This window comes from Bradyrhizobium sp. Ken64 (assembly GCF_055807555.1).
In genome coordinates this window covers 280,910-334,838 of the sequence record NZ_JBVVPA010000005.1, presented here as the reverse complement: position 1 = coordinate 334,838, position 53,929 = coordinate 280,910, and the positions used below count along the sequence as shown (strand labels likewise).

The 53,929-nt window shown below is 64.2% G+C and carries 60 protein-coding genes and 2 pseudogenes (2 of these 62 cut by a window edge); 24 read left to right on the top strand and 38 right to left on the bottom strand.

The genetic code is table 11. The features are described 5' to 3' along the window. The 8 genes from AC0L2F_RS11955 to AC0L2F_RS11920 form a co-directional block, all read right to left on the bottom strand. A protein-coding gene (locus tag AC0L2F_RS11955; protein WP_473248489.1) for a DUF429 domain-containing protein crosses the window boundary here: on the bottom strand, positions 1 to 62 show its 5' portion. It extends 604 nt beyond the left edge of the window; only the first 62 of its 666 coding nucleotides appear in the window; the start codon lies at positions 60 to 62; its stop codon lies beyond the left edge, outside the window. A 34-nt stretch (positions 63 to 96) separates the two neighbouring features. Then, positions 97 to 396, bottom strand: a complete 300-nt coding sequence (locus tag AC0L2F_RS11950) for a carboxymuconolactone decarboxylase family protein (protein WP_473248488.1) — start codon at positions 394 to 396, stop codon at positions 97 to 99. A 51-nt stretch (positions 397 to 447) separates the two neighbouring features. Further along, entirely contained in the window at positions 448 to 969 is a 522-nt protein-coding gene (locus AC0L2F_RS11945) for an RNA polymerase sigma factor (RefSeq protein WP_473248487.1), read from the bottom strand. Then, positions 966 to 1,175: a YgaP family membrane protein gene (locus AC0L2F_RS11940; protein WP_473248486.1), complete on the bottom strand. Its 210-nt coding sequence runs from the start codon at positions 1,173 to 1,175 to the stop codon at positions 966 to 968. Before AC0L2F_RS11940 ends, AC0L2F_RS11945 begins: the two co-directional genes overlap by 4 nt. A 98-nt stretch (positions 1,176 to 1,273) precedes the next feature. Then, positions 1,274 to 2,458: a serine hydrolase domain-containing protein gene (locus AC0L2F_RS11935; RefSeq protein ID WP_473248485.1), complete on the bottom strand. Its 1,185-nt coding sequence runs from the start codon at positions 2,456 to 2,458 to the stop codon at positions 1,274 to 1,276. A 74-nt stretch (positions 2,459 to 2,532) separates the two neighbouring features. Further along, entirely contained in the window at positions 2,533 to 3,264 is a 732-nt protein-coding gene (locus AC0L2F_RS11930) for a GNAT family N-acetyltransferase (protein WP_156526705.1), read from the bottom strand. Then, positions 3,230 to 3,577 carry a Lin0512 family protein gene (locus tag AC0L2F_RS11925; RefSeq protein ID WP_007609201.1) on the bottom strand — a complete coding sequence of 116 codons (348 nt, stop codon included), beginning with the start codon at positions 3,575 to 3,577 and terminating at the stop codon, positions 3,230 to 3,232. The genes AC0L2F_RS11930 and AC0L2F_RS11925 overlap by 35 nt, the downstream gene beginning before the upstream one ends. Positions 3,578 to 3,803: 226 nt before the next feature. Next, positions 3,804 to 5,468 (bottom strand): acetolactate synthase large subunit, encoded by a 1,665-nt coding sequence (locus AC0L2F_RS11920; RefSeq protein WP_473248484.1) that lies wholly within the window; start codon positions 5,466 to 5,468, stop codon positions 3,804 to 3,806. Between the two features lie 171 nt (positions 5,469 to 5,639). Here AC0L2F_RS11920 and AC0L2F_RS11915 point away from each other — a divergent pair, with 171 nt between their 5' ends. The 3 genes from AC0L2F_RS11915 to AC0L2F_RS11905 all read left to right on the top strand — a co-directional run bounded on the left by AC0L2F_RS11915 (position 5,640) and on the right by AC0L2F_RS11905 (position 7,384). Next, the gene (locus AC0L2F_RS11915) at positions 5,640 to 5,993 is read left to right on the top strand and encodes an MmcQ/YjbR family DNA-binding protein (RefSeq protein ID WP_063992742.1); all 354 of its coding nucleotides are present in this window, start codon (positions 5,640 to 5,642) and stop codon (positions 5,991 to 5,993) included. Positions 5,994 to 6,067: 74 nt separating this feature from the next. After that, positions 6,068 to 6,940 carry a bifunctional helix-turn-helix transcriptional regulator/GNAT family N-acetyltransferase gene (locus tag AC0L2F_RS11910; protein ID WP_063992743.1) on the top strand — a complete coding sequence of 291 codons (873 nt, stop codon included), beginning with the start codon at positions 6,068 to 6,070 and terminating at the stop codon, positions 6,938 to 6,940. A gap of 57 nt (positions 6,941 to 6,997) precedes the next feature. Further along, a complete protein-coding gene (locus tag AC0L2F_RS11905; RefSeq protein ID WP_473248483.1) occupies positions 6,998 to 7,384 on the top strand; it encodes an ester cyclase in 387 nt (128 codons plus the stop codon). Positions 7,385 to 7,406: 22 nt separating this feature from the next. On the opposite strand, the gene AC0L2F_RS11900 is transcribed toward AC0L2F_RS11905, so the two are convergent. From AC0L2F_RS11900 to AC0L2F_RS11885, 4 genes are all read right to left on the bottom strand, one after another. Next, positions 7,407 to 8,627: an MFS transporter gene (locus tag AC0L2F_RS11900; RefSeq protein WP_473248482.1), complete on the bottom strand. Its 1,221-nt coding sequence runs from the start codon at positions 8,625 to 8,627 to the stop codon at positions 7,407 to 7,409. Between the two features lie 276 nt (positions 8,628 to 8,903). Beyond that, positions 8,904 to 12,227 carry a DEAD/DEAH box helicase gene (locus AC0L2F_RS11895; RefSeq protein ID WP_473248481.1) on the bottom strand — a complete coding sequence of 1,108 codons (3,324 nt, stop codon included), beginning with the start codon at positions 12,225 to 12,227 and terminating at the stop codon, positions 8,904 to 8,906. Between the two features lie 129 nt (positions 12,228 to 12,356). Further along, positions 12,357 to 12,938 carry a DUF308 domain-containing protein gene (locus AC0L2F_RS11890; protein WP_473248480.1) on the bottom strand — a complete coding sequence of 194 codons (582 nt, stop codon included), beginning with the start codon at positions 12,936 to 12,938 and terminating at the stop codon, positions 12,357 to 12,359. 104 nt (positions 12,939 to 13,042) lie between these two features. Beyond that, positions 13,043 to 13,627 carry a TetR/AcrR family transcriptional regulator gene (locus AC0L2F_RS11885; RefSeq protein ID WP_473248479.1) on the bottom strand — a complete coding sequence of 195 codons (585 nt, stop codon included), beginning with the start codon at positions 13,625 to 13,627 and terminating at the stop codon, positions 13,043 to 13,045. A gap of 76 nt (positions 13,628 to 13,703) precedes the next feature. Between AC0L2F_RS11885 and AC0L2F_RS11880 the strand changes: the two genes are divergently transcribed. The 3 genes from AC0L2F_RS11880 (at position 13,704) to AC0L2F_RS11870 (ending at position 15,155) form a co-directional block, all read left to right on the top strand. Further along, positions 13,704 to 14,201, top strand: a complete 498-nt coding sequence (locus AC0L2F_RS11880) for a peptide deformylase (protein WP_473248478.1) — start codon at positions 13,704 to 13,706, stop codon at positions 14,199 to 14,201. Positions 14,202 to 14,311: 110 nt separating this feature from the next. Then, positions 14,312 to 14,725: a GFA family protein gene (locus AC0L2F_RS11875; protein ID WP_473248477.1), complete on the top strand. Its 414-nt coding sequence runs from the start codon at positions 14,312 to 14,314 to the stop codon at positions 14,723 to 14,725. Between the two features lie 25 nt (positions 14,726 to 14,750). Next, on the top strand, positions 14,751 to 15,155 hold the full coding sequence (locus tag AC0L2F_RS11870; RefSeq protein ID WP_473248476.1) for an MAPEG family protein: 405 nt from the start codon (positions 14,751 to 14,753) through the stop codon (positions 15,153 to 15,155). A gap of 37 nt (positions 15,156 to 15,192) precedes the next feature. Here the strand turns inward: AC0L2F_RS11870 and AC0L2F_RS11865 are convergent, their stop codons facing one another. The 5 genes from AC0L2F_RS11865 to AC0L2F_RS11845 form a co-directional block, all read right to left on the bottom strand. After that, positions 15,193 to 15,555, bottom strand: a complete 363-nt coding sequence (locus AC0L2F_RS11865; protein WP_007609182.1) for an ArsR/SmtB family transcription factor — start codon at positions 15,553 to 15,555, stop codon at positions 15,193 to 15,195. Continuing rightward, positions 15,555 to 16,217, bottom strand: a complete 663-nt coding sequence (locus AC0L2F_RS11860) for an SRPBCC family protein (RefSeq protein WP_473248475.1) — start codon at positions 16,215 to 16,217, stop codon at positions 15,555 to 15,557. The genes AC0L2F_RS11865 and AC0L2F_RS11860 overlap by 1 nt, the downstream gene beginning before the upstream one ends. Before the next feature lie 99 nt (positions 16,218 to 16,316). Further along, positions 16,317 to 17,198: an AraC family transcriptional regulator gene (locus AC0L2F_RS11855; protein ID WP_473248474.1), complete on the bottom strand. Its 882-nt coding sequence runs from the start codon at positions 17,196 to 17,198 to the stop codon at positions 16,317 to 16,319. 131 nt (positions 17,199 to 17,329) lie between these two features. Then, positions 17,330 to 18,229: an HNH endonuclease gene (locus tag AC0L2F_RS11850; RefSeq protein ID WP_473248473.1), complete on the bottom strand. Its 900-nt coding sequence runs from the start codon at positions 18,227 to 18,229 to the stop codon at positions 17,330 to 17,332. 142 nt (positions 18,230 to 18,371) lie between these two features. Continuing rightward, positions 18,372 to 19,268: a LysR family transcriptional regulator gene (locus AC0L2F_RS11845; RefSeq protein WP_473248472.1), complete on the bottom strand. Its 897-nt coding sequence runs from the start codon at positions 19,266 to 19,268 to the stop codon at positions 18,372 to 18,374. Positions 19,269 to 19,531: 263 nt separating this feature from the next. On the opposite strand from AC0L2F_RS11845, the gene AC0L2F_RS11840 reads away from it, so the two are divergent. From AC0L2F_RS11840 to AC0L2F_RS11820, 5 genes are all read left to right on the top strand, one after another. Next, positions 19,532 to 20,266 carry an SDR family NAD(P)-dependent oxidoreductase gene (locus AC0L2F_RS11840; RefSeq protein ID WP_473248471.1) on the top strand — a complete coding sequence of 245 codons (735 nt, stop codon included), beginning with the start codon at positions 19,532 to 19,534 and terminating at the stop codon, positions 20,264 to 20,266. Between the two features lie 49 nt (positions 20,267 to 20,315). Further along, a complete protein-coding gene (locus tag AC0L2F_RS11835; protein WP_063992757.1) occupies positions 20,316 to 21,068 on the top strand; it encodes an SDR family NAD(P)-dependent oxidoreductase in 753 nt (250 codons plus the stop codon). 32 nt (positions 21,069 to 21,100) lie between these two features. Beyond that, positions 21,101 to 21,700, top strand: a complete 600-nt coding sequence (locus AC0L2F_RS11830) for an NADPH-dependent F420 reductase (RefSeq protein ID WP_473248470.1) — start codon at positions 21,101 to 21,103, stop codon at positions 21,698 to 21,700. A gap of 314 nt (positions 21,701 to 22,014) precedes the next feature. Then, entirely contained in the window at positions 22,015 to 22,425 is a 411-nt protein-coding gene (locus AC0L2F_RS11825; RefSeq protein ID WP_473248469.1) for a nuclear transport factor 2 family protein, read from the top strand. 11 nt (positions 22,426 to 22,436) lie between these two features. Next, positions 22,437 to 23,069, top strand: a complete 633-nt coding sequence (locus tag AC0L2F_RS11820) for a class I SAM-dependent methyltransferase (protein ID WP_473248468.1) — start codon at positions 22,437 to 22,439, stop codon at positions 23,067 to 23,069. A 91-nt stretch (positions 23,070 to 23,160) separates the two neighbouring features. On the opposite strand, the gene AC0L2F_RS11815 is transcribed toward AC0L2F_RS11820, so the two are convergent. The 4 genes from AC0L2F_RS11815 to AC0L2F_RS11800 form a co-directional block, all read right to left on the bottom strand. Then, on the bottom strand, positions 23,161 to 23,544 hold the full coding sequence (locus AC0L2F_RS11815; RefSeq protein ID WP_473248467.1) for a hypothetical protein: 384 nt from the start codon (positions 23,542 to 23,544) through the stop codon (positions 23,161 to 23,163). Next, complete coding sequence (locus tag AC0L2F_RS11810) at positions 23,544 to 23,696, bottom strand: hypothetical protein (RefSeq protein ID WP_007609160.1); 153 nt, start codon at positions 23,694 to 23,696, stop codon at positions 23,544 to 23,546. Before AC0L2F_RS11810 ends, AC0L2F_RS11815 begins: the two co-directional genes overlap by 1 nt. A gap of 147 nt (positions 23,697 to 23,843) precedes the next feature. Beyond that, positions 23,844 to 24,410 (bottom strand): type II toxin-antitoxin system VapC family toxin, encoded by a 567-nt coding sequence (locus AC0L2F_RS11805; protein WP_473248466.1) that lies wholly within the window; start codon positions 24,408 to 24,410, stop codon positions 23,844 to 23,846. Between the two features lies 1 nt (position 24,411). After that, positions 24,412 to 24,648, bottom strand: coding sequence for a hypothetical protein (locus AC0L2F_RS11800; RefSeq protein WP_473248465.1), 237 nt, complete (start codon positions 24,646 to 24,648; stop codon positions 24,412 to 24,414). 442 nt (positions 24,649 to 25,090) lie between these two features. On the opposite strand from AC0L2F_RS11800, the pseudogene AC0L2F_RS11795 reads away from it, so the two are divergent. Further along, positions 25,091 to 25,482, top strand: a pseudogene (locus AC0L2F_RS11795) (VOC family protein). Between the two features lie 81 nt (positions 25,483 to 25,563). Here AC0L2F_RS11795 and AC0L2F_RS11790 read toward each other — a convergent pair. The 3 genes and pseudogenes from AC0L2F_RS11790 to guaA form a co-directional block, all read right to left on the bottom strand. Next, positions 25,564 to 25,717: pseudogene (locus tag AC0L2F_RS11790) on the bottom strand (GMP synthase (glutamine-hydrolyzing)); the annotation flags it as partial. Between the two features lie 59 nt (positions 25,718 to 25,776). Then, positions 25,777 to 26,676 carry an HNH endonuclease gene (locus tag AC0L2F_RS11785; RefSeq protein ID WP_473248464.1) on the bottom strand — a complete coding sequence of 300 codons (900 nt, stop codon included), beginning with the start codon at positions 26,674 to 26,676 and terminating at the stop codon, positions 25,777 to 25,779. 67 nt (positions 26,677 to 26,743) lie between these two features. Then, positions 26,744 to 28,342, bottom strand: coding sequence for a glutamine-hydrolyzing GMP synthase (gene guaA, locus AC0L2F_RS11780; protein ID WP_473248463.1), 1,599 nt, complete (start codon positions 28,340 to 28,342; stop codon positions 26,744 to 26,746). 146 nt (positions 28,343 to 28,488) lie between these two features. Between guaA and AC0L2F_RS11775 the strand changes: the two genes are divergently transcribed. The 3 genes from AC0L2F_RS11775 to AC0L2F_RS11765 all read left to right on the top strand — a co-directional run bounded on the left by AC0L2F_RS11775 (position 28,489) and on the right by AC0L2F_RS11765 (position 29,916). Beyond that, the gene (locus AC0L2F_RS11775) at positions 28,489 to 28,860 is read left to right on the top strand and encodes a nuclear transport factor 2 family protein (RefSeq protein ID WP_473248462.1); all 372 of its coding nucleotides are present in this window, start codon (positions 28,489 to 28,491) and stop codon (positions 28,858 to 28,860) included. 255 nt (positions 28,861 to 29,115) lie between these two features. Beyond that, positions 29,116 to 29,448, top strand: a complete 333-nt coding sequence (locus tag AC0L2F_RS11770) for a DHCW motif cupin fold protein (RefSeq protein ID WP_473248461.1) — start codon at positions 29,116 to 29,118, stop codon at positions 29,446 to 29,448. Positions 29,449 to 29,706: 258 nt separating this feature from the next. Further along, positions 29,707 to 29,916, top strand: a complete 210-nt coding sequence (locus AC0L2F_RS11765; protein ID WP_007592195.1) for a cold-shock protein — start codon at positions 29,707 to 29,709, stop codon at positions 29,914 to 29,916. A gap of 125 nt (positions 29,917 to 30,041) precedes the next feature. Here AC0L2F_RS11765 and AC0L2F_RS11760 read toward each other — a convergent pair whose 3' ends face one another. Both AC0L2F_RS11760 and AC0L2F_RS11755 read right to left on the bottom strand, forming a co-directional pair. After that, complete coding sequence (locus AC0L2F_RS11760; protein ID WP_473248460.1) at positions 30,042 to 31,340, bottom strand: RsmB/NOP family class I SAM-dependent RNA methyltransferase; 1,299 nt, start codon at positions 31,338 to 31,340, stop codon at positions 30,042 to 30,044. Between the two features lie 34 nt (positions 31,341 to 31,374). After that, entirely contained in the window at positions 31,375 to 31,797 is a 423-nt protein-coding gene (locus tag AC0L2F_RS11755) for an MAPEG family protein (RefSeq protein ID WP_007609147.1), read from the bottom strand. A 168-nt stretch (positions 31,798 to 31,965) separates the two neighbouring features. On the opposite strand from AC0L2F_RS11755, the gene AC0L2F_RS11750 reads away from it, so the two are divergent. After that, on the top strand, positions 31,966 to 32,625 hold the full coding sequence (locus tag AC0L2F_RS11750; RefSeq protein WP_473248459.1) for an acriflavin resistance protein: 660 nt from the start codon (positions 31,966 to 31,968) through the stop codon (positions 32,623 to 32,625). Between the two features lie 70 nt (positions 32,626 to 32,695). Further along, positions 32,696 to 33,538 carry a metallophosphoesterase family protein gene (locus tag AC0L2F_RS11745; protein ID WP_473248458.1) on the top strand — a complete coding sequence of 281 codons (843 nt, stop codon included), beginning with the start codon at positions 32,696 to 32,698 and terminating at the stop codon, positions 33,536 to 33,538. 16 nt (positions 33,539 to 33,554) lie between these two features. Here AC0L2F_RS11745 and AC0L2F_RS11740 read toward each other — a convergent pair whose 3' ends face one another. The 3 genes from AC0L2F_RS11740 to guaB form a co-directional block, all read right to left on the bottom strand. Further along, complete coding sequence (locus tag AC0L2F_RS11740) at positions 33,555 to 33,851, bottom strand: hypothetical protein (RefSeq protein ID WP_473248523.1); 297 nt, start codon at positions 33,849 to 33,851, stop codon at positions 33,555 to 33,557. A 151-nt stretch (positions 33,852 to 34,002) separates the two neighbouring features. Beyond that, on the bottom strand, positions 34,003 to 35,025 hold the full coding sequence (locus AC0L2F_RS11735) for an NADP-dependent oxidoreductase (RefSeq protein ID WP_007609140.1): 1,023 nt from the start codon (positions 35,023 to 35,025) through the stop codon (positions 34,003 to 34,005). Between the two features lie 120 nt (positions 35,026 to 35,145). After that, positions 35,146 to 36,636 carry an IMP dehydrogenase gene (gene guaB, locus AC0L2F_RS11730; RefSeq protein ID WP_007609139.1) on the bottom strand — a complete coding sequence of 497 codons (1,491 nt, stop codon included), beginning with the start codon at positions 36,634 to 36,636 and terminating at the stop codon, positions 35,146 to 35,148. A 263-nt stretch (positions 36,637 to 36,899) separates the two neighbouring features. Here guaB and AC0L2F_RS11725 point away from each other — a divergent pair, with 263 nt between their 5' ends. The 3 genes from AC0L2F_RS11725 to AC0L2F_RS11715 all read left to right on the top strand — a co-directional run bounded on the left by AC0L2F_RS11725 (position 36,900) and on the right by AC0L2F_RS11715 (position 39,171). Beyond that, positions 36,900 to 37,130: a FitA-like ribbon-helix-helix domain-containing protein gene (locus AC0L2F_RS11725; RefSeq protein WP_035974028.1), complete on the top strand. Its 231-nt coding sequence runs from the start codon at positions 36,900 to 36,902 to the stop codon at positions 37,128 to 37,130. Then, a complete protein-coding gene (locus AC0L2F_RS11720) occupies positions 37,127 to 37,519 on the top strand; it encodes a type II toxin-antitoxin system VapC family toxin (protein WP_007609137.1) in 393 nt (130 codons plus the stop codon). The genes AC0L2F_RS11725 and AC0L2F_RS11720 overlap by 4 nt, the downstream gene beginning before the upstream one ends. A 161-nt stretch (positions 37,520 to 37,680) precedes the next feature. Further along, a complete protein-coding gene (locus AC0L2F_RS11715; RefSeq protein ID WP_473248457.1) occupies positions 37,681 to 39,171 on the top strand; it encodes an MFS transporter in 1,491 nt (496 codons plus the stop codon). A 104-nt stretch (positions 39,172 to 39,275) separates the two neighbouring features. On the opposite strand, the gene AC0L2F_RS11710 is transcribed toward AC0L2F_RS11715, so the two are convergent. Both AC0L2F_RS11710 and AC0L2F_RS11705 read right to left on the bottom strand, forming a co-directional pair. Further along, positions 39,276 to 39,965: an RlmE family RNA methyltransferase gene (locus AC0L2F_RS11710; RefSeq protein WP_007609132.1), complete on the bottom strand. Its 690-nt coding sequence runs from the start codon at positions 39,963 to 39,965 to the stop codon at positions 39,276 to 39,278. 1 nt (position 39,966) lies between these two features. Next, positions 39,967 to 41,034: a Ppx/GppA phosphatase family protein gene (locus tag AC0L2F_RS11705; protein WP_473248456.1), complete on the bottom strand. Its 1,068-nt coding sequence runs from the start codon at positions 41,032 to 41,034 to the stop codon at positions 39,967 to 39,969. A 211-nt stretch (positions 41,035 to 41,245) separates the two neighbouring features. Here AC0L2F_RS11705 and AC0L2F_RS11700 point away from each other — a divergent pair, with 211 nt between their 5' ends. After that, a complete protein-coding gene (locus tag AC0L2F_RS11700) occupies positions 41,246 to 43,618 on the top strand; it encodes a xanthine dehydrogenase family protein molybdopterin-binding subunit (protein WP_473248455.1) in 2,373 nt (790 codons plus the stop codon). Between the two features lie 171 nt (positions 43,619 to 43,789). Here the strand turns inward: AC0L2F_RS11700 and AC0L2F_RS11695 are convergent, their stop codons facing one another. Beyond that, entirely contained in the window at positions 43,790 to 44,590 is an 801-nt protein-coding gene (locus AC0L2F_RS11695) for a hypothetical protein (protein WP_473248454.1), read from the bottom strand. A 141-nt stretch (positions 44,591 to 44,731) separates the two neighbouring features. Between AC0L2F_RS11695 and AC0L2F_RS11690 the strand changes: the two genes are divergently transcribed. The 3 genes from AC0L2F_RS11690 (at position 44,732) to AC0L2F_RS11680 (ending at position 48,186) form a co-directional block, all read left to right on the top strand. Then, a complete protein-coding gene (locus tag AC0L2F_RS11690) occupies positions 44,732 to 45,229 on the top strand; it encodes a YaiI/YqxD family protein (protein ID WP_473248453.1) in 498 nt (165 codons plus the stop codon). An 8-nt stretch (positions 45,230 to 45,237) separates the two neighbouring features. Continuing rightward, positions 45,238 to 47,043 (top strand): ABC-F family ATP-binding cassette domain-containing protein, encoded by a 1,806-nt coding sequence (locus AC0L2F_RS11685; RefSeq protein WP_063992772.1) that lies wholly within the window; start codon positions 45,238 to 45,240, stop codon positions 47,041 to 47,043. A 63-nt stretch (positions 47,044 to 47,106) separates the two neighbouring features. Then, the gene (locus AC0L2F_RS11680) at positions 47,107 to 48,186 is read left to right on the top strand and encodes a D-TA family PLP-dependent enzyme (protein ID WP_063992773.1); all 1,080 of its coding nucleotides are present in this window, start codon (positions 47,107 to 47,109) and stop codon (positions 48,184 to 48,186) included. A 29-nt stretch (positions 48,187 to 48,215) separates the two neighbouring features. Here the strand turns inward: AC0L2F_RS11680 and AC0L2F_RS11675 are convergent, their stop codons facing one another. From AC0L2F_RS11675 to AC0L2F_RS11650, 6 genes are all read right to left on the bottom strand, one after another. Then, positions 48,216 to 49,442 carry a BaiN/RdsA family NAD(P)/FAD-dependent oxidoreductase gene (locus tag AC0L2F_RS11675; RefSeq protein ID WP_007609119.1) on the bottom strand — a complete coding sequence of 409 codons (1,227 nt, stop codon included), beginning with the start codon at positions 49,440 to 49,442 and terminating at the stop codon, positions 48,216 to 48,218. After that, the gene (locus AC0L2F_RS11670; protein WP_211396314.1) at positions 49,439 to 50,356 is read right to left on the bottom strand and encodes an SDR family NAD(P)-dependent oxidoreductase; all 918 of its coding nucleotides are present in this window, start codon (positions 50,354 to 50,356) and stop codon (positions 49,439 to 49,441) included. Before AC0L2F_RS11670 ends, AC0L2F_RS11675 begins: the two co-directional genes overlap by 4 nt. 282 nt (positions 50,357 to 50,638) lie before the next feature. Next, complete coding sequence (locus tag AC0L2F_RS11665) at positions 50,639 to 51,118, bottom strand: MaoC family dehydratase (protein ID WP_007609115.1); 480 nt, start codon at positions 51,116 to 51,118, stop codon at positions 50,639 to 50,641. Then, positions 51,119 to 52,837, bottom strand: coding sequence for an AMP-binding protein (locus AC0L2F_RS11660; protein WP_473248452.1), 1,719 nt, complete (start codon positions 52,835 to 52,837; stop codon positions 51,119 to 51,121). It abuts the gene before it with no gap. A gap of 132 nt (positions 52,838 to 52,969) precedes the next feature. After that, entirely contained in the window at positions 52,970 to 53,857 is an 888-nt protein-coding gene (gene mmsB / locus AC0L2F_RS11655) for a 3-hydroxyisobutyrate dehydrogenase (RefSeq protein WP_473248451.1), read from the bottom strand. A gap of 28 nt (positions 53,858 to 53,885) precedes the next feature. Further along, positions 53,886 to 53,929: the 3' portion of an enoyl-CoA hydratase/isomerase family protein gene (locus AC0L2F_RS11650; RefSeq protein ID WP_473248450.1), read on the bottom strand. Its footprint extends 1,024 nt past the window's final position; 44 of the gene's 1,068 nt are visible here — the last part of the coding sequence; its start codon lies off the right edge, out of view; the stop codon is at positions 53,886 to 53,888.

The window sequence follows — 53,929 nt, the reverse complement described above, 5'->3', positions numbered from 1 at the left end:
TCGTCGATCCAGGCGGCGACCCAGCCGAAGCGGAATCCATCGAGGCCGAGATAGCTTGGCAAGTTCCTGATCCCTGACGGGCATCCGCCCGCTCCTCTATCCCAGCTCCTCGCCCCGATGCCGCTCGAACAGGCGCTGCGCCAACAACGCGTGGCCGAGCGTGCCGCCGGCGCGAACCGCCGCCGCAATCAGCGCGGCTTCCGCGATTTCTTCGCGCGTTACACCGGCCTTCGCCGCCTGCGCCGTGTGCACATCGAGGCAATAGGCGCATTGCGTGGTGAGCGCGACCGCGAGCGAGATCAGCTCGCGATATTTTGGCGGGATCAATCCGTCCTTGCGCTCGACCGCGTGGTTGAACGCAAGGAACGCGTTGGCCTCGACCGGCGCGAGCGCCACGAAGGCCGGGATGGATTTCAGATCGTCAGGGCTTTGTTAACAGGTCATGGCTCATCTCGTCAGATATTCGCGCAGCAGGGCGCGGGCGCGATGCAGACGTGCCTTTACGGCCTGCCGGGTCGCGCCGAGTGCGTCGGCGATTTCGTCGATGGTCATTTCCTTGACGTCGCGCATCAGAGCGACATCGCGGTAGTGCGGCGGCAGTGCCTCGAAGGCCGCCGCGACGTCGAGCCGCAAATCGGCTTCAGCACGCGACAGCAGCAGCGCCTCCGCCTCTCCGCCGTCGATCGCCGGCACGAGGCCTGCCTTGCGGGCGAGCCGCAGGCATTCGCGGCGGACCACGCTGAACAGCCAGGCCGAAAACGCCAGCCACGAGCGGATCGTGCCGACATGGCGAAACAGGATCCACAGCGCCTCCTGCGCCGCATCCTCGGCATCCGTCGAGCTGCGACAGGTGGCGCCGGCATAGCGACGGATGTTCGGCTGCGCCGTCTCGAGCAGAGACGCGATCGCCTGGGGATCGCCGAGGCGCGCGGCCTCGAACAGGTCCGGCGAGATCACAGTAGCGCTCACGACGCGCCTCCCCTTCCGATGCCGGCCATCGCGCACATCGGACAATAACCGACGAGGCCGGTCAGCGCGAAACCGGCACCGCCGAGCGCAACCAGCCACGCCGCGGCGCCGGTGAGGTACACGAATGCCGCGACGGCTACTGCCACGCCCAAGGCGATCCGCACGACCTGATGCAGGCCGACGATGTTCTTCCTGTAAAATGCCATCACATCCTCCGAGACGAGCCGAAGCAAAATGCCTCGACCCTCAAGAGAGGGCGCGACAGCCGGAAAGGATTCGCGGCGACCTGCAATTTTTTTCGCGATCAGCCTCCGAGAGCCTGATAGGCCAGACGCTTGAATTCGAAGAAGAAAGGATTCCAGAAGCCCATGTAGCGCTGCGTCATCAGCACACCGGCGGTATTCGCCTGCGGGCAGATCCACCAATGGGTGCCGGCAAGGCCGCCCCACTGGAATTCGCCGGTCGAATTCGGGGGATCGAACGGCATCGGCGCGAAGGTGACGGCGCCGCCGAGGCCAAAGCCCTTGCCGGGGATCGGGCCGAGATTGGCGAATCGGATGTTCTCGCCGGCGGGCAACTGGTTCGTCATCATCTGCCGCAACGTCTCCGGCTTCAGCAGAGCATCCGAGCCCGGGAGCAGCGCCCGTATCAAAGCGAGCATGTCGGGCAAGCTCGAGACCAGTCCACCGCCGCCCGACAGCCGCGGGAACTGCCGCCGATAGGCCTGCGGATAAGGCAGGTCGTCGGCCCGGGTGAGGCCGGGCTTCATGGGGTCGAGCACATCCGCGCCGTTGTAGAGTGCCACCAGCCTGCCCTGCTGCGCGTCCGGCACGTGGAAGCCGGTGTCGGTCATGCCGAGCGGCTCGAAGATGCGCGCCTTGAGGACGGCGTCGAGCGACTTGCCGGAGACGACCTCCACGACACGCCCGAGCACGTCGGTCGCGACCGAATATTCCCAGGACGCGCCGGGATGAAAGGACAGCGGCAGATCGGCGAGCTGGTCGATCATGCCGGTCAGCGGCGTCAACGGATTGAGAACCCGTGCCTCGTTATAGGCTTTGAACAACACCGTACCGGGATCAAAGACGCCGTAGCAGAGGCCGGAGGTATGAGTCAGAAGCTGCCGGATCGTGATCGGGCTCTTCGCCGGTTCGACGTCGGCAAGGCTCAAAGCGCCCGGCTTCAGAACCTTGCGATTGCCGAGTTGCGGCAGGAATTTCTCGACGACGTCATCGAGCCCGATGCGGCCTTCCTCGACCAGCAGCATGATCGCGCAGGTGACGAAGATCTTGGTGTTGGAGAACGCGCGAAAAATGTGATCGGGCCTCAGCGCGGTGCTCGCCTCGCGATCGGCAAAACCAACGCATTGCTGATCGACGACCTCGCGGCCGCGCAGCACCGCCCAGGATGCCCCCGGAATGATCTCCTGATCGACGTAACGCTGCATTGCCGTCCGCGTGGCGGAAAAATCAGGTGTTCTGGCGTCCATGTGCTTCCCCCAATGATGGTGGGATCGATATAGCGTGAATTCGCCGGATGAGAAGCCTGACCGGACGGCGCGGCTCATTCCTGCTTCATGAACGCAGTGACGTGCAGGCTGCGCCGAATCCACATCCCCTGCCGCTGGTACAGCGCGATGGCCGATGAGTTGCTCGAGAACACGTGCAGGAACGGAATTTCGCCGCGCGCCTCGATCTGGCGCGCGACCGCCGCGAGCAGCGCCTGCGCGTAGCCCCGGCCGCGATGGTCGGGGTGGACGCAGACGGCCGTCATCTCGACGAAGTTGCCCGGCTTCATGCGCTCGCCGGCCATCGCGACCAATTCGCCGCCCGCGCGGATGCCGAGGAACGTCCCGAGTTCGTGCGTGCGCCGCGCGAATGGACCGGGCTTCGTCAACTCCGTCAGCGCCATCATGGCGGGAACGTCGGCTGCACCCAGCCGGACGATCTCGGCATCGCGAAGCGGACTGTCGGCCGGAGAGCCGATCATCTGCTCGCAGGGTCCGGCCAGCACAACCTTGAAACCTGCGGGAACGTCGACGGCCTCCGGAGTGAACAGCGCGGCGACCTGCGAGCCCGACAGGAGATCACGGAGCGCGGCAAAGCTCGTCTCGGACATGTCGACCATGTCGGCAAAGGGCGTCACGTCGACCGGATAACGCAGCGCTCGCGGGCCACCTTCGGCCAGATGTTTGTGGCTGGTCGTCAGCGCGCTCCAGATCGGGCGATCCAGCAGCGTTGCGTCACCGTTGGACACCGGCCTAGTCCTTGTCGAAGCTGACGATGACGGCGGCATTGGCGATGAGGATGGGGTCGTTGCCCTGTTCCGCGGCCGAGGGGATCTCCAGCCCGCCCTTCACCGCGTTGACGGTGACAGTACCGTAAGGCAGCTCCTTGGCGACGGCTTCCTTGTCGACGGCTTCGGGATTCGGCACCGCAATTGTGACGTCCACGAACATGTCGTTCGCGGTCTTGTCGATCATCCGGAAGAAGCCGAGGCTCGAATGCCTGATGGCATCAGACACGGCACGCTTCGCCGCCTTGGTGGCGTCCCTGCCATGAACGTCGACGCCCATGCCCATCTCGGTGATACAGCGAACGCGGGTCATGTTCTTATTCCTGTGATTGGTTGGATGCTTGGGGAGTGTGGGCGATCGGACGGCACGAGACAAGTGAAGTCGTTCCTCTCGTGTCCCGGACGCGCTGCAACGCTTTGGCGTTGCTGCGCAGAGCCGGGACCCAGGAGGCGCAGAGTCCGCTGATGCATGGGCCCCGGCTCTGCAGCGCACCGCCGAAGGGGCGCTGCGCTGCGTCCGGGGCACGAGATCGCAGTTCTCACGCTTTTGCTTTCTCCCTCGCCCGCAGCTCCTCCACGAGCACCCGCACATTCTCCGAATAATCGATCGGGATCACGACCAGATGCACCCCGCCCTCCTTGAAGGCGGCATCCAGGGTCGGGGCAAAACTGTCGATGCTCTCGATCCGATGTCCCCTCGCTCCATAAGCCTTCGCGTACAGGACGAAATCGGGATTGCCAAAGGTCATGCCGAAATCGGCGAAGTGATCGACGGCCTGCTTCCAGCGGATCATGCCGTAGGCGTTGTCCTCGAGCACCAGAACGACCAGATTGAGCTTGAGCCGGACGGCGGTCTCCATCTCCTGGCTGTTCATCATGAAGCCGCCGTCGCCGGCAACCGCGAGCACGCGGCGCTCCGGATAGAGCATCGCGGCCATCATCGCCGACGGCAGCCCGGCGCCCATCGTCGCCAGCGCATTGTCGAGCAGCAGCGTGTTGGCGACGCGGGTGCGGTAGTTGCGCGCGAACCAGATCTTGTACATGCCGTTGTCGAGCGCGACGATGCCGTTCTCAGGAATGACCTGCCGGATATCGTGCACGATGCGTTGCGGCGTCGGCGGCCAGCGCGCTTCGGTGGCGCGGTCGGCGATCTGCGAGAGAATCTTTTCGCGCAGTTGCAGCAGCGCGGCGGCTTGCGGCAGCTTGCCTTCGAGCCGGTCGGCGAGCAGTTCCAGGCTGGGGCCGACGTCGCCAACGACCTCCGCATCGGGAAAATAGACCAGCTCGACGCTGGCCGGCGTGTAGCTGACGTGAATCACCTTCGGGCCCGACGGTCCCATGATGAAGGGCGGCTTCTCGATCGGGTCGTGACCGATCGCAACGATCAGGTCGGCGGCGTCGATCGCGTCATGAACGTAGTCGCGCTCGGACAGCGCGGCGGTGCCCATGTAGAGATTGGTGCCGCCGGGAACCGTGCCCTTTCCCATCTGCGTGGTGAAGAAGGGAATGCCGGTCCGCCGCACGAAGCTGGCGATGCCGTGGGTCGCGCGCGGCCGGCTGGTCGCAGCGCCCATCATCACCAGCGGATGCTTCGCGGCCAAGATCATCTCGGCGGCGCGGTCGAGCGCGGCGCGATGGGCGACCGGGATCTCGATCGGATGAACCGGGATCACCGGGACATCAGGCACTTCATCGCCCGCGATGTCCTCGGGCAGTTCGAGATGCACCGGCCCCGGCCGCTCTTCCATCGCCACGCGAAACGCGTCGCGGACCACCGTCGGGATGCTGGAGGCGCTGATGATCTGCCGCGACAGTTTCGTCAGCGGCTTCATGGTGGCGACCACATCGACGATCTGGAAACGCGCCTGCCGGCTGCTCATGATCGGCTTCTGGCCGGTGATCAAGATCATCGGCATCGCGCCAAGATGCGCATACGCCGCGCCCGTCGACAGATTGAGCGCACCCGGGCCGAGCGTCGAAAGACATACTCCGGGCTTGCCGGTCAGCCGCCCGTGCGTCGCGGCCATGAAGGCGGCGGCCTGCTCGTGGCGGGTCAGGATCAGTTCGATTTTGGAGGTGCGCAGCGATTCCACCAGATCGAGGTTCTCCTCGCCGGGCACACCGAAGATGCGGTCTACACCTTCGTTCTCCAGCGCGGCGACGAACAGGTCGGATCCTTTTACTTTGCGTTCCTGCCCACTCATGTCGCCTCCCGGTCACAATGTCGGCTCCCGTGTTCCACGGCAGCCGGCGCATGGTAACGGTCCGCGGCGCGGGCACAACTCACAAAGAGGCGCGCAACTGCATCATCCCCGTGGCGACAACGCTTGTCCCCTCCGTGTCCTTGCCGCGTGCGCTGTGCTATTGCTCGGGCGATGACTCCCAAAACCTTCGAGACCCGCTGCCTGCGCCTGCCGGCCGTCACCAAGGTGGTGCAGTGGGAGGGCACCTCCGTGTTCAAGGTCGGCGGCAAGATGTTCGCGCTCGGCGGCGGCTTTGCCGCGCGCTCCGGCGGCTACATGTTCAAGGTCTCGAACATGGCCTACGCCATGCTGATCGAGCACGGCCTTGCGCGGCCGGCGCCCTATCTGGCGCGCGCCAAATGGGTGCAGCTCGTCGGCAACAACGCACTGTCAGACGCTGAGCTCACGAGCTATCTGGCGCAGGCGCACGCGCTGATCGTGGCGAAACTCACGCGGAAGTCCCGCAAGGCGCTGGGCCTGGACTGAAGCGCAGTCGCTGCTGAAGCGAAAGCCTGCGCTGATTGACTTCGATGATATGCCTGACTAAAGTCAGATACATCATGCTCGACCCGGTTTCCCGCGTCCGCCGCTTCAATCGTGCCGTCACGTCCGCGGTCGGCGCACTCGACACGTCATTCCTCGGACGCGGGCGGCCGCTGGGGGCGGCGCGCGTGCTCAACGCAATCGGGCACGGACGTTCGGACGTGGCCGAGATTCGCGACTATCTCGGCCTCGATTCCGGCCTGATGAGTCGCCTGCTCCGCAGCCTCGAGGACGAAGGGCTGGTCGAGACCAATGCGCATGAGGACGATGCGCGCCGCCGCGTGGCGACATTGACGCGTGCGGGCCGGCGCGAGTTCGCGGCCTACGAGGCGCTGTCGAACACGCAGGCCGGGGGCTTCCTCGCCCAGCACTCGCAACGCGAGGCGCTGCTGGCGGCGATGGATTTGATTGCCTCCGCATTGACGCGCGAACGCGTCACACTGGACGAGATGGATCCGCGGAGCGAACAGGCCCGTTATTGCCTCGGCGAATATTATGGCGAGCTCGGCCGCCGCTTCAAGCAGGGCTTTGACGTCTCGCTGTCGCGCGATCCCGACGCCAAGGATATGCGCCGCCCGCGCGGCACGTTCATCGTCGCGATCTCGGACACGCTGCCGGTCGGCTGCGTCGGGCTGAAGGGCACGGATCACGGCTATGCCGAGATCAAGCGGCTGTGGGTCGCACCGGCGGCGCGCGGATTGCGGCTCGGCCGGCGCCTGATGGACGCGACCGAGGATGCCGCGCGCGGGCTCGGCGTCAAGCTGCTGCGGCTCGACACCAACAGCGCCCTGGCGGAGGCCGGCCAGCTTTACCGACGAAGCGGCTGGACCGAGATCCCCCGCTTCAATGACGATCCCTACCCGGACCTGTTCTTCGAAAAACGTCTGTGAGCGCAGGCGCCGATTGCCCTGTTGCCGCGTTATGGCGGGAGCCGCAGGAGCAACGCCATGATCAGATCCGATCTCGCCGACGTCTACCGCAACTACATCGCCTGCCTGAACCGGCAGGATTGGCCCGCGCTCGGACAGTTCGTCCACGATGACGTCGTGCACAATGCGCGACCGTTCGGACTGTCCGGCTATCGTGCCATGCTGGAGCAGGATTTTCGGTCAATTCCGGATCTGCATTTCGAAATCGAACTGCTGGTCTGCGATCCGCCCCACATCGCCGCCCGGCTGAAGTTTGATTGCACGCCGGCTGGAAAGTTTCTGGGCCTGGATGTGAACGGCAGGCGCGTGTCCTTCTGCGAAAACGTGTTCTATCAATTTCGCGACGGAAAAATATGGCAAGTATGGTCCATCATCGACAAGCCCGCGATCGAGGCGCAGCTCTAGCGTTGCGCCTCGACGAACCTGCTTACGCCGCTGCCGGCGCCAACTCCGCTCGCGGCTTCGGGAACGGCTTGAAATTCATCGCCATCAGGAAGGCGCCGAGGCCCATCGCCCAGGAGGCGATATAGAGCCAGGCGTAGCTCGAGAACGCATCGTAGATCAGGCCGCCGGCGAGCGGGCCCGTGGCCATGCCGAGGCTGCCGGCCATGGCGGTGCCGCCGATCACCGTGCCCATCATCTTGAGCGGGAAATTTTCGCGGATCAGCACCGCGTAGAGCGGCATGGTGCCGGCATAGATGAAGCCGAAGACGGCCCCGACGGCGTAGAACGTCGCAAGCTGGTGCGCGAAGACATAGGCGAGCGCGCCGAACGCCTGCAACAGCAGGCCCGAGACGAGCACGCGCTTGGCGCCGAAGCGGTCACCCATCAGGCCGAAGGCGATGCGTCCGCCAAGGCCGGCAAAACCCTCGATGCTGTAGATCGTCACCGCCGCGACCAGCGGGATGCCGCAGCTCACGGCATAGGAGACGGTGTGAATGATCGGACCGGAATGGGTGGCGCAGCAGAAGAAATTGGTCGCGAGCAGGATCAGGAATTGCGGCGAGCGCAGCGCCTCTCCCATCGACATCTCACCTTGCACGGCGCCCTCGCCCGCAGGCGCGGCGACGGCGTGCGCGAGCGCCGGCGGGCGGCGCACCAGGAATGAGACCGGGATCATGATGGCGCCGACCACCAGCGCCACAATCTGCATCGAGGTGCGCCAGTCATGGCCGGAGACGAGCCAGGCCGCGAGCGGCGCCATCGTCATCGGCGCCATGCCCATGCCGGCCGACACCAGCGAGACCGCGAGGCTGCGATGGGTGTCGAACCAGCCGGTCACGGTCGCCATCATCGGCGCGAAGATCGCGGCACAGGACGCCCCGACCAGAAGGCCGAAGACGAACTGAAACGCCAGCAGCGAGGTGGCGTGGCTCGCCGCGAACAGGCTCACGGTCAGCACCGTCGATCCCGTCAGCACCACCAGCCGCGGCCCGAACCGGTCCGTCAGCGTGCCCCAGACCATGCTGGTGCAGGCCATCGCCAGAAAGCCGATCGTCATCGCGCTGGAGATGCCGGTCACGGACCAGCCGGTATCCTTTGCGATCGGCTGCAGGAACACCGGCAGCGAAAACATACCGCCGATGGCGACGCAGCCGAGCAAGCCGCCCGCGGCGACGATCACCCAGCGATAGGAGGAAGAGTTCATTTTTGGTCTCCCGTCAGGTCTGTCTGGGTGGAAGACGAATGGGAACTCCGGCGGCCGACATTGGCAATGGACGAGACCGCAAGATTTTTCCGCCCCCGAAACAAAAAACGCGAAAACAACCCCATGCACAGTAGCGGGGGTCAGCTTATTCAAGGACTTACCAACGGCCGACAATGTCAGAACGCGATTTGACTCGTCGGGCAAAACACCTGCACAATGTCATCATCCCGAAAACGCGATCGCATCCCGCTGAAGGCGCCTGCCAGCTACGCATGGCTATGCGTCGAACAGCGCGTTCACATCACCCTCAGTGAGGCCCGAGGCGATCCCGCCATCGCGATCGAACAAGCCGTCGGCGAGCGCGCGCTTTCTGGCTTTGAGCTCGTCCATCTTTTCCTCGATCGTCCCGGCGGCCACCAGCCTGTAAACGAAGACGGCCTTGTCTTGTCCGATCCGATAGGCCCGATCGATCGCCTGTTCCTCGACAGCGGGATTCCACCATGGATCGAAAATGACGACGGTGTCGGCGGCGGTCAGATTGAGGCCGACGCCGCCTGCCTTCAGGCTGACCAGGAATATCTCGGCAGCGCCGTCCTGAAAGGATTCGATCGCGGTCTTTCGGTCCCTGGTTTGACCGGTGAGAATGCTGTAGCGCAGGCCTGCCGTCTCGACGCGCTGCCGGATCAGATCGAGCATGGACGTGAATTGCGAGAAAATGATGATCTTGCGCCCCTCGCTGAGCAGCTCCCCCACCATGTCGATCAAGCGATCGAGCTTGGCCGACGGCCGTTCGACGCCGTCGTTCAGTTTCAGCAAGGCCGGATCGCAACAGGCCTGCCGCATGCGAAGCAGGGCTTCGAGCACCACGATGTGACTCTTGGCGAGGCCGCGTTTTGCGATGGCCTCGCGCACCTTGCGCGACATCGTGAGCCGTATCGAATCGTAGAGATCGCGCTGCGGCCCTTCCAGCGCGATGGTCTCAACGATTTCGCTCTTGGCGGGCAAGTCCGTAGCGACCTCCGTCTTGGTACGGCGCAGCAAAAACGGCTTGACCCGCTGCGCCAACGCCGCAGTCCGCGCCTTGTCGGCGCGCTTTTCGATCGGCGTGCGCCACTGGCGCGAAAAGGCCGCCTTGTCGCCGAGAAAGCCGGGGTTGACGAAGCTCATGATCGACCAGAGTTCGCCGAGATGATTTTCCATCGGCGTGCCCGTGAGACAGAAGCGATGCTGCGCCTTGGTCTCGCGCAGAAATCGCGTGGTCGCGGCATCCGGATTCTTGACCGTCTGCGCCTCGTCCAGCACCGCGATATGCCACTCCCGCGCCAGCAGAATTTCGCGATCCCGCGCAATCAGCGGATAAGTGGTCAGAACCAGATCGTGCTCTGCGATGGCAGGAAATCTGTGCTTGCGATCTGCCCCGTGCAGAACGAGAACCTTCAGCTCCGGCGCGAACTTCTGCGCTTCGGCGGACCAGTTCGTCATCAGGCTGGTCGGCGCGACGACCAGCACGGGATTGGCGAGGTGACCGCGCGCTTTCTCGAGCGCGATCAAGGCCAGGATCTGGACGGTCTTGCCGAGCCCCATGTCGTCGGCGAGGATTCCGCCCAACCCGCTCTCGCGGAGCAGATCGAGCCATGCCACACCCTGAGCCTGATAGGGCCGAAGCGTGGCGCGAAAGGTCGGCGGCAGTTCGGGCGGGGTCAACCCTCGCGCCTGGAGCAGGCCTCCGAGGTGGCGAAGACTGTCGGCTCCCCGAAAGGCGAAGCGCTCGTTCTCGACGCCGAGCAGCGGAACGACGTCCGCGCGCGACAGTCTGATCCTCCTGGAGGCGTCCTCGAAAGCGCCGCTCATATGCAGGCCATGCAACGCCAGCACGAGCGGCAGGAAGCGATCCGCAGCCAGCGCGACGTGCCGGCCGTCGGCCAGAGGCAGAAGGAAACGCTCGCCCTTGTCCGCGAGTGCCGTCAACGATTCGGGGCTGAAGCCGGGTGCGGAAACCAGCGCCGCCAGCAGCGGCGCGAGATCGCGCCGCTCGCCTTCGATCTCGATGCCGAGTGACAGCTCGAACCAGTCGATGCCACTGGACTCGAACTCAGCGTCAAAATCGCCCGACGACTCCGCCAGCCGGAACGGAAAATCGTCGTCGACCAGGATCTCGAACCCCTCGGACCGCAATTGCTCCCCATGCAGCGCGAGAAAGTCGAGCCAGCCGTGCTGGTCGCGCAGCGTCAGGTCCATGGCATGGCGGTAATCGAGCATCGGAAGCACCGACCTTGCCTCGATGAGCCCCGCGTCGGCGAGGCGCTTGCGCGCTTGCCTCTCCTTCGGCTGACGGCGGGCGATCGCATAGACCTGCCCGCCCTGGAACAGTTCCAGCCGGCTTGCCCGCTGGCTCGGATCGATGTCGAACCCACCGTAGCGGAAGCCCAGGCTGGCCACGCCGGCAGGACCTGAGGCTTCGTTCTTGTTGCGATAGTAATAATAGCTTGCACCGACATGACCCAGCTTCAGCCTCAGCACGGGACGCGGATCCTCGTCGATGAGCACTGCGGCGGCCGGCGGCACCGGCAGCAGGCCGTGATGAAGCTCGGGCAGCCTCTGGCTCAGACGGCGCGACACTTCTTCGAGTTGGGCGCGGGGAATGGAGGGCGCAGCGAGGAACTGGCAGGCGAGCCGAGGCGGCAGGCCGAGTTGGACGGGCCCGATGACCCCGCTGGCTTCATCGACATAGACCGGCGGTTCGGCGTTCAACGCGACCGCTCCCGATACGACGAGGGTCGGTGCAACACCCTTGCCGCGCCCTGGCTGCCATTCAATCCGGCCTTCCCGCGCTTCGCCCCAGCTCAGCGGCGCGCCCTTGTGGTCAAGCCAGAACGCGCGTCCGGTCGCGACAATTCGGCGCAACAGCTCTTCCGAATACGGCCCCTGAGTGTAGTAGTTGCGCAACCGGCGCGATATCTCCGTCACGATATCGATGTCGACGTCACGGAAATATTTTGGCGCCCGGTCCGGCTTGAATTCGTACGGACTGGGACTGCTGTAGTTCTGGGCGTAAATTCCGCCCTTGCGGAGTTGGACCGATCGCAGGGACACCGCGGCCAGAGGCACCGGGTCATCCGAGGCCTCCAGGCAATACAGCAATCGCGGGCTCTCGTCCGCGGCATAATCGCTGCTCCTTACCGCCCGGCCCACATTGTCGATCCAGCTGTTCACTTCGACGCCGAGGACCGGCGGAGCCGAAGTCGCTTGCGCGTTGACGGGCTTGGCTGCCTGCGGGGTCGGCACAGTAGCCAGTTTCGACGGCTCGGTGTCGCTCAGCGCTTCAAGCAGGGTCGCCGCGACATGCTTGCAGTTGAGGGCCATCGGACAACTGCAATCGCCATCGATGCCGACGAGCCTGCCGCGGTCGAACGTTAATTCGATGTCGACGCGATAATTTCTGGACTCGCTGCCTCGCACCTGGGAACCGACGTGGGTCAGGTCGTCGCTGACGTCCAGCGCAGAGACCCGGCCATGCGCCTGATAGGCGTGTGCCTTCTCCATCGCCGAGCGGCTGAAATAAGTATAGATTTCTTTTTGCTTGAGGACGTCCGAGAGCACTTGCAGCGATTCCGCGACCCAGCTTTCCGGCTTGTAGCATAACCATTTGGGCCGGAGAGTTGTAGTCGCGAAATCCGCTTCGCCCCGGCTTCGTCCGGATCGTTCATAGACCGGGAGGGCAGCGGGCCGCTAAACGCGCTTGGCGTGCTGCCGCCACTCGCCGACCGTGAGCCAGATTGCCGAGACCAGAAAGTAGAGCGCACCGACGGCAGCATAGCCCGCGACATTCGCGATCGAAGGAACCTCGGGCATCGTCGCCTGAAAGATGAAGAAGCCGCCTGCAAGCGCCGACTGGCCACCGCTGAGCACCATGGCCCATTGCGCGCCAAAACTCCGCCAGCGGCGAATGGCCGTCCCCAACTGCAGCAGTCCGGACACAATCGCCCATGCCCCGAAGCTTCCGAGCACCCGGTTCATGCTCATCTGCAAGGTCACAAGCACCGCAACGGTGGTCGCCAGGCTGACCACAACGTTCAGAGCCTGCGTGCGGCTTTGAGCGAGAGCGCCGCTACGAACCGCGTCCGCGAAATTGGCTGCGGCGTCCCATGCGGGATAGAGGACGAGCAAGGCGGCGGCGATCACTGGAGAAGAAGCCCCGGCGGCAAACGCAGCAGCGACCCAGGCAACCGAGAATGCCGCTCGCACGAAGTAGTATTGCTTCAGCCATCGCTCGCGATCGGCACGAACCGGATCCAGTTGATATTGCGCCATTGCATCTTTCCTATACCTACTAGTTGGTAGTTTTCTTGCACGCAGCGAAACCGACTTCGCTCCAGCCCGCTTGTGGACCGTCGCCATCGTCTCGCTGATATCTCTCAGTGCTTGTTGGCCAGCCGGTCCAGCAGCGGGGTGGTGATCACACCGAACATTTTTGGATCGCCATAGGCACGCGCCGACAGCATTGCGCCGTGAATGGTCGCCATGAATCCTTCGGCCTCGACGCGGGCTGTGCCGGAGAGTTTGAGTTGCCCTTTCCGCTTGCCGCGCTCCATGACGGCCGTCAGCCAGGACGCCAGGGAGCGGAAGTGCGCACGGACTTCGAGCGCGACCTCCTCCGGCAAAATGGGGAGCTCGCTGGCCAGCAGCGCGCACACGCAGAACGGCGCCGTCGCATCATTGATGCACGCCTTCCAGTACGCGACATAGTTTTCGAGCTGGGCGCGCGGATCAGGGACATTGCGCTCGAGCGCGGACAGTCCCGCCTCGGCCTCTGCGCGGTAGCGCGACACGAGGGTGCGGACCAGGTCGACCTTGCTGGCGAAATGGTGGTGGATGCTCGGCTTGCGGATGCCGACCACCTCGGCCACGTCGGCGTAGCTGAAACCATTATAGCCGCCCGCGATGATCAAGCTGCGCGCGCAGGCCAGGATATCGTCGGCAGTCGAGGAAACGTTGGTCATGGCTCTTAGCTACCTTCCAGTTGGTAGGGAGTCAAGAACGAGATGCTTCAACCATCCGTGAGTGGTAGGAGCCTGCATGACCATTCGCCCGATCGTCCGCTATCCCGACCGCCGCCTCGCGATGCCGGCCCGCCCCGTCACCGCGTTCGACGATGCGCTCCGCGAGCTTGCGAACGATCTGCTCGATACGATGCGCGCCGCGCCCGGCATCGGCATCACGGCGCCGCATATCGGCGTACCCATGCGCGTCGTCGTGCTCGAGCTCGACGCCAGGGAAGGTGCGCAGACCTATGTCAATCCGGAGATCGAATGGGCCTCACCCGAGATGATTCTGCATCGCGAAGGCAGCGTCTCGATGCCTGGCGTCAACGGCGACATCCAACGCCACGCCCGCGTGCGGATCAACTATCAGGATCTCGGCGGCGAGATGCACACTGAAGAATCGGAAGCCTTGCGTGCCGTCTGCCATCAGCACGAGATCGACCAGCTCGATGGGATGTTCTGGATCCAGCGGCTGTCGCGGCTGAAGCGGGAGCGGCTGGTGAAGAAATTCGAGAAGATGTCGCGCGAGTGAGCGGGCCAGCAGAGATCAGGCTTGTGTGAAATCGCGCCGGCTGCTCGATGTGGCGAAATCAAACCAGCCTGATATGATTGGAACGGTCGGCCCCGTCGGGAGGGAGACGAATGACATATTCAGGTCGTTGCGCCTGCGGCGCGGTTTGCTACACCATTGCGTCCGCGCCGATCCGCGGCTTCCAATGTCAGTGCAGCGACTGTCAGCGCGATACCGGCAGCGGCCACAGCTCCATCTTCGTGTTCGCGCGCAGCGCAGTCTCGGTGACAGGCGAGGTGCGCGAAATCGCACGCATTGCCGACAGCGGCGCAGTCAAGCGCAAGGGGTTCTGTCCGAACTGCGGCTCGCCGATCTACAACAAGCCGGACGAGAAGCCGGAGTTCATCGGCATCTATGTCGGCACGCTTGACGATGCCAGCACGTTCAAGCCGTCCGTCGTGCTGTTCTGCTCGCGCGGATATGCCTGGGATCACCTCGATCGCGAGATTCCCAAACTCCCGGAATGGCACCCGGGATCGCGCTGATTTCTTGCAGATTGGGGGACAGCCAATGGCGATGAGCTTCGAGCTATCGATGCTGGCCGCCGCAATCATCTGGGGCTTCGTACAGCTTGTCGCCGCCGCGCAAGCCGCGAACCTGCAGTACGGCCTCAGATGGGCTGCGAGCCCGCGCGACACCGAGATGCCGCCGCTCAAGCCTATCCCCGGCCGGCTCAACCGAAATTTCCGCAACTACATGGAGACGTTTCCATTCTTTGCCGCCGCGATCCTCATCTCTCACGCCGCAGGCGTTCACAATGAGCTGACTTATTGGGGATCGATCGCCTATCTTGGCGGACGCATCTCCTACACCGCGCTTTACTTATCCGGCATACCGCTCGTCCGCTCGCTGTTCTGGAATATCGCCAGCTTTGGCATGCTTGCTGTCTTGGCAGCGCCTTTCGTGCCTCACTGAAGCGGCGCGATGCTACGTGGCCTTTGCCGCGATGCCTTCACGCCCGCTTCCCGCTCCGCTTGGTCATCGGAGCATTCCGACGCTCGCGTTTGCCGCGCGCGATCTCCGTCGCCAGCGCATCCAGCTTCGGCTCCCAGAAATTGCGGAACTGACCGACCCATGCATCCACCGCTTGAAGCCCCGCAGCATCGACCGAATAGAGCCGCCGTTGCGCCTCCGCGCGAACCGTTGCGAAGCCGCTCTCGCGCAGCACCTTGAGGTGCTGCGACACGGCGGCCTGCGTGATCCCGAACTCGGCTCCGATCACTTCGACGACCTCGCCGGACGCCATCTCGCCGGGCGCAAGCAGCTCGAGGATGCGACGGCGGACGGGGTCGGCGAGGACCTCGAAGATTTGCATCAGCTTCCTGTGCCCGGATGCGCGACGTCGGGCGGCGGCTCGCCGCGATAGAAAGCGATGGTACGGTCCGACCGCTGTTTCGCGGAGGCAGGATCCACGCCACTTGCGACATGCGCCGCGCGCCAATACTCGCCGCTACTGGTCATGAATTCCTTGCCCGCGGGAGAGCCCATCCATGCCTCGGCCGTCTCATGGTCGACCGATGCCCCGGTCGCAACATATCGCTCCAGCCCCGCAATGGCGAGATCCCAACCGATCCCGACCGCCCCTGGACCGAACTGCTCCCAATGATCCTCGATCATCGCGGTGTGCTCAAGCGTCAACCGCGCCTGGCTTCGTTCTGCCGTCAGCTTGACATCGATCCAGCTCATCGCGCCGCCGAATTCCCAGGTCGCCGCAAAATGGGTCGGCGGCGTGCACGCCGTGATGGTGCCGCCGGCATTCCCCTTGAGCTGGTACTTTCCACCGATCTGGAAATCTCCCTCGACCGGCAAGAACCAGCGCGGAATGCGTTGCTGGCTGGTCACTGCGTCCCAGAGATCGTCGACGCTGGTCTCGTAAAGCCGCGTCAGTGTCACCGCACTGGCCGCTTTCCCGTCCTTCTCGAAATCCCTCACCGAACGCGTAACCAGCCCCAACACTCGTGCGACGTCGATCTCCATGGCGCTGCTCCTTGTCGTGTGCAAGGATCAATATCGACCCGCACTAATATAAGTCAAGCCTTATATTAATGGGGTATTCGATGTCTGGATTCGAGGGCGCTATTTCAGTGGCAGAAAGAGGTCCGCGACCGTCTCGTGCTCCGGCACCTCAGGGAAGAAGCTCAGCCGCTGGCAATAGATCGGGAAGTCGCGGGCTTCCTCGCCGCTGGCCGGAAGCCAGTCGCGATAAAGATAGCGCGCGGCCGGCTCGAGATTGTCGGTGTAGCCGACGACGCGCAGCACCGCGCAACGTCCGCCGGGAATCTCGCCGATCTTGATCTCTTCACCGTTCGCCGCGATCGGCTGGTCGGTCCCGACGCAGAGGTCGATGCTGTAATCAGCGGGCGATGCGGGCCGCCGCTCGGAGCGCCAGACCGTGAAGGTCGGGCTTGTGCTGGGGTGCAGGTGAGATGCCCTGCGCCACGCGATGAACCGCCGGATCGTGTCACCAAGTGTCTCAGAGCTGCCCCGATGCTCCATGATCGCCACCTTGGTGGGTTGCACATCGCGGATCGTCACGTCGTCGGTGATAAACGTCGTCTGCATGAGCTTGCTCCTGGCGTTGTCGAGAGGCCCGAAGGCCGCAAGCCACGGCTCCCAGTCGGGAGACTTCCGGAACGACGACGGCGATTGCCCGAACCGTTGCCGAAAGGCACGTGCGAAGGCATCAGGGGCCTCGTAGCCGGCATCCATCGCGATCTCCGTGACATCAAGGGCCTCCATGTAGGCCAGCTGATGCGAAGCGCGCTTCATGCGGGCCAGCTGGACATAACGATGCACTGATAGTCCGAAGGTCGCCGAGAACTGCCGGTGGAAATGAAACTTCGAGAAGGCCGCAACAGCACTCACCGTGTCCAGATCCAGATCGCCGTCGAGATGCCGGTCGATATGGTCCAGCACCCGTCGCATCCGGTCCCGATAGCTTTGCAGCGCCGCCTTCATCGTCCCTCCTCCGTGGCGGCTCCATCTAGTCGCTAACGGCCATGACTTGCTCGACCGATCTTGCGGTTTGGCACGGATCGACCCTGACCGTCACTGTTCGCGCGGAACGAAGCGACAGCCCTCCTACGTGTTCAATGTTTGAAGCAATGCTCGCGGTGCCACTTAAAAAAATGCGGATGAGGCCGATCTGATAGTCGCTTTGGCTCATGCGCGCGGCCAGTCTTGTTGATTACCGCTCGGACTCCGTCCAGATCGTTTGTCTGGCGCGAGATCAGTATTTTCAGATCATCCGCCAAGCTGATCAAGCCACGATCGAACATCCAATGAGCGGTACCGGACAGAGCGATGCCATTGCTCACGATGTCCGGCCCATCTGCCTCCACAGACCGTATATGCGCCGCCGCGACCTCTGCGCGCCCCATTCCGTTTATGAGCTTCAGCCCGGTAATGGCGCAACGTTCGTCGTAGGCGCGCAATACAATGCGACGAAAAACCCGATCGCGCAAAATTCTCGATACCGTAAGACTGACACGATCCCGCTGCTGCTCGAATTTGAAGGGCGCCTGCTCTTTTTCGCCGAATTGAGATTGAACATCAGCATCAACGCGCGGCAGCATCGGCGCAGTCTCCGCGAATCCAAGCTCGAATATTCGATTGAAATCGTCGGGTGAGATTGCGCGGACCGCAGACTGAGCACGCCCTGAAATTCGTCCCTGCGCGTTCAGCACGCCCCGTTCCACTAAACCGGTCGGCCCGTTGAAAGCCACCGGATTGGCAAAATCGAGGTAACTTCCGGGTTCCATCAGAGCAAGATATATCCCCGAAGTACCGGGGTCGGGAATAACCTGCTGAACGCGAGCAATCGCAAAGTAGCCGCGCGTCTCAGCGACCTTCCTTGGTTCGTAATAGATAATCCAATCGCCGATGCAGGCTTCGACGCGGCTGAGATACTGACCGGGAAATTGGTACTGCTCAGCTGGGCTGTCATCGTAAATCGAGTCCAATCGATGGATGAATACCCCAAATCCCATGACCTAAGCGGCGCTGCCTCTCCAGGAAATACCCGATGCTGGACGAATAGCAGTCACAACCCTACTCCCACTCGATTGTTCTGAAGCACGATAACGCACTGATCTGTCGAGGCCAACCTTTCCGCCGCCGACCTGCCGCGCCTCAGTCGCGCACCACCGACAGTCCCGCAAGAAGCGGCGCGTACGCGGCGAGCCTGCGGGATACGAACTCGGTGAACAGCCGCACGCGCTTGGTCTTGCGTGTCTCGCCCTGCGTGAGGAGCCAGACCGTTCCGTACATGTGCAACTCGGTGCCCGGCACCCTCACCAGCAGCGGGTCGGCATCGCCGACGAAGCACGGCAGTGTCGTAATGCCCAGCCCTTGCCGGACAGCAGCGATCTGCGCCCCGGCGTCTGAGGTCCTGAATGGAACGCCCGCGGTGCGAACCTCACCCGCGCTGGCCCAGTCCGGGATGCCGTGAATGCTGATGACGATCCAGCGGAAGGGATCAGGCGCGCCGGCACGCCACGCGGCCAGCCGATCCCTGGACGTGTAGACGGCGCCGAACAGCTCCGGTCCCTTCACGCCGTGAAGATTGAGCGGCAGGGTCTTGCGGTCGTAGACGACGCGGATCGCGACGTCGGCCTCCCGGTTGGTCAAATTGACCAGCTCGCCGAACGACAGGATATCCATCTCGATGTCCGGATGCAGACGCGCGAAGTCGGCGAAATCAGGCATTAGCAAATGTGTCGCGAGCGGCGGCGCCAGCGTCACCCGCAGACGCCCGCGCACGCTCTGATCGCGCCCGAACACGCGCGTCTCCAGCTGGTGCGACGAGGCTTCCATCTGGTCCGCGAATTCGAGGACCTCCTCGCCCGCAGCCGTCAGGCGGTAGCCCGAAGGCAGCTTTTCGAACATCTGGACCCCGAGGCGTTCCTCGAGCTGGGCGATGCGCCGCAGCACGGTCGCATGGTTCACACCGAGCTGCTCGGCCGCAGCCCGCACCGAGCCTCCGCGCGCGACGGCCAGAAAATAGCGAACGTCATCCCAGTCGATCATGGTGCAATCCCGCACCGCGCGGTGCGCCTTTCAAGCCCTCCGGATGCCTCGTACAGCAGTACGGACAGTCATCATAGCCCGTTCCGGCAGGCGCAGCCCTTCCCAACGGCAGACACCGGCCGTCGCGGCTGGCGTCGATCGTGCAGCCGGATCGATTTCGCACCACCGATGTGCGCGCTTCCGCACTCAACGCCTGACGCCGGCGGACCTATGTCGGGGACGTCGGGGGCAGATGCTGTCCCGGCACCACGACAGGAGAAATCATGGGAAAGCTTGACGGCAAGGTTGCAGTCATCACGGGTGGCGCGACCGGCATCGGCCGCGCTGCGGCAAAGCGCTTCATCGAAGACGGCGCCTTCGTCTTCATCTTCGGCCGCCGACAGCAAGCGCTCGACGCAGCTGTTGCCGCCCTCGGATCCAATGCCCGCGCGGTGAAGGGCTCGGTCTCGGATGAGGACGACCTCGACCGGCTCTACGCGGCGGTGAAGGCCGAACGCGGTACCCTTGACATCGTCTTCGCCAATGCCGGAGCGGGAAGCCAGCTTGCGCTCGGCAAGATCACCGCCGCGCACATCGACGAAACCTTCGACACCAACGTGAAGGGGACGATCTTCACGGTGCAGAAGGCGCTACCGCTGATGCGCCGGGGCGGTTCGATCGTCCTGACCGGGTCGAGCGCCGGCACCACGGGCGCCCCGGCCATGAGCGCCTACAGCGCGAGCAAGGCGGCGGTGCGCAACCTCGCGCGGACCTGGGCGGAGGACCTGAAAGGCAGCGGCATCCGGGTCAACGTGCTGTCGCCCGGGGCGACTGCGACCGAACTCGCGAAGGAAGCGCTCGGCGAGGAGGGACAGAAGGTGTTCGCCGCGATGACTCCGCTGCAGCGCATGGCCGATCCCTCGGAGATCGGGGCCGTGGCTGCCTTTCTCGCCTCGTCGGACAGCAGCTTCATGACCGCCAGCGAAGTCGCCGTCGACGGCGGCCTGGCGCAACTCTGATCCCGGCGCGGTCCCGCGCCTGGCCCACACACAAGGAAAGATAAACATCATGAAAAAACTAGAAGGCAAGATCGCAGTCATCACCGGCGGAAGCAGCGGCATTGGATTGTCCACAGCCAAGCGCTTCGTGGACGAAGGTGCGCATGTGGTGATCACCGGGCGACGCGAGAAGGAGCTGAAGGAGGCCGCGGCCTTCATCGAGAGAAACGTGACGACGGTCGTGAGCGACGTGTCGCGCCTGGAAGATCTCGACCGGCTCTATGCCGTCGTGAAAGAGAAACATGGTCACATCGACATTCTCTTCGCGAATGCGGGCGCGGGAACGATCGCGCCGCTCGCGGCAGCGACCGAGGCCCATTTCGACCAGACCTTCGACGTCAACGTGAAGGGGCTGTTCTTCACGGTGCAGAAGGCCCTCCCCCTCTTCAAGGACGGCGGTTCGATCATCCTGAACTCTTCGGTCTCGAACGTGAAGGGGCTGCCAGGGTTCAGCGTCTACGCCGCCAGCAAGGCGGCGGTGCGCAGCTTCTCGCGCGCCTGGACGCTGGAGCTGAAAGACCGCAAAATCCGCGTCAATACGATGAGCCCCGGGCCAACCGAGACCCCCGCCCTGGAGACGACGACGGGCTTGACCCGCGAGCAAGCCGAGCAAGCCGCCGCCGGATTTGCTTCACAGGTCCCGATGGGTCGCAGGGGCAAGCCGGAGGAAATCGCGGCTGCCGTCACGTTCCTCGCCTCCGATGAAAGTTCTTACATCACCGGCGTGGATCTCGCCGTCGATGGCGGCATGGCGCAGGTCTGACCGCGACATCAACACAAAATCAGAGAAACATCATGAGCTACGCAATTATCGGCTTCGGCCATATCGGCCACGCGCTGGCCAGAGCGTTTGCCCGCAATGGCATCGAAGTCTCCGTTGCAACCACGCGCGACCCCGAAAATTTTGCATCCGCCGCGGCCGCGATCGGACCCACGATCATTCCCAAAAAGCTGGCGGACGCCGTCAAGGCGGACATCATCTTCTTGGCGGTCCGTTTCGAGTCGCACCAGGATGTCGCGAAGGCGTTGCCCACCTGGCAGGGCAAGACCATCATCGATGTGACCAACGCCTACGGCGTGCCGCCTGAGAAACTGGCAGGACAACCTTCTTCCAAGGCCCTCGCGCAAGCCTTCACCGGCTGTCGACTGGTCAAGGGCTTCAACCATTTGGGTGCTGCCGTGCTTGGTCAGGATCCGGCCGTCCATGGTGGCAGAAGAGTGGTGTTCCTGGCGAGCGATGATGACGCTGCCGCAGCGGAGATTGGCACGCTTGCGGAAAAGCTCGGCTTCGCGCCGATCAAACTCGGCGGGCTTTCGGAAGGCGGGCTGCTTGTGCAAGCGCGCGGAAACAGCTGGGGCCACCTGATCTTCAAGGATTTGGTCAAGTTCGGCTGATGAACACGACGTCCCCACCGGCAGCAGGGCTATAGCAGCTGAAGAGACATAAGGCTGGAAGCTCGGCTGCGGCCATCCTTCGAGACGCCCGCCTGCGGCGGGCCCTCAGGATGAGGGATACGTGTGCGGCAGCATTCGACGCGGATGGATGGGGCTGAGCCTCATCCTGAGGAGGCCGCGAAGCGGTCGTCTCGAAGGACGAGGCGCTCGCTCAGGCGTCGCTGAGACGTCGTCTGCGACGCGCTGCCACCGGCCGGGACACGACACACGGGATCGGATCGCGTGCGATCCGATCCGAGCAATGGAGAAATCCCATGAGCATCGAGAACAACATCCAGACCGTGAAGGACTTCTTCGCCGCGATCGGCCGCGGCGACAGAGAGGCCCTGCTGACGCTGGTCACTGAGGACATCGAGTGGATCATCCCCGGCGAGGATTGGCCGCTGGCCGGAACGCATCGCGGGCATGACGGGGTGACGGATTTGCTCAAGACGGCATCCACATCGGTAGAAACGTCCACGAAACCCCGCGAGTTCGTCGCGCAAGGAGACCGGGTCCTGGTCGTCGGCTTCGCGAAGGGAAAGATCAAAGCGACGAGCAAGACATTCGAGGACCACTGGGTCTTCGCCATCACCGTTCGAAACGGCAAACTGACGAACATCCGGGAGTACGTCGACACGCAAGCACTGGCGCGAGCCGCGCGCGTGTCGAACACCCGAGCCTAAAGGAGATTCCGATGTACGAAGAATCCAAGCTAGCCGAGTTGATCCGGTTCGCACGCGTAAACGCGGGCTCAACCGTCATCGACGTTTACCCAGGCGATGGCGACTGGACGCGTCTCTTCTCCGATATCGCGGGAGGCGAAGGACGGGTCTCCAGCTTCGTGCCAGCCGAAGTCGCGCACTTCAAGAACGATCCGGTCAGTCGCATCCAGACGCTTGCAAAGGAGCCGGGCCGAGAGAATGTCGAAGCCGTCTCGGCGGACCTCGTGGCGATGCCGCAGGCCACGCGACCAGCGGATGTCCTGTGGCTGCACCTGTTCTACCACGATCTCCACACCGCGCTGATCCAGGCCAGGGGCGCGACGGCGGCGCGCTTCAATCGCGCCGTCTACGAGCGGCTGAAGCCCGGCGGGTCCTACGTCATCATAGACCACGCCGCCGCGCTCGGCGCCGGCGCGAGCGACGCCCAGTCACTGCATCGGATCGAGCCTGCCTCCGTTCGCGAGGAGGTGGAGGCGGCCGGCTTCGTGCTGGACGCGGAAAGCACCCTGCTCGCGAACAAGGACGATCCGCATTCGATCAAGGTGTTCGATCCCGCGATCAAGGGCAAGACCGATCGCTTCGCCTATCGGTTCGTGAAGCCCTGACAGAGATCGTAGGGCGGATTAGCGAAGCCTAATCCGCCCTACGCATCCGCTGCGGGTCAGTTGCAGTTCTTGAGCTTCCGGTGCTGCCGGATCACTTTTTAGGCGTGCCGTCAGATGGCAGCCCTGCCGACCCGCCGATTTTCTTCGAGACCAAATAGACGTCGACGCCGCTCATCGAGCATTCCTCGCTTGATGCCTGGTTTTTCGTGATGACCTCGATTGTCTTGCCATCCTTGGTGTGAAACGTGATGTCGTAAACCTGCTGGTGGAGGTCCTTGCCGATCTTTTCGGATGCGAGACGAACGGCCTTGGTCTGCGCCTCGACCACTGATGGGATATCAATCAGGCCGGCGTTCTTGAGGTGCACGAGGGCCATGTTGGTGGGCCAACTCGCGCAGTCCGGAGACTTCGCCAGAGCCACCGCAGCCGGCATGGCAAATGTTGCGGCCATCACCACTTTCAACGCGGCGCGCATCAACGCACCACCTCGATGGTGTGGTGACCACTTTCCCGGATCTGCTTACGCCCATTGATGGGCGGGACGGCAACGTACATGCCGTCGCGGTCGCCGCGCTTGCAAAGCGTCTTGCCACGCTTGAGCTTCGGAAGTCCCGTATCGGTCAACAAGGTCTTCTCCGTTCGATTCGCCGCCAAGTACCATCATGGACCATGATGGTACAGAACCGACCGAAACGGAGCCACCGTATTTCCGTTTATGCAATGGGCTCCGCGAGCATGAACGGTTGGTAGAGAAATCAGCGGTCGTCGGAAGCCTCATATCTGCCGATAGAACAGTGCCCGCCCGCCGGGCATGAGCTGGAGCAGGATATCAAAGTCACCAATATTCGTCGTCAGCACGACAAGGCCGAGCTTCCGCGCCTGGAGGAACAGCACACTATCCCCGAGCGCCCGAAGCTTCAGATCGTTCCCGTAGCCCTGGAGCCGGCAGAGGATTCCCGACAGCAGCGCTGCTCTGCCGAGCACCTCGATGTCTGGCGTAAAGATTCGATGGGGCGGCATCGCCTTGATCCGCTTGCCAATCTCGGCGGTGACCCGCGGGGTCCGCTTGTCAGCCGGGTTCAGCACGCCGACAGTGTGCATCAATTCCTGAATGGCAACCGACGAATGATTGACCTGGCGATGCGCGATGAGCTCTTCCAGCAGAGCTGGCGCGCGCGCCTGCATCTGGTCGATGTAGACGCAGGTGTCGAGCAAGAGCCCCTGCCCACCGATCTGGCCGGCGGCGACGAACGGAAGGACGTTGTCATGACGCCGGGCGAGCGTTCGCTTGGGGTTGAACCGGGCCCACCTGCATGCGGCGTCGAAATCGAACTCCGCCACGTCAGAAGCCGAGTTTCAGATCAGGATCGACCTTGCCTCGTGACTTCCGAAAGTCCTCGGCGAAATTGTCCTCCAGAGCGATGCTGGCCAGAGCAAACTCGATCAGGTCCGTATCGGCCACGATTCCGGTCTGCCGTTTGGCTTGCCTGATCAGCGCCGGACTGACGCGGCCGGCGATCCGGCCGCTCTTCCTACTGAGGAGACCGGATTGCTCGGCGGCCCGCATCACCGCCTCCACGCGTACGCTGCCGAGCTGGATTTCGCCTTTTGCGTCACCTTGGACGCGCTTTGGCCGCCGCGCCCCGCCCGTAAGGCCACTGCCCGGCGACCGCCGCCGACCCCGCGCCGCCGGCCGTTTTGACGAAACTCCTGCCATGGCGCTCCCTCATGTTGAACAAATCGGCATATTGTTGAACATATAGCTTTGGTTCGCCGGCTTCAAGACGCGACCGTCGCGGCAGCTCGCAGGATGAGGTGGAGCGCAGCGATACGCATCCTTGCACTTAGGGCGGCGGAAGTTGTGTGCACTGGCACCGTGACTCCAGTCCCGTGTCGGTCAACAAGGCATTCTCCGTTCGGTACGCCGCCAGACGCGATCGTGGTGCTGCTTCATTATTTTCAAATACGTTGTTATCTTTTGTCAGAAGAAACTCGACTGACCGGTCAACCGAGGCCCGCGAATGAAAAGCTTGAACAATCTAGAGTGTGTGACCCTCTTCGTTGACGACCTCGCGCGCGCGAGGACATTCTACGAGGCCGTGTTCGACGCCAAGCCTATCTATTCCGACGCGGTATGCAGCGTGATCGGGCTTGGTGGTGTCATGGTCAATTTGCTTCAGGAGACGGAGGCACTGCAGCTCGTCCAGCCGTTGGTGCCGGCTGCTTCAAGCGCCGGACCTCGCATGCTCATGACCATTCGAGTCAGCGATGTCGATGATGCCTGCGTAAGGCTCCGCCAAAGCGGCGTGGACCTAGTGAACGGCCCTATCGATCGTCCCTGGGGTCGCCGCACCGCCGCCTTTCCGACCCATCCGGTCATATGTGGGAGATCGCACAGGAGATACCCTCCTAGCATCCGTCATCCGCGCCGGGACGTCTGCACCAAAGCGGGTCTAATTGGCGAGTGGCAGAGCATTGCTCCGATGGCACCACCAAGGCCAATGGGCGATAGCGCCGCTATCAAGCCCACGACGAACTCGTAGGTGCGGCCGTCACCCATGACGCCGACGGTCTTGACGGGGAGCCACCGCAAAGGCCTGCCAGATGTCGTCGTAGAGGCCGTGCTTGCGGATCTGGTCGATGTAGACCACCGCAAATGCGACGGATTTTGCTGCGGTCTGTCCGTCTTAGGCTTCTCCGGTATCGCCTATTGCTTGAAGCAATGCTCGCGATGCCATTTTAGGAAATGCGGATGTGGACGATCCGATATCCGTCGCGGCGCAAGTGCATGCCCAGTATTATTGATGATCGATCGCGCTCCGTCCGGATCGTTGGTGTGGCGCGAGACCAATATCTCGAGATTGTCCGCCAGGCTAATGAGACCGCGATCGAACATCCAATGCGCGGTGCCAGAAAGAGCGATGCCATTGCTAATGATGTCGGGCCCGTGTGCCTCGACTGGTCGTATGTGAGCGGCTGCGACCTCTGCACGGCCCATCCCATTGATGAGCTTTAGCCCGGTAATAGCGCATCGCTCATCATAGGCGCGGAGCACGATGCGGCGGAAAACTCGATCACGCAAGATTCTCGATACTGTCAGGTTAACACGTTCGCGCTGTTGGTCGAAGCTGAACGGCGTCTGCTCCTCGTTGAGATCAAGTGAGTGGAAGTCCTCGTCGCGCCGCGGCAGCAGCGGCGCATTCTCCGCCAAACCAAGTCCGCATATTGTATTGAAATCGTCTGGAGAGATTGGACGGACCGCAGACTGAGCACGTCCTGAAATTCGTCCCTGCTCGTTTAAGACGCCGCGCTCCACAGGACCAGAGGGACTGCTGAATGGAACTGGATTGGCGAAATCGAGATAGCTGCCCGGCTCAATCAAAGCAAGGTACATCCCCGGCCTGCCGGGATCGGGAATAACCTGCCGTACCTTCGCAATCGCAAAGTAGCCGCGCGTTTCGGCTATCTTGCTCGGTTCATAGTAAATGATCCAGTTGCCGACGCAGGCTTCAACGCGACGCAAGTACTGGCTGGGAAACTGATAGCGTTCAGCCGGGCTGTCATCGTAGATCGAGTCCGATCGATGGATGAATACCCCAAATCCCATGGCTAATGCGGCGCCGCCTCTCTGGGATGAAAACAGCTGATGAGCGACGACCTACCGTTGAGATCCCCTACTCCCACTCAATCGTCCCCGGCGGCTTGCTGGTCACGTCATACACCACCCGGTTCACGCCCTTCACCTCGTTGATGATGCGCGTGGCGGTCTCGCCAAGGAATTTCATGTCGAACTGGTAGAAGTCCGCGGTCATGCCGTCGGTGGAGGTGACGGCGCGCAGGCCGACCACGAAATCATAGGTGCGGCCGTCGCCCATGACGCCCACCGTCTTCACCGGGAGCAGCACGGCGAACGCCTGCCAGATGTCGTCGTAGAGGCCGTGCTTGCGGATCTGGTCGATGTAGACGGCGTCGGCCTTGCGCAGGATATCGAGTTTTTCGCGCGTGATGTCGCCGGGGCAGCGGATGGCGAGGCCGGGGCCCGGGAACGGGTGGCGGCCGACGAAGATTTCGGGCAGGCCGAGCTCGCGGCCGAGCTTGCGCACCTCGTCCTTGAACAGCTCGCGCAGGGGCTCGACCAGCTTCATGTTCATGCGCTCGGGGAGACCGCCGACATTGTGGTGCGACTTGATCGTCACCGACGGGCCGCCGGTGAAGGAGACGCTCTCGATCACGTCAGGATAGAGCGTGCCTTGGGCAAGGAAGTCGGCGCCGCCGATCTTCTTGGCCTCCGCCTCGAACACCTCGATGAAGAGGCGGCCGATAGTCTTGCGCTTGGTCTCGGGATCGGTGACGCCTTCGAGCTCGCCGAGAAACTGTTTTGAGGCATCCACGTGCACGAGCGGGATGTTGTAGTGGTGGCGGAACAGGTCGACCACCGTCTTGGCTTCGTCGAGACGCAGCATGCCGTGATCGACGAACACGCAGGTGAGCTGCTCGCCGATCGCTTCGTGGATCAGCACGGCCGCGACCGCGGAATCGACTCCGCCGGACAGGCCGCAGAGCACCCTGCCCTTGCCGACCTGGGCGCGGATCTTGGCGATCTCCTCCTCGCGGAAGGCGCGCATGGTCCAATCGCCGGAAAGGCCGGCGATCTTGCGGACGAAATTGCGGATCAGTTTGGCGCCGTCCGGCGTGTGCACCACTTCCGGGTGGAACATCAGGCCATAATATTTGCGTGTCTCGTCCTGGATGATCGCGAAGGGCGCGTTCGGCGAGGTACCGGCCACCGAGAAGCCCGGCGGCATTTTCGTGATGCGGTCGCCATGGCTCATCCAGACCTGGTTCTTGCCACCTGGCGACCAGACATCCTCGAACAGCTTGCTCGGCGCTTTCACCTCGACATCGGCCCGGCCGAATTCGCGGTGATGGCCGCCCTCGACCGTGCCCCCGAGCTGCTCCGCCATGGTCATCTGGCCGTAGCAGATGCCCATCACCGGCACGCCGGAATCGAAGATCGCTTGCGGGGCGCGGGGCGAGCCCGCCTCATGCACCGACTCAGGGCCGCCGGAGAGAATCACCGCCTTCGGCTTCATCTCTTTGAAGGCTTGCTCGGCCTTGTTGAACGGGACGATCTCGCAATAGACGCCGTCCTCGCGCACGCGACGCGCGATGAGCTGCGTCACCTGGCTGCCGAAGTCGACGATGAGAATCTTGTCGTGCGCCGAGGCCACCGAGGGCGTCGACGCGGAGCGGTCGGTCTGTGCTGCTGTCATGGCAAGCAAATACGCGACGGGGACTTTTCCCGCAACCGCGCGGGCCGCGCGCCCACATTCTTCTTTGGGCATGGACAAATGGAGATAGGTCAGTATTATTGACCTAATGTGCTCCGCGTCACATAGGAGCAATCAGGGAGACCGCCATGTCACAGCACCATGAGCCATCAACGCTTGCCGCGCTCGGCCGGACCTGGATCGAGGCCTGGAACGCCCGCGATCTCGAACGCGTGCTCACGCTCTATGACGAGGACGCCGTGATGACCTCGGACCGCATTCCCGCGATGGGGTTCGATGAGAGCGGTACCGTGCGCGGCAAGGATGTGTTGCGCGCCTATTGGGGCAAGGCGCTCGGGCTATTGCCGAACCTGCATTTCTCGCTCATCGAATTGTTCGTCAGCCCTGACAGCGTGGCGGTGCTCTACGAGAACGAGCGGGGAAAGCGGATCTGCGAATATCTGCGGGTGAATGCGGCCGGAAAGATCGTGCAGGGATCGGCGAATCATCCGGTGCATTAAGCGCTGCCTTCGGCTCAGCGACGTCGCTCTCCCTTCCCGTCATCCTGAGGCGCGAGCTCTGCGGCGCAACTGCGCCGCTGAGGGAGCCTCGAAGGATGCACGGCCCGGGAACCAGCCGGGCCATCGCCCTTCGAGGGCCGCTAAGAAGCGGCCACCTCAGGGTGACGGTGATGGAGTAGAGCTCGCAACGACGGAGACTGCTGCGAGAGCGTACGCTAACAACAGCACAGCCGGCACCGAGACAGGACCCTCCCCATGAAGCTCCCCACCTCCGCCTTCACCGTCACCGACTGGAGCAAGGTCGAGCCGACCATCCATCCCGGCGAGACCGGGCAAGCGCAGTGGCGCACGGTCGACATCGGCGACCTCCGAGTGCGGATGGTCGAATATTCGCCGGGCTATCTCGCCGATCATTGGTGCGATCGCGGCCACGTGCTCTACGTGCTGCAGGGCGAGCTCGACAGCGAGCTGCGCGACGGCCGCAAGTTCAAGCTCACGGCGGGGATGAGCTACCAGGTCTCGGATTTCGGCGACGCAGCGCACCGGTCCTCGACGGCGACGGGGGCGACGCTGTTTATCGTCGATTGAGCGCCCCGGAAGGGTTAATTTGCACCGCAAAATAGCAAAATTCGGCCACATCCCGAGCGACGGGTGGTGCCTTGAAGTGGCCCCAAAATCTCGCTATATTGTGATCATCGATACTTGGCCGAACGACTGGGCCGCTTCGCTTCGTTGCTGACGGGCGCGCACGCTTCAGATGATTTCTCCAACATCGACTGATCAGGACTATGGGCGCAATAGTGCGTACCGGTCCGCGTGTTAACTTCTTAAGCAAAGGAAATTCCCATGGCTATGGGCACCGTGAAGTGGTTCAACAATCAAAAGGGTTTTGGTTTCATTCAGCCGGATGACGGCGACAAGGACGTGTTCGTGCACATCAGCGCCGTCGAGCGCGCTGGCCTCTCGACCCTCAACGAAGGTCAGAAGGTCTCGTTCGACATCGTCGCCGATCGTCGCAGCGGCAAGTCCTCGGCTGACAATCTCCGCGTCGGCTAAAGCCCGCGCACCGTTCTGACCACGGACGTACCGGCAGAACGTCAAGTTAGAAAACCCCGCGACCGGGTTCCGGTTCGCGGGGTTTTTGTTTGGGGCCGCCGCACCCGCCAAGAGCGGCGATGACGCTACGATTTCTTCAGCACCGAGACGAAGAACCCGTCCGTGCCCGTCCGCCGCGGCGTCATCAGCCAGCCTTCCGGCGATTGCAGCGCGGCTTGCGCAAACTCCTCCGCCTTGTCCCAAAGCACGCTCGCGGTCTGCTCGGGCGGCACCACCGCGAACTCGGGATGGCGGGAGGTGAACGCCCTCACCTGCTCGCCGTTCTCCTCCGAAAGCACCGAGCAGGTGATGTAGGCGATGCGGCCGCCGGCCTTGACCAGCGGAACCGCGCGATCGAGCACCGCAGCCTGGTCCCGCAAGCGGATTTCGAGCGCGCCCGGGCGCATGCGCCATTTGGCATCGGGGTTGCGGCGCCAGGTTCCGGTTCCCGTGCACGGCGCGTCGATCACGACGAGGTCGGCGGTGGCGCTGATCTCGGCCAGCGGATCGGCCTCGCCCTTGGGCGTGCGCACATCGGCATTGTGGACGCCGGCGCGCGACAGGCGTTCGTGGATGGGCGCAAGCTGCCGCTTGTCGCTGTCGGTCGCGATCAGCCGGCCCTTGCCCTGCATCATCGCGGCGAGCGCCAGCGTCTTGCCGCCGGCTCCCGCACAGAGATCGATCACCTGCTCGCCCGGTTTTGCCGCGGTCAAGGCAGCCGCAAGCTGCGACCCCTCATCCTGCACTTCAATGGCGCCCTTGATGAAGTCCTCTTCGGCCTGGATACCGGGGTTGCGCGCATCGGCCGAAAGCTCGATGCGCAGGCCGGTTGCGGACCACTGCGTCGGTTTCGCATGAAGATGAGCAAGCGCCGCCAGCGCCTTGTCGCGATTGGATTTTAGCGTGTTGACGCGCAGGTCGAGCGGCGCCCGGCTCGCCATCGCGGCTGCCTCCGCAACGCGCTCGTCGCCGAACGCTTTTGCCAAATAAGGATCCAGCCATTCCGGATAGTCGCCGGCGGTCGCGGCCGGGGCATTCTCAAGGGACCGCGAGGCGAGCGCGGCCTGCTCGGCCTCGGTCAACGGCGCGGGGGCAAAGCGGCTGCCATCGAACAGCGCGGCCATTGTGGCCGTGTCCATGTTGCGCTCGAGGCGAAGCATGCCGATCAGCCGCGCACGCGCGGTGTCCGAATCCATCAGATACGCGCTCGAGGCGTAGCGGCGCAGCACGTCCCAGACGAGGCCGGCAATGGCGGCGCGGTCGCCCGAGCCGGCGAAGCGGTGCGCGGTGCCCCACTCCTTCAGCGCCTTGGCCGCGGGCACGCGGTCTTTCTCGATGGTGTCGATCAGTTCGATGGCTGCGGACAGCCGGGCAGCGGGAGTCATTTGAATCTTTCAGATCAGGATCGGCGAGTAGCGGCTAGATCAGCAACAGCATTTTCAACGCGAAGTAGATCCACATCGCGAGCAGGACGAGCACGCCGGCGAGCCAGATCGTGGAGCGGCGGCCGAGATTGTTGGAGGAGACGAAAATTCCGGCATGGACGAAGCGCGTCACCACGAACACCCAGGACATCAGCACGATGAACAGATCGGCATGGCGCAACGGGAGCGCCAGCGCGATCAGGGCGTAGAACAGCACCGGCAGTTCGAACTGGTTGCGGTAGCAATTGGCGATTTGTGTGGCGCCCTTGGGCCAGTTGGGCTCGCCGAGCGCAATGTCACGGCTCTTGGTCTCGCCGGAGACGAGCGCGCGCCGGCGTCCCATCGCCATGGCGATCAGGAGCGCGAAGGTGAGACCGACCTGCACGAAGACCGGCAGCAAAACCATTTGAACGGACATCGAAATTTCCCGGGATTTCCCATCGGGCGGAAGCCACAGCTAGCGTCCATTAGCGGTCACCGCTGCTCCTGACAATCAACCAGTTGAACCGGCGTTCCCGATGAGGCGACCAACTGCCGACAGCTAAAGCGATATTGCCCCTTGGGGCGCGCAAGGCGAGAGACCGCCATGAACACCCTCTTCAGCCAGATCGCCAGCCTGACCGGCGCGTTGACCGAGTCCGCCGACGGCCAGTTCGGCATCCTGATGTCGGCGCTGGCAGGCATCGCGACGGCGCTTGCGGTGGCGCTGGCAATGACGGTCTACTTCCGAATGAGCTATCGGACCTGGCGCGATGTCCTCAGGCATGGCCTCGCTGCGCTCGCCGCCCTCGCTCTGTTCGCTTTTGCCGCCTACGACATGCGCCATGCCGCGCTGGCCTATCTCGGCCTCAATCCCTCGAAACCCGCGGTCGAGTTCGAGATCCGCATGCCCAAGGAGACCTTGGCGGCGGTGTCCGACACCCAGATCGAGCTGCATACCGACCGTAACCAGACGTTGGCACTGATTGACGGCGTGCGGGAGCTCGGTGATGGCCGCTCCGTGCTGCGCGGCGCGGTGGCACTCAACCACCGCACCGCGGACCGCATGCTGGTCGTGAACCTGCCCGGCAAGGGCACTTTCGAATTTCGCCTCCGCCTGCCGGCCGAGCCGCATCGCTCCGAACAGCCCGGCGCTCAGTTCGGCCCTCAGTTCGGCCCTTGGCACCTCGCCGACCGCATCGCCTCGCCGCTGGCGAGCCCCGCCGCGCCGCAGGACGCCTACATGATCCGCTATCGCGTGCTTTAAACATTGTTCGATCGCTGACCGTGGGTGCGCCGTCATCGTTCCGACGTCGGGCGGCGCCTATGATCAATCCATGTCCGTATTTCGCCTGACGCAGATCTCCGACACCCATCTTGGCCGGCGCTTCCCCGGCCTGATCGCCAACTTCCAGGCGCTGAGCGCGCATATCGACACCGATAGGCCCGATCTCATCGTCAACACCGGCGACGTCTCGTTCGACGGGCCGACCAGTCGCGACGATGTCGAATTCGCCAAGGGCCTGCACGATGCCCTGCCCGTCGCCTGCCGCTACATCCCCGGCAATCACGACATCGGCGACAATCCGACCGCGATCGGCCCTGCGCCGAAGCCGCCGGTCGCGGAAGCCCATCGCCAGCAATTCCGCGAGATCATCGGCGAGGACCATTGGTCGTTCGAGGCCGCGGGCTGGTGCTTCATCGGCCTCAACTCGCTGGTGATGAATTCAGGCCTCGCCTTCGAGGCCGAGCAGTTCGATTGGCTCGCCTCGGAAGTTTCGCGCGCGAACGGCAAACCGATCGCGCTGTTCGTGCACAAGCCGGTATTTCTCAACGGGCCCGACGACCCCGAGACGCCGGAGACGTCGATCCGCTACGTGCCGCAGCCGGCCCGCGCGCGGCTGATCGAGATGTTTGCACATGTCGACCTGCGCATCATCGCCAGTGGTCACGTGCACCAGCGGCGCGACTTCACCTGGCGCCACACCCGCCACGTCTGGGCGCCGTCGGCCGGCTTCAAGATCAACGATGCGCGCCAGGACCGGATCGCGATCAAGGAGGTCGGGCTTGTGGAGTACCGCTTCCAGCCCGACGGCTTCGAGGTTCGCCACGTCAGGGCCGCCGGCCAAGTCGATATTGATATCGAGGAGCTGCTCGCCCAGATGGGCGGCGAGCATTAGCGCTGCCCATCGCTGCTCAAGCGACGCTTTTGAGATCCTGCTGGATCGCGGCGAGCAAGGACTGCAGCGCGTCGCTGTCCACCGGCTTGGCCCCGGTGTTGGCGGGCTGAACATTGGCAGGCCGCGCGGCTTTGACCGGGCGCTTGGGGAATGGCGGCATGGGCGTGGGCATCGCGGATTGCGCCAATGCGCTGGCGTCCTCGGCATGGACGAACTTGCCATGGATGACGTCGTCGCGACGGCCCATGACAAACATCGTCGCCCAATAACCGGCGGCCAGCAGGATTACGCAGAAAACAACAAGCTCTAACATCATCGCACCTGAAATATGCGCAATGATTCAATGCCTTCGCCCGCCCGTCAATGAACCGAGGGTCACACCTGCGGCTTTTACGGGCGGGTGTGGCCGATCGGTCACTCTTTGTTAATCATACTCGGCGCCCGAAGGGGCCGGGAGCGGCCGGTCAAGCTTTGTCCGGCCCGACCCGCACCAGCTGCTTCCCGAAATTGGCCCCCTTCAGAAGCCCCATGAAGGCCTCGGGCGCGCTCTCCAGGCCCTCGGTGACGAACTCCTTGTACTTGACCTTGCCCTCGCGGACCCAGCCGGACATGTCGCGCAGGAAGTCGCCATGGCGGGAGGCGAAGTCGGAGACGATGAAGCCGCGGAAGGTCAGCCGCTTGGTCAGGGTCGCGCGCATCATGCTGGCGGCCCATTTCGGCGGCTTCGCTTCAGTGTCGTTGTAGTGGGCGATGAGGCCGCAGACCGGTACGCGCGCAAACGCATTGAGCAGCGGGAACACCGCCTCGAACACGGCGCCGCCGACATTCTCGAAATAGACGTCGATGCCCTTCGGGCAGGCGTCCTTCAGCTTCGCCGCGAGATCGGGATCGCGGTGATCGATGCAGGCATCGAAGCCGAGCTCCTTCACGACGTAATCGCATTTGTCCTTGCCGCCGGCGATTCCAACCGCGCGTGCGCCCTTGATCTTCGCGATCTGTCCCACGGCCGAACCGACCGCGCCGGAGGCGCCGGCGACGACGACGGTCTCGCCTTGCTGCGGCTTGCCGATATCGAGCAGGCCCGTGTAGGCGGTCATGCCGGGCATGCCGAGCACGCCGATAGCCGTCGAGATCGGCGCGAGCTTCGGGTCGATCTTGTTCAGCCCCTTGCCGTCGGAGATCGCATGCGTCTGCCAGCCCGCGCGCGAGAGCACGATGTCGCCCTTGGCGAAGTTCGGATTGTTGGAGGCTGCGACCTCGCAGACCGTACCGGCTTCCATCACGCCACCGACGGGCACCGGCGTCGCGTAGGACGGACCGTCGCTCATGCGCCCGCGCATATAGGGATCGAGCGAGAGCCAGATGGTGCGCAGCAGGACTTCACCTGCGGCAGGCGTCGGCACGGCGAATTCCTCGATGCGGAAATCGGACGGCTTTGGCTCGCCGACGGGACGCGCGGCGAGAACGATGCGTTTGCCTTGGGACATGATGGCTTCCTCCAGATTGCTTTGTCGCAATCATTTAGGAGGTGGATGGGAATGAAGCAAACCCAACAGGCGCTTTCATGCCCCGGTCGAGCCAGGGCATGACAGCGGAATGTGGAGCGCCTAACCGCCGCCCGGATAGTTCGGCGCCTCGCGCGTGATGGTGACGTCGTGGACGTGGCTTTCGCGCAGGCCCGCGCCGGTAATGCGGACGAACTGGGCCTTGTCGTGCAGGTCCTTCATGTCCTTTGCGCCGACATAGCCCATCGCGGCGCGCAAGCCGCCCGCGAGCTGATGCATGACGTTGCCGACCGGGCCCTTGTAAGGCACCTGGCCTTCGATTCCTTCGGGCACGAGCTTGAGCGTGTCCTTGATGTCCTGCTGGAAGTAGCGGTCGGCCGAGCCGCGCGCCATCGCGCCGACCGAGCCCATGCCGCGATAGGCCTTGTAGGAGCGGCCCTGCCACAAGAACACTTCGCCTGGCGTCTCGTCGGTGCCGGCGAGCAGCGAGCCGACCATGGCGATGTCGGCACCGGCAGCAAGCGCCTTGGCAAGATCGCCGGAGAACTTGATGCCGCCGTCGGCGATGACGGGGATGTCGGACTTCTTCGCCGCCTCGACCGCATCCATGATCGCGGTGAGCTGCGGCACGCCGACGCCGGCGACGATGCGCGTGGTGCAGATCGAGCCCGGACCGATGCCGACCTTGATGCAGTCCGCGCCCGCATCGATCAGCGCCTGCGCGCCCTCCGAGGTCGCGACGTTGCCGGCAACGACCTGCACGGAATTGGACAGGCGCTTAATGCGGTTGACCGCATGGAGCACGTGACGGGAATGGCCGTGCGCGGTGTCGACCACGACGAGATCGACGCCCGCATCGATCAGCCGCTCGGTGCGCTCGAACCCGCTATCACCGACCGTGGTGGCGGCGGCGACGCGCAGGCGGCCCTGCGCGTCCTTGCAGGCCAGCGGATGGGCGACCGCCTTCTCCATGTCCTTCACGGTGACCAGGCCGACGCAGCGATATTGCTCGTCGACCACGAGCAGCTTCTCGATGCGGTGCTGATGCAGCATCCGCCGCGCCTCGTCCTGGCTGACATTCTCGCGCACCGTGACGAGACCTTCATGCGTCATCAGTTCGGAGATTTTTTGCTGGCGGTCGGTGGCGAAGCGAACGTCGCGGTTGGTGAGGATTCCGACCAGCTTGCCCGGCGTGGACTTGCCCGCACCGGTGACAACCGGAATGCCCGAGATGCCGTGATCGCTCATCAGCTTGAGCGCGTCGTCCAGCGTGGCGTCGGGGCTGATGGTGAGCGGGTTCACCACCATGCCCGACTCGTAGCGCTTGACCTGCCGTACCTGGGCGGCCTGCCCTTCGGGATCGAAATTGCGGTGGATGACGCCGATGCCGCCGGCCTGCGCCATCGCGATCGCCATGCGGGCTTCGGTGACCGTGTCCATGGCGGAAGCCATGATCGGGATGTTGAGCGGAATGGCGCGGGTGACACGGGAGCGGATGTCGACCTCGCCCGGCATGACGTCCGACAGGCCCGGCTTGAGCAGCACGTCGTCGAACGTGAGGGCTTCGCGAATGCCTTGTTGCACGGTGGCCATGTGCCAACTCCTTCCGCGGCCCTGCCGCAAACAGCTATGGATGAGCGCCGCCCTCGGCGTACCTTGCGGCAACGCCGGAGAATCGGAGCCCATCGGTGGGGTTGACGCGGGTCGATAGCACGGGCGGGCGACGAATCAAAGCAAATCGGACCGCCGGCCAGCCATGCACAGGTACTTTGGCAAATTCGCCGCGGATCAAAAGGCGCTGAGAAGCTGGGCTGAGACACTTTGACATGTGCAGCACATGTTTCTATGCTGATCGCATGACAACGATGATTCAGATCCGCAACGTCCCGGACGCCTTGCATCGTCGGCTGAAGTCGCGGGCTGCGCTGGCAGGCATGTCGCTGTCGGACTATCTGCTCAGCGAAATTCGGCAGGTGGCGGAACGGCCGACGCTCGACGAGTTGCGGGCGCGGTTGCGCAGCCGCACCGAAACCATGCCCTCGATCGCCCCGGCTGAAGCGGTTCGCGCGGAGCGTGATCGCGCGTGATTGTCGTCGATGCCTCGGCCCTGCTTGAAGTCCTTCTACGGACGCCCGCAGCGGCAACGGTGGAACAGCGGCTGTTCGCCCCTCATCAAACACTGCACGCCCCTCATTTGCTCGACGTCGAGGTCGCCCAAGTGATCCAGCGCTATGCCGCCAACAGGGAGATCAACGTCGAGCGTGGGCGTATGGCCCTCGCCGACTTGGCGGACCTGTCCCTGCGGCGATACCCCCACGATTTCCTTCTGCCGCGCATATGGGAGTTACGGAACAATCTGACTGCATATGACGCCACCTATGTCGCGCTGGCCGAGGCGCTCGATACACCACTGCTGACGCGCGACAGACGCTTGGCCGCGGCTCCCGGACATCACGCGCAGATCCAACTGGTGTAGTCCCATCGGGCGCCGCAGCGAGCACGTCACGCGTCCCGGCGCCCACCGTCGCCCTCGCAGAGAATTTAGGTGCCATGCGTCGATCCGCCATGGTCGCGGCCCCGTGGCGGTGATAAGCCGCAATTCTCGCCCTTCCTTCCGATTTTCATTGCCAATCCGTCATGGTCGACAAGCAACGCGTCATCCCGCTGATCGTGGCCACTGCTCTCTTCATGGAGAACATGGACTCGACGGTGATCGCCACGTCGCTGCCCGCGATTGCGGCCGACATCGGCACCAGCCCACTGACGCTCAAGCTCGCGATCACCTCCTATCTGCTGTCGCTTGCGGTATTCATCCCGGCGAGCGGCTGGACCGCCGACCGATTCGGCGCGCGCATGGTGTTTGCGATTGCCGTTGGCGTCTTCATGATCGGCTCGGTCGGCTGCGCGCTCTCGACATCGGTCACCAATTTCGTCTTCGCGCGCATTCTGCAAGGCATGGGCGGGGCGATGATGACGCCGGTCGGGCGGCTCGTGCTGTTGCGGTCGGTCGACAAGAGTGCGCTGGTCAATGCCATGGCGTGGGTGACGGTCCCTGCCCTGATCGGCCCCGTAATCGGGCCGCCGCTCGGCGGCTTCATCACCACCTATGCGTCGTGGCACTGGATCTTCCTGATTAACATCCCGATCGGGCTGCTCGGCATCTTCATGGCCTTGCGCTTCATCGATCCCATCAAGAGCGAGGAACGAGAGCCGTTCGACCTCTACGGCATGGTGCTCGCGGGCCTCGGGCTCGCCGGCATCGCCTTCGGGCTGTCGGTCGCCGGACTTAATCTGCTGCCGTGGAGCACGGTTGCCGCCCTGGTCGTCGGCGGATCGATCTCGATGACGCTGTATGTTCTTCACGCGCGTCGAACGGGGTCGCCGGTCCTGGATTTTACGCTGCTGCGGCTGCCGACGCTGCGCGCGGCCATTCTCGGCGGATTCATGTTCCGGCTCGGCATCGGCGCGCTGCCATTTCTGTTGCCGCTGCTGATGCAGATCGGCTTCGGCCTCTCGCCGTTCAAGTCCGGCCTCGTCACGTTTGGCTCCTCGCTCGGCGCCATGGGCATGAAGGCGCTGGCCGCACGCATCATCCGCGCCTTCGGCTTCCGCAACCTGATGACGGTGAACGCGGTCATCAGTGCAGTTTTCCTCGCCGCCTGTGCGCTCTTCACCGTGACGACGCCGCTGCTGATCATCATGATCATCCTGGTGGTCGGCGGCTTCTTCCGTTCGCTCGAGTTCACCGCGATCAATACGGTCGCCTATGCCGAGGTCGAGCACGCGCAGATGAGCCGCGCCACCACACTCGTCAGCGTCAACCAGCAGCTCGCGGTCTCGGCCGGCGTCGCCGTCGGCGCCGCGTCCGTGGAGACGACGATGTGGCTCAGCCACGCCAGCGAGCTCAACGCCACCGTGTTCGCGCCGGCCTTCGTCGTGGTCGCCCTGACTTCGGCGGCGTCGAGCTGGTTCTTCTGGCAGATGCCCGCCGATGCCGGCCACGAAGTCTCCGGCCGCAAAGCGGTGGAGATCGCGAGCCGCAAAGGTGCCGGCAAGGGCGCGGCCAAGGCGGCCGTCAAGGCGGCGACCGAGGATACGCAGGACGTGAGGGATCAGCGGCTGGGGTAGCCCATCTCGTCATTGCGAGCGAAGCGAAGCAATCCAGAATCCCTCCGCGGAGACAGTCTGGATTGCTTCGTCGCAAGAGCTCCTCGCAATGACGGAGTTTGTTGCTATTCCGTCGCCCCGCCGCGAAATCCCGTCGCCAGCACATAGCGCTCCGAGGAATCCGCACGGCTCGCGGCCGGCTTGACGTGACGCACCGTGGCGAAATCGCGCTTCAGTTGGGCGAGCAACTCGGCGTCGGCGCCGCTCTGGAACGCCTTCGCCAGGAAAGTCCCGCCCGGCTTCAGCACATCGCAGGCGAACGCGGCGGCGGTCTCGATCAGGCCGACGATGCGGAGCTGGTCGGTCTTGCGGTGACCGGTCGTGTTGGCAGCCATGTCGGACATCACGACGTCGGCGCCGCCGCCGTCGAGCATGGCCTTGAGCTTGCCCGGCGCGTCATTGTCCATGAAGTCGAGCTGCGCGAACTCGACGCCGGCAATCTCGGGGATTTCCAGCAGGTCGATCGCGATGACCTTGCCCTTGCCGTCGACCGAGCCGACGCGCTTGGCGGCGATCTGGCTCCAGCCGCCCGGCGCCGCACCGAGATCGACCACCGCCATGCCGTGCTTCAGCAGCCGGTATTTGTCATCGATCTCGAGCAGCTTGAAGGCGGCGCGCGAGCGATAGCCCAGCGCCTTCGCCTTCACCACATAGGGGTCGTTGAGCTGCCGCTCCAGCCAGAGCTTCGACGACAATTTGCGCTTGCCGTGGGTCTTGACCTGGACGTGCAAGCGGCCGGTGGTGTCCTTGGCCATCTCACCAGCTCCTGAGCGCGCCGTCTTCGCGCATCATCTCGACCAGCATGCCTTCGCGCAGGCCCCGGTCGGCGACGCGCAGGCGTGGCAGGGGAAAGGCGCGGCGGATCGCGTCGAGGATGGCGCAGCCGGCCAGCACGAGATCGGCGCGCTCGATACTGATGCAGCTGTTGCCGGCGCGCTCCTCATAGCTCATGCCGAGCAGCTTGTTGATGGTCGCGGTGACGTCGGTATCGTTCATCCAGACGCTGTCGATGCGGCGGCGGTCGTAGCGCACGAGATTGAGATGGATGCCGGCGAGCGTCGTCACCGTGCCGGATGTGCCCAGGAGATGCATGTCGGCGAGATCGCCGCCATGCTGTTCGGCGAACGGCGTGATGTGACGGGCGACCTCGCGCTCCATTGCGGCGTAGATCTCGGGCGTCACGTCGCGGCCCCCGAACTGCTCGGCCAGCGTGACCACACCGAACGGGATCGACATCCAGGCTTTGATGCGCGGCTCCGGATTTGCGGCGTCGCGCTCGATTCGCACCAGCTCGGTCGAGCCGCCGCCGATGTCGAACAGGATCGCGCCGCGCCCCCTGGGATCGACCAGCGGCGAGCAGCCGAGCACGGCGAGCGCCGCCTCGGTCTCGCGGTCGATCACCTCGAGCTCGATCCCGGTCTCGGCAGCGACGCGGCTGCGAAAGCCCTCGGCGTTCGAGGCGGCGCGGCAGGCTTCGGTGGCGATCAGCCGCAATCGCTTGGCTTTGCGCAGGTTGATCTTGTCGCGGCAGATCCCGAGCGCCACGATGGCGCGCTCGATCGCGGCCTCGCTGATGCACCCCGTCGCCGAGACGCCCTCGCCGAGCCGGATGATGCGCGAGAAGGAATCGACCACCCGAAAGCCGTCGTGGGTCGGACAGGCGATCAGGAGCCTGCAATTGTTGGTGCCGAGGTCGAGCGCCGCGTAGACGCCGGTTCCCGGCGCTTGCGCGCCGACGGCCGGTTCAGTGGCGAACGCCGCCGCCATCGACCCCAGCTCACCGTGCGGCGCAAGGCCGTCGCGGAGCCGCGTGTGGTCATTCATACAAACTGTCTTTCCGCGGCCGGTTAGGCCGAGCTGGAATTGCTTTTTCGCCTGAAACATTAGCAGCGCACCAATCCTGCGCAACAACACATCACATGGGACCATGCCCATTCGTGCGTTGTCGTGAACGGGCCGGTGGGTTATTTTTGAGGGGTCCGGTCCCCTAGGCGCCCCCCAAACCGCGCAATTGCCGGCTTTTCAGGTCAATTCCATGCAAGAACACACCAAATCCTCGACGCTCGAAAACGCTATTGCACTGCAAAAATATGGCGTCGGGCAGCCGGTCCGCCGCAAGGAGGACGATACCCTGGTGCGCGGCAAGGGCCGCTACACCGACGATTTCAACCTGCCGGGCCAGGCCCATGCCGTGATCGTCCGCTCGACCCATGCCCACGGCGCCATTCGCGGCATCAACATCGACGCCGCCAGGGCGATGCCGGGCGTGCTGGGGGTGTGGACCGGCAAGGACCTCGATGCGGCCGGCTACGGCCCCTTCACCTGCGGCCTGCCGCTGAAGAGCCGTGACGGCTCTCCCCTGCTCCAGACTAACCGCCAGCCGCTCGCAACCGACAAGGTCCGCTTCGTCGGCGATCCTGTCGCCTTCGTGGTGGCGGAGACGCTGGCCCAGGCGCGCGACGCGGCCGAGGCGGTCGAGCTCGATATCGAGCCGTTGCCAGCGGTGACCGATCCCGAGCAAGCCGCAAAACCCGGCGCGCCGCAACTCTACGATCACATCCCGAACAATGTCGCGCTCGACTACCACTATGGCGACATCGAGAAGGTCAATGCGGCCTTCGCCAGCGCCGCTCACGTCACCAAGGTCGACATCGAGAACACCCGCGTCGCCGTGGTCTCGATGGAGCCGCGCGTCGGCCTTGCCTCCTACGACAAGAAGTCCGAGCGCTACACCATCCAGATGCCGACGCAGGGCGTCGCCGGCAACCGCGCCAACCTCGCCAAGAACCTGAAGGTGCCGAACGAGAAGGTGCGCATCCTCACCGCCAATGTCGGCGGCTCCTTCGGCATGAAGAACGTCAACTACCCCGAGTACATGTGCATCCTGTATGCGGCCAAGGAATTGGGACGGCCGGTAAAATGGCTGGACGAACGCTCGACCAGTTTCTTGTCCGACAGCCACGGCCGTGCGCAGAAGATTCACGCCGAGCTCGCGCTGGACGCCGAGGGGCATTTCCTCGCCGCCAAGCTCTCGGGCTACGGCAATCTCGGTGCCTACATCACCGGCGTTGCCCCCAGTCCGCTCTCGCTCAACACCAGCAAGAACTTTTCCAGCGTCTATCGCACACCGCTGATGGCCGTCGATATCAAGACGGTGCTGACCAACACCACGCTGATGGGCGCCTATCGCGGCGCGGGCCGGCCCGAGGCCAACTACTACATGGAGCGGCTGATCGACCGCGCCGCCGACGAGATGGGCATCAACCGGCTGACCTTGCGCAAGCGCAACTTCATCAAGCAGAACCAGATGCCGTTCGCCGCGTCCTCCGGCGTCACCTATGACAGCGGCGACTTCCAGGCTGTCTTCAACAAGGCGCTCGAAATCTCCGACCACGAGAATTTTGCCAAGCGCAAGAAGGAGAGCAAGAAGTCCGGCAAACTGCGTGGCATCGCCGTCGGTTCCTATCTGGAGGTGACCGCACCTCCCGGCGTCGAGCTCGGCAAGATCGTGTTCGATCCCGATGGCTCGGTGCAGCTCATCACCGGAACGCTCGATTACGGTCAGGGCCACGCATCCGCATTCGCGCAGGTACTCTGCCAGCAGCTCGGCGTCCCCTTCGACAGCGTCAAGCTGGTGCAGGGCGACAGCGATATCGTCCACACCGGCAATGGCACCGGTGGCTCGCGCTCGATCACCGCGACCGGCATGGCGATCGTGGGCGCCGCCAAGCTCGTGATTGAAAAGGGCAAGCGCGCCGCCGCGCACATGCTCGAGGCATCCGAAGCCGACATCGAATTCGAAGGCGGCAGCTTTACGATCGCCGGCACCGACCGCAGCATCGACATCATGGAGCTCGCCAAGCGCCTGCACGACGGCAAGACCCCGGATGGCGTGCCCGACAGCCTCGACGTCGATCACACCAGCGAACCGGTGCCGTCGTCCTTCCCGAACGGCTGCCATGTCGCCGAGGTCGAGATCGACCCCGAGACCGGCGTCGTGCAGATCGTGCGCTACAGCGCGGTCAACGATTTCGGCACGGTGATCAACCCGCTGCTGGTCGCGGGCCAGCTCCATGGCGGCGTCGTCCAGGGCATCGGCCAGGCTCTCATGGAGCACGTCCGTTACGACGAGAGCGGCCAGCCGATCACGGGCTCGCTGATGGACTACGCACTGCCGCGCGCCGAGGACGTTCCGAACATGACGGTCGGCGACCACCCGGTGCCGGCCACGACCAATCCACTCGGCAGCAAAGGCTGCGGCGAAGCCGGCTGCGCCGGCAGCCTGTCAACGGTCGTGAACGCGGTGATCGACGCGCTCTCCGACTACGGCATCAAGCACATCGACATGCCGCTGACGCCGGAGCGCGTGTGGCGGGCGATCCAGGAGGCCAAGGGGAAAGCGGCGTAGCGCTGCCCATCTGCCTCCACAAGCTCACTGTCATCGCCCGGCTCGACCGGGCGATCCAGTACTCTGAGGCGGCAGTGATTTACGGAGAAGCCGCGGCGTACTGGATGCCCCGCCTTCGCGGGGCATGACACCGAGCTTGGAGCCGTGTACTTGCCTCTCTCCGCCCGCGCTCTACGCCGCCGCCTGCTCGCGCGGCTGGTAGATCGCGACGTGCTTGCAGTGCGCCAGCGGCGTCGTGCCGTTGGCGACCACGAGCGCGTCGAGCTCGACGAAGCGGTGGCCCTTCTTCTCGTAGTTCGCGGTGACTTTAGCCCGCGCGGTGATCTCGTCACCGGCGCGTGCGGCCGACAGCAGCTGCATGCGGCTGCCGACATGGATCCAGGGGCCGAGGATCGTGTTGTCCACCAGCACGCGGTTCATGACGCGCTGGATCAGGCCGGGGTGGCCGAGCCCCTCGCCCGCGAAGATCGGATCGGTCTCACGGATGTCGGCGAGATAGTCGGCCGCATCCTGCCCGGCCCAGCGGCGCGGCGTCGTGCCGAGCCATTTGCCGGTCTCGAATGTTGCCGCGCTGACCGGTTTGCGCTCGGCGATCGCGGGGACCTCGACATAGTCGCTCAACGACACCGCAGCCGCAGTCGCCGGCAGCGACGCCGTCCCCGTCGCGCAGAGCTCGGTGCGGCTGAACACCTCGATCGTGAGCAGTCCGTTGTGCTCGGTCGCGTCGACGTCGGCGGTCTCGCCGTCATAGACCGGCTTGATGAAACGCGCCTCGATCAACCCGCGCGACAGGAAATCTCGGCCCCAGCGCGCCACCGGCACATGCATCATGTAGGCGAAGACGTCGACGCCGGGGACCAGCCCGCCGGAAAATCCGAAGCGGCGCGCCACATTGTCGTCATGCATCTTGTTTTCGGATTGTTTGGCCGTGTTGTAGGCCTCGACGCGATAGGTTTCGAGCCGGTTCGGCATGGCTTGGCTTTCCCCAAATTCTTGTTGTTTCGGGCCGATCGTAGGCCCTGAGGAACCGGGGTCAATCCCCTCGCCTTTGCGATCCGAATGAGGTACCACGCGGCTGCTGCGAAACCGCTTCGCAAGCCCCATCTACGGACCATGACGAACCCTCAAAACACCACCCGCATCTATGTCGACGCCGACGCCTGTCCGGTGAAGGACCAGATCTATCGCGTCGCTGGCAGGCACGGCCTGCCCGTGAGCGTAGTCGCGGGCAATTTCATCCGCGTGCCCCAGGATCCGCTGATCGAGCGGGTCGCCGCGGGTGCCGGCATGGACGCAGCCGATGACTGGATCGCCGAACGCGCCGGGCCCGGCGATATCGTCATTACCTCGGATATTCCACTCGCGAGCCGCTGTGTGAAGGCCGGCGCCGATGTGATTGCGTCCAACGGCAAGGCGTTCACCGAGGAATCGATCGGGATGACGCTCGCGGTCCGCAACCTGATGACCGATTTACGCTCGGCCGGCGAAGTCACCGGCGGTCCGAAATCCTATTCACCGCGCGACCGCTCGACGTTTCTGTCGACGCTCGACCAGACCATCCGCCGCATCCAGCGCCGCCGCGCCGACCAGGCCGCAACAAGACAGGACTGAGACACCGCATGGCGCCACCGCTGATTCAACTGCGCGACATCAAGCTGACCTTCGGCGGCACGCCGCTCCTGGCGGGCGTCGAACTGTCGGTGTCGACCGGCGAGCGCGTCTGCCTGATCGGCCGCAACGGTTCCGGCAAATCGACGCTGCTCAAGATCGCCGCCGGCCTGGTCGAACCGGATGGCGGCAGCCGTTTCGTGCAGCCCGGCGCCACCATTCGCTACCTGCCACAGGAGCCGGATTTTTCCGGTTTCTCCACCACGCTGGCCTATGTCGAGGCCGGCCTCAATGCCGGCGACGACCATTATCAAGCGCGCTATCTGGTCGAGCAGCTCGGTCTCAGCGGCGAAGAAGATCCGGCGCATGTCTCCGGCGGCGAAGCGCGTCGCGCCGCGCTGGCGCGCGTGCTGGCGCCCTCGCCCGATATCCTGCTGCTGGACGAGCCGACCAACCATCTGGATCTTCCGACCATCGAATGGCTGGAGAGCGAATTGGAGAGCCGCCGCTGCGCGCTGGTGATCATCAGCCACGATCGGCGCTTCCTCGGCAATCTCTCACGCAGCACCGCCTGGCTCGACCGGGGCCAGATCCGGCAGATCGACCGCGGCTTCAGTGCCTTCGAGGCCTGGCGTGACGAGGTGCTCGCGGAGGAAGAGCGCGACCAGCACAAGCTCGACCGCAAGATCGTCAACGAGGAGCACTGGTTGCGTTACGGCGTCTCGGGCCGCCGCAAGCGCAACGTCAAGCGGCTCGGCAATCTCCACGCGCTGCGCGACCAGCGCCGCACCCATCGCGGCGCGACTGGCAACGCCAACCTCGCGGCTGCCGAGGCCGACAAGTCAGGCAAGCTCGTCATCGAGGCCAAGAATATCAGCCGGTCCTATGGCGAGCGGAAGATCGTCGACGGCTTCTCGATCCGCGTCCAGCGCGGCGATCGCATCGGCATCGTCGGCCCGAACGGCGCCGGCAAGACCACGCTGATCGAGATGCTGACCGGCGCCAGCGCACCGGACAGCGGCAGCATACGGCTCGGTGCCAACATCGAGATGGCCACGCTCGACCAGCATCGGGAAAGTCTCGATCCGAAGACGACGCTGGCCGAGGCGCTCACCGGCGGCCGCGGCGACCATGTCATGGTCGGCGGCAAGCCGAAGCATGTCGTCAGCTACATGAAAGACTTCCTGTTCGCCCAGGAACAGATGCGCACGCCGTTGGAGGTGCTGTCGGGCGGCGAGCGCGGCCGGCTTATGCTGGCACGCGCGCTGGCAAAACCCTCCAACCTCCTGGTGCTGGACGAGCCGACCAACGACCTCGACCTGGAGACCCTCGACGTCCTCGAGGAGATGCTCAGCGACTATGAAGGCACCGTGATCCTGATCAGCCACGATCGCGATTTTCTCGACCGCGTGGTAACGTCTGTGATCGTGCCCGAGGGCAATGGACGCTGGCTCGAATATGCCGGCGGTTATACCGACATGCTGGCCCAGCGCGGCGCCGACGTGAAGCGCGCGACAGCGAAGGCCGTCGAAGAGACGAGAGAGCAGCGATCAGTTGCGCCGTCCGGCGCCGCGAGACGACGGTTGACTTTCAACGAGCAACACGCGCTGGAGACGCTGCCCAAGACCATCGCCAAACTGCAGGCCGAAATCGCCAAGCAGCAGCGCTTCCTTGACGACCCCGATCTCTTCCGAAAGGATCGCAAGCGCTTCGACCAGGCCTCCGACGCTCTGACGAAGGCGCAAAAGGAACTGGCCGAGGCCGAGGACAAATGGCTGGAGCTCGAAGTGCGGCGCGAAGAGATTGAACAGGCCTAGCGTGCATTCGCAAAAGTGGGCACCGCTTTTGCAAACGGAATGCGCGCCAACTCAGAGACTTCCATGACAACGACCCTTGCCGCCAAGATCGCCCGCGAATACGGCACGCCCTGCGCCGTCATCGACATGGACAAGGTCGAGCGCAACATCGCGCGGATCCAGAAGGCCTGCGATGACGCCGGGATTGCCAACCGTCCTCACATCAAGACGCACAAGAACCCGACGATCGCGAAGATGCAGATCGCTGCCGGTGCCAAGGGCATCACCTGCCAGAAGCTCGGTGAAGCCGAGATCATGGCCAATGCCGGCATCGATGACATCCTGATCAGCTACAATCTGCTCGGCGAAGAGAAGATGGCGCGGTTAGGGGCGCTGCAGGCAAAGGCGAACATGACGGTCGCCGCTGACAATTCGACCGTCGTTGCCGGCCTGCCCAAGGCCGCCGCGGCCTCAGGCCGACCGCTGTCGGTCGTGGTCGAATGCGACACGGGACGCAAGCGCGCCGGCGTCGATACGCCCGCCGAGGCGATTGCGCTGGCGCAGGAGATTGCTGCATCCAAGGGACTGCAATTCGCCGGCTTCATGATGTATCCGACCGAGGCCGGCTGGGTGGACGCGCAAAAATTCTATGACGAAGCTCTGGCCGGCGTGCGCGCGCACGGGCTGGATGCAAAAATCGTCTCGACCGGCGGAACGCCGAACCTGAAGAATCTCGGCAAGCTCAAGGGCGGCACCGAGCACCGCTTCGGCACCTACATCTATAACGACCGCATGCAGGTCGCGGCGGGCGTCGCCACCTGGGATGACTGCGCGCTGCACATCTATTCGACGGTGGTCAGCCGCGCCGCGCCTGAGCGCGGCATCCTCGACGCCGGCTCGAAGACTCTGACGACGGACACCGGCGGCCTCGACGGCCACGGCCTCATCCTCGAGCACCCCGAAGCGAAGATCGCACGCTTCGCCGAAGAGCACGGCTTCCTCGACCTCTCCCGCAGCAACACCCGGCCCAATGTCGGCGACGTCGTCCGCATCGTGCCCAATCATGTCTGCGTCGTCGTCAACATGATGGACGAAGTGGTGATGGTGCGCGGTGAGGAGATCATCGGCACGCTGCCGGTGGCGGCACGGGGAAAACTGAGGTAGGGCTCCGTGGGATGGGTGGAGCGTGCGCTCTACCCGTCCTTCAGGGCGAGCCGTCGCAACACGCCCCTGCCCGCCGCAGCCCCCGTCGCGAACGAGGCCTGAAGCAAATAGCCACCGGTCGGCGCCTCCCAGTCCAGCATCTCACCGGCCGCGAACACGCCCGGCAGCTTGCGGATCATGAAGTCCGAGTCGAGTTCATCGAGAGAAATCCCGCCGGCGCTGGAGATCGCGCGCGCGATCGGCGCTACGCCCGTGAGCTTGATCGGCACGGCGTTAATGAGCTCCGCCAAACCTTCGGCCGACACGGCCGACAACGACTGGCCGGCACTGATGGCGGCTTCCTGCAACAGCCCGACTGCGACCGGCGACAGCTGCGCAGCCTTGCGCAGGAAGTTGGAGAACGATTGCTTGCCGCGCGATGCGGACAGGCGTTTGACGAGTTCGCCATGATCGACATCCGGCCGCAAGGCGACATGCAGGACCGCTTCGCCGTTCGCCGCGATCGCCTCGCGCAGTTCGGCCGACAGCGCATAGATCGCCCCGCCCTCGATCCCGCCGCTTGTGATCATGGCCTCGCCGCGCGCCCGGTGTGGGCCGAAGGACAGCGTAATGCCCTTGAGTGGCTGGCCTTCGAAGCGCGTGCGGAAGATTTCGGACCATGCGACTGTGAAGCCGGAGTTCGCTGGCCGCAGCGTCGAGATCGCAACGCCTTTGTCGGCCAGGATCGTCGTCCAGCCGCCATCGGAGCCTAGTCGCGGCCAGCTGGCGCCGCCGAGTGCCAGCACTGTGGCGTCCGCGGCGACGGTAGCGCCGCTGCCGGGCGGGTCAAAGACCAGCCGTCCGTCCCGGTCCCAGCCCATCCAGCGCTGCCGAAAGGCAAAGCGCACGCCGGCAGCATCGAGGCGCCGCAGCCACGCCCGCAGCAATGGCGATGCCTTGAACGCTTTCGGAAACACACGCCCGCTGGAGCCGACAAAGGTCGGCTCGCCCAGCGCCTCGCTCCAGGCACGCAGCGAGTCAGGCGAAAACGCTTCGATCGCAGCCTGCAGTCTCGGCGCCGCCTCGCGATAGCGCGTGATGAACTGCGGCAGCGGTTCGCTGTGGGTGAGATTGAGTCCGCCGCGGCCGGCCATCAGGAATTTGCGGCCCGCGGATGGCATGGAATCGTAGACGGTGACACGAGCACCGCCCTGCGCGAGCACTTCGGCCGCCATCAGCCCGGCAGGGCCGGCGCCAATGACGGCGACGGCTGTCAGAGTTTAACCCCGGCACGCGCAGCGGCCTGCGCCACGTATTTCTGCGTCTGCTCGAAAGCGCCCTGCAGCGCCTTCGCCTTCGACATGTCGCTGATCTCGGCGAAATGCGCCGCGACCGCATCCGGGGTCCACTCGGACTCCGGCAGGTTGATGCCTTCGCTCTCGACGATCTTGATCACCGCGAACGAGCCGGCGCCAGCGCCCATGATGGTGCGGGTCGGCGCATCCTCGCTCAGCATGTACTCGACCGCTGGCGTGATCGCGTTCGGCTTCATCAACTGCAGCGCCTGCGGCGGCAGCAGCTCTTCCGTCATGCGGGTTGCTGCCGTCGGCGAGATAATGTTGACGCGGATGTCGGACTTGCGGCCCTCTTCCGCCAGCACGTTCATCAGGCCGACCATGCCGGACTTGGCTGCTCCGTAATTGGCCTGGCCGAAATTGCCGTAGAGGCCGGAGGACGACGTCGTCAGCACGATGCGGCCGTAGTTGCGATCGCGCATGCCGGCCCAGGCCGCCTTGCAGCAATAGAAGGTGCCGACGAGGTGCACGTCGAGCACCTTCTGGAAATCGGCCGCTTCCATCTTGCCGAACGACTTGTCGCGCAAAATGCCGGCATTGGCACACAAGAGATCGACGCTACCCCATTCCTTGGTGGCGCGCTCGACCATCGCGGTGACCTGCTCGAAATTGGAGACGTCGGCGCCGTCGGCCATGGCGATGCCACCGGCCTTGCGGATCTCCTCGACCACGGCTTCCGCCGGCGAGAGCGAGCCGCCGCTGCCGTCGCGCGCGCCACCGAAATCGTTGACGACCACTTTGGCGCCACGGCTGGCCAATCCCAGCGCATGCGCGCGCCCCAGACCATTCCCCGCGCCGGTGACGATGGCGACGCGTCCGTCGAACCTGATTGCCATTGTGCTTCCTTGTGCTGTCTTCCTTTCTCCCCTTCTGGGAGAAGGTGGCATAGGCGGCCAACGGCCGCCGTTCCTAGTTAAAACGCCAACGCGTAGCGTTGGCTACGGCGCCGGATGAGGGGTCCGTCTCGGCAGATGAGCGTGTGGAGAGATACCCCTCACCCGGCTTCATCTCGCTCCGCTCGATTTCGCCACCCTCTCCCGCAAGGGGAGAGGGTGCACCGAGCGCGATTTGAACGGCTTTTGAGCAGCGATGGGTTACCGGGTCAAGCCCGGCCCGCCTCAGGCGAAATAGATCAACCCCAGCCACTCCGCGACCAGCGCGGGCTTGTCCTCGCCTTCGATCTCCACAGTGACGTTGGTGCGGGACTGCAATTCATTAGGCTTGCGCAGCTTGGCTTCCGCCAGCACGAAACGGCCGCGAACGCGCTTGCCCGAGCGCACCGGCGAGATGAAGCGCAGCTTGTCGAAACCGTAATTGACCCCCATCGTGGTGCCCGCGATGACGGGCATCACCTCGTAGGACATGATCGACAGCAGCGACATCGTCAGGAAACCGTGCGCGATGGTGGTGCCAAACGCCGTTTCCTTCTTCGCACGCTCCGGATCAACGTGAATGAACTGGTGATCCTCGATCACATCGGCATAGGTGTCGATGCGGGGCTGATCGACCAGGTGCCACGACGACACGCCGATCTCCTTGCCGACCATGGCCTGATAGGCGTCCAAGGAAATCGGCGGCTTCTTCCAGACTTCGTTCACTTAGGTCTCGCTCCGTGTTTTCGGCAGTTCCGGAAAATCCTCTTCGCGGAATTCCCGACCGCGCAGGGGATCGTTGCGGTCGTCGTCGCGCTCGAGACGTCTGAGCTGAACGCGGCGGATCTTTCCCGATATCGTCTTCGGCAGCTCCGTCACGATCTCGAGGCGGCGGATGCGCTTGAACGGCGCCAGGCGCGCGTGCAGATGCCTGAAGATGGAGAGCGCGGTTTCCGACGAGCGCTCCGCGCCGGATGCCAGCAGCACGAAGGCCTTGGGAATCGCCAGCCGGATCGGATCCGGGCTTGGTACCACGGCGGCTTCCGCGACGAGCTCGTGCTCGAGCAACACGCTCTCGAGTTCGAACGGGCTGATGCGATAGTCGGAGGATTTGAACACGTCGTCGGAGCGGCCGACGAAGGTGAGATAGCCATCATCGTCCTCGAACACGACGTCGCCGCTGCGATAAAGCTCGCCTTCGGCCCCGGACAGCCCACCGTTGTCGCCTTGATAGCCCTGCATCAGGCCGGCGGGGCGGCTTTCGCCGAGCACCAGAGCCACCTCGCCCTCCTTGGCCGGATGACCATCGGCGTCGCTGACCTGCACGCGATAGCCCGGCAGCGGCCGGCCCATCGAGCCGACCTTGATCTTTTGCCCCGGCGAGTTGCCGGCGAGCGCTGTCGTTTCCGTCTGCCCGTAACCATCGCGGATGGTGAGGCCCCAGGCGGCCTGCACCTGGTCGATCACCTCCGGATTGAGCGGCTCGCCGGCGCCGCAGACCTCGCGCAAGGCCACCTTGAATGACGCCAGGTTCTCCTGGATGAACAGCCGCCACACCGTCGGCGGCGCGCACAGCGTGGTGACGCCGCAGCGGCCGATGGTGGCAAGCAGGCCCTTGGCGTCGAAGCGCGGCTGGTTGACCACGAAGACGGTCGCGCCCGCATTCCACGGCGCGAAGAAGCAGCTCCAGGCGTGCTTGGCCCAGCCGGGCGAGGAGATGTTGAGATGGACGTCGCCGGGCTTCAACCCGATCCAGTACATCGTCGAGAGATGGCCGACGGGATAACTGCGCTGGCTGTGCCGCACCAACTTTGGCTTTGCCGTAGTGCCCGAGGTGAAATAGAGCAGCATCGGATCGTCGGCGTTGGTCGGGCCGTCGGCGGCAAAGCTCTCCGACGCCTTTGCCGCCTCATCATAGGAAAGCCAGCCATCGGAGGCCTCGCCCACGACGATGCGGACGATATTGTCGGCGCCAAGGCTTGCGAACTTCGCAACCTGGTCCTGCGCTGCCACCACAGCCTTCGCCTTGCCGCGATCGAGCCGGTCGCGCAGCTCGTCGGCGGTGAGCAGCGTCGTTGCGGGAATCACGACGACGCCAAGCTTGATCGCCGCCAGCATTGTCTCCCACAGCGGAACGACATTGCCGAGCAGCAGCAGGAGATGATCGCCGCGCCTCAAGCCTTGCGCACGGAGGAAATTCGCGACCTGGTTGGAGCGGCGCGACAACGCCGCGAACGAGAGCTTGGTCTGCCGGTCCTGCGCGGCATCGACGATCCAGAGCGCAGGACGATCCTTGCTGTCCGCATTCGCCGCCAGCTCGGCGTCGAACCAGTCGAGCGCCCAGTTGAAGGGAACCGGATCGGGCCAGCGGAAGCCCTTGACCGCTGTCTCGTAGTCCGTGCGGTTATGAAGTAGAAACGCGCGCGCTTCCTGAAATGTCGTCATGGTGAGAGCCCGTCGAATTGACCTTCGAGCGTAGCCCGGATGGAGCGAAGCGCAATCCGGGGCCAGCTAGGCAATTGGAAGCGGCTGTCCCGGATTTCTCTTCGCTCCATCCCGGCTACGAGCAAAGCATCGCTATTTCTCAGCGAGGCTGCGAACGTGCTTGATAATTCCGGAAAAATCCACCCCGCCGTGGCCGGCTGCGTCGAATGACTGATAGATTTCCTGCGCATGCTTGCCGAGCGGCGTCGCCGCGCCCGCGGCCTTGGCGGCGTCCTGCGCCAGCGTCAGATCCTTCACCATCAGCGCCGAGGCAAAGCCCGGCTTGTAGTCGTTGTTGGCGGGCGAGGTCGGCACTGGCCCGGGCACCGGGCAATAGGTCGTCAGCGACCAGCACTGGCCCGACGAGGTCGAGGCGACGTCGAACAGCGCCTGGTGCGAGAGCCCGAGCTTCTCGGCCAGCGCGAACGCCTCGCTCACGGCGATCATGGAAATGCCGAGGATCATGTTGTTGCAGATCTTTGCCGCTTGGCCCGCGCCGGCACCGCCGCAATGCACGATCTTCTTGCCCATGTTCTCCAGCACGGGCTTTGCCGCTGCGAACGCGTTGTCCTCGCCGCCGCACATGAAGGTGAGCGTCGCACCCTTGGCGCCGCCGGTGCCGCCGGAGACCGGCGCGTCGACCGAAAGCACCCCGTGCTTGGCCGCCAGCGCATGCGCCTGGCGCGCGCTCTCGACGTCGATGGTGGAGGAGTCGATGATCAACGCACCCTTGGTCATGACAGGGACGACCTCGCCCCACACGCCGAGCACATGCTTGCCGGCCGGCAGCATGGTGACGACCACATCGGCGCCTTTCACGGCGCCCGCCGCGCTCTCGGCGATGCCGGCACCGTCGGCCTTGGCCTGGTTGCGGGAGGTCTCGGCGAGGTCGAAGGCAACGGCCTTGTGGCCGGCCTTGACCAGATTGGCGGCCATTGGACCGCCCATGTTGCCGAGACCGATGAATGCGATCGTGGCCATCTTGGTTTCCTCCGCTTCAAAGACGTTGTTAATTGAACTTCAGTTCGTCGGCGCCGATCTCGGCGAGATACT

Bases quoted from the DNA above. Each gene is read 5' to 3' on its own strand.
- AC0L2F_RS11845 (WP_473248472.1), bottom strand. From the start codon at position 19,268: ATGATCGACTGGGATGACGTTCGCTATTTTCTGGCCGTCGCGCGCGGA.
- AC0L2F_RS11830 (WP_473248470.1), top strand. From the start codon at position 21,101: ATGAGCTACGCAATTATCGGCTTCGGCCATATCGGCCACGCGCTGGCC.
- AC0L2F_RS11870 (WP_473248476.1), top strand. From the start codon at position 14,751: ATGGCGATGAGCTTCGAGCTATCGATGCTGGCCGCCGCAATCATCTGG.
- AC0L2F_RS11855 (WP_473248474.1), bottom strand. From the start codon at position 17,198: ATGAAGGCGGCGCTGCAAAGCTATCGGGACCGGATGCGACGGGTGCTG.
- AC0L2F_RS11890 (WP_473248480.1), bottom strand. From the start codon at position 12,938: ATGGCGCAATATCAACTGGATCCGGTTCGTGCCGATCGCGAGCGATGG.
- AC0L2F_RS11770 (WP_473248461.1), top strand. From the start codon at position 29,116: ATGAAGCTCCCCACCTCCGCCTTCACCGTCACCGACTGGAGCAAGGTC.
- AC0L2F_RS11915 (WP_063992742.1), top strand. From the start codon at position 5,640: ATGACTCCCAAAACCTTCGAGACCCGCTGCCTGCGCCTGCCGGCCGTC.
- AC0L2F_RS11680 (WP_063992773.1), top strand. From the start codon at position 47,107: ATGACAACGACCCTTGCCGCCAAGATCGCCCGCGAATACGGCACGCCC.
- AC0L2F_RS11920 (WP_473248484.1), bottom strand. From the start codon at position 5,468: ATGAGTGGGCAGGAACGCAAAGTAAAAGGATCCGACCTGTTCGTCGCC.
- AC0L2F_RS11745 (WP_473248458.1), top strand. From the start codon at position 32,696: ATGTCCGTATTTCGCCTGACGCAGATCTCCGACACCCATCTTGGCCGG.
- AC0L2F_RS11715 (WP_473248457.1), top strand. From the start codon at position 37,681: ATGGTCGACAAGCAACGCGTCATCCCGCTGATCGTGGCCACTGCTCTC.
- AC0L2F_RS11875 (WP_473248477.1), top strand. From the start codon at position 14,312: ATGACATATTCAGGTCGTTGCGCCTGCGGCGCGGTTTGCTACACCATT.
- AC0L2F_RS11940 (WP_473248486.1), bottom strand. From the start codon at position 1,175: ATGGCATTTTACAGGAAGAACATCGTCGGCCTGCATCAGGTCGTGCGG.
- AC0L2F_RS11905 (WP_473248483.1), top strand. From the start codon at position 6,998: ATGATCAGATCCGATCTCGCCGACGTCTACCGCAACTACATCGCCTGC.
- AC0L2F_RS11705 (WP_473248456.1), bottom strand. From the start codon at position 41,034: ATGAATGACCACACGCGGCTCCGCGACGGCCTTGCGCCGCACGGTGAG.
- AC0L2F_RS11835 (WP_063992757.1), top strand. From the start codon at position 20,316: ATGAAAAAACTAGAAGGCAAGATCGCAGTCATCACCGGCGGAAGCAGC.
- AC0L2F_RS11765 (WP_007592195.1), top strand. From the start codon at position 29,707: ATGGCTATGGGCACCGTGAAGTGGTTCAACAATCAAAAGGGTTTTGGT.
- mmsB (WP_473248451.1), bottom strand. From the start codon at position 53,857: ATGGCCACGATCGCATTCATCGGTCTCGGCAACATGGGCGGTCCAATG.
- AC0L2F_RS11670 (WP_211396314.1), bottom strand. From the start codon at position 50,356: ATGGCAATCAGGTTCGACGGACGCGTCGCCATCGTCACCGGCGCGGGG.
- AC0L2F_RS11930 (WP_156526705.1), bottom strand. From the start codon at position 3,264: ATGCCGCCGTCATCGTCAGCTTCGACAAGGACTAGGCCGGTGTCCAAC.
- AC0L2F_RS11685 (WP_063992772.1), top strand. From the start codon at position 45,238: ATGGCGCCACCGCTGATTCAACTGCGCGACATCAAGCTGACCTTCGGC.
- AC0L2F_RS11815 (WP_473248467.1), bottom strand. From the start codon at position 23,544: ATGCGCGCCGCGTTGAAAGTGGTGATGGCCGCAACATTTGCCATGCCG.
- AC0L2F_RS11935 (WP_473248485.1), bottom strand. From the start codon at position 2,458: ATGGACGCCAGAACACCTGATTTTTCCGCCACGCGGACGGCAATGCAG.
- AC0L2F_RS11880 (WP_473248478.1), top strand. From the start codon at position 13,704: ATGACCATTCGCCCGATCGTCCGCTATCCCGACCGCCGCCTCGCGATG.
- AC0L2F_RS11695 (WP_473248454.1), bottom strand. From the start codon at position 44,590: ATGCCGAACCGGCTCGAAACCTATCGCGTCGAGGCCTACAACACGGCC.
- AC0L2F_RS11700 (WP_473248455.1), top strand. From the start codon at position 41,246: ATGCAAGAACACACCAAATCCTCGACGCTCGAAAACGCTATTGCACTG.
- AC0L2F_RS11910 (WP_063992743.1), top strand. From the start codon at position 6,068: ATGCTCGACCCGGTTTCCCGCGTCCGCCGCTTCAATCGTGCCGTCACG.
- AC0L2F_RS11885 (WP_473248479.1), bottom strand. From the start codon at position 13,627: ATGACCAACGTTTCCTCGACTGCCGACGATATCCTGGCCTGCGCGCGC.
- AC0L2F_RS11925 (WP_007609201.1), bottom strand. From the start codon at position 3,577: ATGACCCGCGTTCGCTGTATCACCGAGATGGGCATGGGCGTCGACGTT.
- AC0L2F_RS11760 (WP_473248460.1), bottom strand. From the start codon at position 31,340: ATGACTCCCGCTGCCCGGCTGTCCGCAGCCATCGAACTGATCGACACC.
- AC0L2F_RS11690 (WP_473248453.1), top strand. From the start codon at position 44,732: ATGACGAACCCTCAAAACACCACCCGCATCTATGTCGACGCCGACGCC.
- AC0L2F_RS11840 (WP_473248471.1), top strand. From the start codon at position 19,532: ATGGGAAAGCTTGACGGCAAGGTTGCAGTCATCACGGGTGGCGCGACC.
- AC0L2F_RS11660 (WP_473248452.1), bottom strand. From the start codon at position 52,837: ATGACGACATTTCAGGAAGCGCGCGCGTTTCTACTTCATAACCGCACG.
- AC0L2F_RS11735 (WP_007609140.1), bottom strand. From the start codon at position 35,025: ATGTCCCAAGGCAAACGCATCGTTCTCGCCGCGCGTCCCGTCGGCGAG.
- AC0L2F_RS11755 (WP_007609147.1), bottom strand. From the start codon at position 31,797: ATGTCCGTTCAAATGGTTTTGCTGCCGGTCTTCGTGCAGGTCGGTCTC.
- AC0L2F_RS11900 (WP_473248482.1), bottom strand. From the start codon at position 8,627: ATGAACTCTTCCTCCTATCGCTGGGTGATCGTCGCCGCGGGCGGCTTG.
- guaA (WP_473248463.1), bottom strand. From the start codon at position 28,342: ATGACAGCAGCACAGACCGACCGCTCCGCGTCGACGCCCTCGGTGGCC.
- AC0L2F_RS11825 (WP_473248469.1), top strand. From the start codon at position 22,015: ATGAGCATCGAGAACAACATCCAGACCGTGAAGGACTTCTTCGCCGCG.
- AC0L2F_RS11820 (WP_473248468.1), top strand. From the start codon at position 22,437: ATGTACGAAGAATCCAAGCTAGCCGAGTTGATCCGGTTCGCACGCGTA.
- AC0L2F_RS11740 (WP_473248523.1), bottom strand. From the start codon at position 33,851: ATGTTAGAGCTTGTTGTTTTCTGCGTAATCCTGCTGGCCGCCGGTTAT.
- AC0L2F_RS11750 (WP_473248459.1), top strand. From the start codon at position 31,966: ATGAACACCCTCTTCAGCCAGATCGCCAGCCTGACCGGCGCGTTGACC.
- AC0L2F_RS11865 (WP_007609182.1), bottom strand. From the start codon at position 15,555: ATGCAAATCTTCGAGGTCCTCGCCGACCCCGTCCGCCGTCGCATCCTC.
- AC0L2F_RS11785 (WP_473248464.1), bottom strand. From the start codon at position 26,676: ATGGGATTTGGGGTATTCATCCATCGATCGGACTCGATCTACGATGAC.
- AC0L2F_RS11860 (WP_473248475.1), bottom strand. From the start codon at position 16,217: ATGGAGATCGACGTCGCACGAGTGTTGGGGCTGGTTACGCGTTCGGTG.
- guaB (WP_007609139.1), bottom strand. From the start codon at position 36,636: ATGGCCACCGTGCAACAAGGCATTCGCGAAGCCCTCACGTTCGACGAC.
- AC0L2F_RS11725 (WP_035974028.1), top strand. From the start codon at position 36,900: ATGACAACGATGATTCAGATCCGCAACGTCCCGGACGCCTTGCATCGT.
- AC0L2F_RS11775 (WP_473248462.1), top strand. From the start codon at position 28,489: ATGTCACAGCACCATGAGCCATCAACGCTTGCCGCGCTCGGCCGGACC.
- AC0L2F_RS11710 (WP_007609132.1), bottom strand. From the start codon at position 39,965: ATGGCCAAGGACACCACCGGCCGCTTGCACGTCCAGGTCAAGACCCAC.
- AC0L2F_RS11850 (WP_473248473.1), bottom strand. From the start codon at position 18,229: ATGGGATTTGGGGTATTCATCCATCGATTGGACTCGATTTACGATGAC.